Source organism: Arthrobacter sp. UNC362MFTsu5.1, from assembly GCF_000685965.1.
Taxonomy (GTDB): domain Bacteria; phylum Actinomycetota; class Actinomycetes; order Actinomycetales; family Micrococcaceae; genus Arthrobacter.
On the sequence record NZ_JMLE01000004.1, the window covers coordinates 55,758 to 113,428 of the forward strand.

Annotated in this window: 46 protein-coding genes and 1 pseudogene (2 of these 47 cut by a window edge); 26 read left to right on the forward strand and 21 right to left on the reverse strand. The window is 67.2% G+C overall.

Annotation, left to right across the window (positions count from 1 at the left end; translation table 11 throughout):
* Both BS38_RS0105685 and BS38_RS0105690 read right to left on the reverse strand, forming a co-directional pair.
* A protein-coding gene (locus BS38_RS0105685) for a DEAD/DEAH box helicase (RefSeq protein WP_028269918.1) crosses the window boundary here: on the reverse strand, positions 1-1,993 show its 5' portion. Its footprint begins 422 nt before the window's first position; only the first 1,993 of its 2,415 coding nucleotides appear in the window; it begins with the start codon at positions 1,991-1,993; its stop codon lies beyond the left edge, outside the window.
* 114 nt (positions 1,994-2,107) lie between these two features.
* Positions 2,108-2,800, reverse strand: a complete 693-nt coding sequence (locus tag BS38_RS0105690; protein WP_028269919.1) for a GNAT family N-acetyltransferase — start codon at positions 2,798-2,800, stop codon at positions 2,108-2,110.
* Between the two features lie 144 nt (positions 2,801-2,944).
* On the opposite strand from BS38_RS0105690, the gene trhO reads away from it, so the two are divergent.
* Positions 2,945-3,838 carry an oxygen-dependent tRNA uridine(34) hydroxylase TrhO gene (gene trhO, locus BS38_RS0105695; RefSeq protein WP_028269920.1) on the forward strand — a complete coding sequence of 298 codons (894 nt, stop codon included), beginning with the start codon at positions 2,945-2,947 and terminating at the stop codon, positions 3,836-3,838.
* 36 nt (positions 3,839-3,874) lie between these two features.
* Here the strand turns inward: trhO and BS38_RS0105700 are convergent, their stop codons facing one another.
* The 6 genes from BS38_RS0105700 to BS38_RS0105725 form a co-directional block, all read right to left on the reverse strand.
* Entirely contained in the window at positions 3,875-4,414 is a 540-nt protein-coding gene (locus BS38_RS0105700; protein WP_043437823.1) for a hypothetical protein, read from the reverse strand.
* 72 nt (positions 4,415-4,486) lie between these two features.
* Positions 4,487-5,047, reverse strand: coding sequence for a hypothetical protein (locus BS38_RS0105705; RefSeq protein ID WP_028269922.1), 561 nt, complete (start codon positions 5,045-5,047; stop codon positions 4,487-4,489).
* Positions 5,044-5,934 carry a hypothetical protein gene (locus BS38_RS0105710; protein ID WP_156037073.1) on the reverse strand — a complete coding sequence of 297 codons (891 nt, stop codon included), beginning with the start codon at positions 5,932-5,934 and terminating at the stop codon, positions 5,044-5,046. The genes BS38_RS0105705 and BS38_RS0105710 overlap by 4 nt, the downstream gene beginning before the upstream one ends.
* Positions 5,935-5,976: 42 nt before the next feature.
* A complete protein-coding gene (locus BS38_RS0105715; RefSeq protein WP_043437826.1) occupies positions 5,977-6,438 on the reverse strand; it encodes a hypothetical protein in 462 nt (153 codons plus the stop codon).
* Positions 6,439-6,509: 71 nt separating this feature from the next.
* On the reverse strand, positions 6,510-7,667 hold the full coding sequence (gene srmL, locus BS38_RS0105720) for a PheS-related mystery ligase SrmL (RefSeq protein ID WP_028269925.1): 1,158 nt from the start codon (positions 7,665-7,667) through the stop codon (positions 6,510-6,512).
* A 231-nt stretch (positions 7,668-7,898) separates the two neighbouring features.
* Positions 7,899-9,077 carry an NYN domain-containing protein gene (locus tag BS38_RS0105725; protein ID WP_028269926.1) on the reverse strand — a complete coding sequence of 393 codons (1,179 nt, stop codon included), beginning with the start codon at positions 9,075-9,077 and terminating at the stop codon, positions 7,899-7,901.
* A 153-nt stretch (positions 9,078-9,230) separates the two neighbouring features.
* Here BS38_RS0105725 and BS38_RS27575 point away from each other — a divergent pair, with 153 nt between their 5' ends.
* Positions 9,231-10,898 carry a DUF7059 domain-containing protein gene (locus BS38_RS27575; RefSeq protein ID WP_043437829.1) on the forward strand — a complete coding sequence of 556 codons (1,668 nt, stop codon included), beginning with the start codon at positions 9,231-9,233 and terminating at the stop codon, positions 10,896-10,898.
* A gap of 15 nt (positions 10,899-10,913) precedes the next feature.
* Here BS38_RS27575 and BS38_RS26645 read toward each other — a convergent pair.
* Positions 10,914-12,194: pseudogene (locus BS38_RS26645) on the reverse strand (MFS transporter); the annotation flags it as partial.
* Positions 12,195-12,273: 79 nt separating this feature from the next.
* On the opposite strand from BS38_RS26645, the gene BS38_RS0105740 reads away from it, so the two are divergent.
* The 9 genes from BS38_RS0105740 (at position 12,274) to proC (ending at position 22,687) form a co-directional block, all read left to right on the forward strand.
* Positions 12,274-12,909, forward strand: coding sequence for an ArsR/SmtB family transcription factor (locus BS38_RS0105740; RefSeq protein ID WP_028269929.1), 636 nt, complete (start codon positions 12,274-12,276; stop codon positions 12,907-12,909).
* 107 nt (positions 12,910-13,016) lie between these two features.
* Positions 13,017-15,752: a type I DNA topoisomerase gene (gene topA, locus BS38_RS0105745; protein WP_028269930.1), complete on the forward strand. Its 2,736-nt coding sequence runs from the start codon at positions 13,017-13,019 to the stop codon at positions 15,750-15,752.
* Positions 15,753-15,894: 142 nt separating this feature from the next.
* Positions 15,895-16,950 carry a hypothetical protein gene (locus tag BS38_RS0105750; protein ID WP_231511102.1) on the forward strand — a complete coding sequence of 352 codons (1,056 nt, stop codon included), beginning with the start codon at positions 15,895-15,897 and terminating at the stop codon, positions 16,948-16,950.
* A 119-nt stretch (positions 16,951-17,069) separates the two neighbouring features.
* The gene (locus BS38_RS0105760; protein WP_028269932.1) at positions 17,070-17,519 is read left to right on the forward strand and encodes an SseB family protein; all 450 of its coding nucleotides are present in this window, start codon (positions 17,070-17,072) and stop codon (positions 17,517-17,519) included.
* Between the two features lie 81 nt (positions 17,520-17,600).
* Entirely contained in the window at positions 17,601-18,686 is a 1,086-nt protein-coding gene (locus tag BS38_RS24495; RefSeq protein WP_043437832.1) for a Ppx/GppA phosphatase family protein, read from the forward strand.
* Between the two features lies 1 nt (position 18,687).
* Positions 18,688-19,524 (forward strand): sugar phosphate isomerase/epimerase family protein, encoded by an 837-nt coding sequence (locus tag BS38_RS0105770; RefSeq protein WP_028269933.1) that lies wholly within the window; start codon positions 18,688-18,690, stop codon positions 19,522-19,524.
* A gap of 120 nt (positions 19,525-19,644) precedes the next feature.
* On the forward strand, positions 19,645-19,986 hold the full coding sequence (locus BS38_RS0105775; RefSeq protein WP_028269934.1) for a YciI family protein: 342 nt from the start codon (positions 19,645-19,647) through the stop codon (positions 19,984-19,986).
* A gap of 17 nt (positions 19,987-20,003) precedes the next feature.
* The gene (locus BS38_RS0105780; RefSeq protein ID WP_028269935.1) at positions 20,004-21,320 is read left to right on the forward strand and encodes an RNA polymerase sigma factor; all 1,317 of its coding nucleotides are present in this window, start codon (positions 20,004-20,006) and stop codon (positions 21,318-21,320) included.
* 533 nt (positions 21,321-21,853) lie between these two features.
* A complete protein-coding gene (gene proC / locus BS38_RS0105785) occupies positions 21,854-22,687 on the forward strand; it encodes a pyrroline-5-carboxylate reductase (protein ID WP_028269936.1) in 834 nt (277 codons plus the stop codon).
* A gap of 54 nt (positions 22,688-22,741) precedes the next feature.
* On the opposite strand, the gene BS38_RS0105790 is transcribed toward proC, so the two are convergent.
* Both BS38_RS0105790 and BS38_RS0105795 read right to left on the reverse strand, forming a co-directional pair.
* Complete coding sequence (locus BS38_RS0105790) at positions 22,742-23,428, reverse strand: potassium channel family protein (RefSeq protein ID WP_043437835.1); 687 nt, start codon at positions 23,426-23,428, stop codon at positions 22,742-22,744.
* The gene (locus tag BS38_RS0105795) at positions 23,421-24,854 is read right to left on the reverse strand and encodes a TrkH family potassium uptake protein (RefSeq protein WP_028269938.1); all 1,434 of its coding nucleotides are present in this window, start codon (positions 24,852-24,854) and stop codon (positions 23,421-23,423) included. Before BS38_RS0105795 ends, BS38_RS0105790 begins: the two co-directional genes overlap by 8 nt.
* A gap of 104 nt (positions 24,855-24,958) precedes the next feature.
* On the opposite strand from BS38_RS0105795, the gene BS38_RS0105800 reads away from it, so the two are divergent.
* The gene (locus BS38_RS0105800; RefSeq protein ID WP_028269939.1) at positions 24,959-26,182 is read left to right on the forward strand and encodes an acetoin utilization protein AcuC; all 1,224 of its coding nucleotides are present in this window, start codon (positions 24,959-24,961) and stop codon (positions 26,180-26,182) included.
* Positions 26,183-26,227: 45 nt separating this feature from the next.
* On the opposite strand, the gene BS38_RS0105805 is transcribed toward BS38_RS0105800, so the two are convergent.
* Positions 26,228-26,719: a hypothetical protein gene (locus tag BS38_RS0105805; RefSeq protein WP_028269940.1), complete on the reverse strand. Its 492-nt coding sequence runs from the start codon at positions 26,717-26,719 to the stop codon at positions 26,228-26,230.
* Positions 26,720-26,874: 155 nt separating this feature from the next.
* Between BS38_RS0105805 and BS38_RS0105810 the strand changes: the two genes are divergently transcribed.
* Positions 26,875-27,435: an ArsR/SmtB family transcription factor gene (locus BS38_RS0105810; RefSeq protein WP_028269941.1), complete on the forward strand. Its 561-nt coding sequence runs from the start codon at positions 26,875-26,877 to the stop codon at positions 27,433-27,435.
* 98 nt (positions 27,436-27,533) lie between these two features.
* On the opposite strand, the gene BS38_RS0105815 is transcribed toward BS38_RS0105810, so the two are convergent.
* The gene (locus BS38_RS0105815) at positions 27,534-28,916 is read right to left on the reverse strand and encodes an alpha-hydroxy acid oxidase (RefSeq protein ID WP_028269942.1); all 1,383 of its coding nucleotides are present in this window, start codon (positions 28,914-28,916) and stop codon (positions 27,534-27,536) included.
* A 90-nt stretch (positions 28,917-29,006) separates the two neighbouring features.
* Here BS38_RS0105815 and BS38_RS0105820 point away from each other — a divergent pair, with 90 nt between their 5' ends.
* Positions 29,007-29,714, forward strand: a complete 708-nt coding sequence (locus BS38_RS0105820) for a FadR/GntR family transcriptional regulator (protein ID WP_028269943.1) — start codon at positions 29,007-29,009, stop codon at positions 29,712-29,714.
* A 14-nt stretch (positions 29,715-29,728) separates the two neighbouring features.
* Here BS38_RS0105820 and BS38_RS0105825 read toward each other — a convergent pair whose 3' ends face one another.
* On the reverse strand, positions 29,729-32,227 hold the full coding sequence (locus tag BS38_RS0105825; RefSeq protein ID WP_028269944.1) for a beta-glucosidase family protein: 2,499 nt from the start codon (positions 32,225-32,227) through the stop codon (positions 29,729-29,731).
* Positions 32,228-33,550, reverse strand: a complete 1,323-nt coding sequence (locus BS38_RS0105830) for an MFS transporter (protein WP_231511103.1) — start codon at positions 33,548-33,550, stop codon at positions 32,228-32,230.
* 109 nt (positions 33,551-33,659) lie between these two features.
* On the opposite strand from BS38_RS0105830, the gene BS38_RS0105835 reads away from it, so the two are divergent.
* Entirely contained in the window at positions 33,660-34,253 is a 594-nt protein-coding gene (locus tag BS38_RS0105835) for a TetR/AcrR family transcriptional regulator (RefSeq protein ID WP_043437838.1), read from the forward strand.
* On the opposite strand, the gene BS38_RS0105840 is transcribed toward BS38_RS0105835, so the two are convergent.
* Positions 34,250-35,278: a LacI family DNA-binding transcriptional regulator gene (locus BS38_RS0105840; protein WP_028269947.1), complete on the reverse strand. Its 1,029-nt coding sequence runs from the start codon at positions 35,276-35,278 to the stop codon at positions 34,250-34,252. The genes BS38_RS0105835 and BS38_RS0105840 overlap by 4 nt on opposite strands.
* A 206-nt stretch (positions 35,279-35,484) precedes the next feature.
* Between BS38_RS0105840 and BS38_RS24500 the strand changes: the two genes are divergently transcribed.
* The 6 genes from BS38_RS24500 (at position 35,485) to BS38_RS27580 (ending at position 42,112) form a co-directional block, all read left to right on the forward strand.
* Positions 35,485-37,002 carry a Gfo/Idh/MocA family protein gene (locus BS38_RS24500; protein ID WP_051628750.1) on the forward strand — a complete coding sequence of 506 codons (1,518 nt, stop codon included), beginning with the start codon at positions 35,485-35,487 and terminating at the stop codon, positions 37,000-37,002.
* 34 nt (positions 37,003-37,036) lie between these two features.
* Entirely contained in the window at positions 37,037-38,005 is a 969-nt protein-coding gene (locus tag BS38_RS0105850; RefSeq protein ID WP_028269948.1) for an NAD-dependent epimerase/dehydratase family protein, read from the forward strand.
* A complete protein-coding gene (locus tag BS38_RS0105855; RefSeq protein ID WP_028269949.1) occupies positions 38,002-38,907 on the forward strand; it encodes a 5-dehydro-4-deoxyglucarate dehydratase in 906 nt (301 codons plus the stop codon). The genes BS38_RS0105850 and BS38_RS0105855 overlap by 4 nt, the downstream gene beginning before the upstream one ends.
* Positions 38,907-40,064 carry a mandelate racemase/muconate lactonizing enzyme family protein gene (locus BS38_RS0105860; RefSeq protein ID WP_028269950.1) on the forward strand — a complete coding sequence of 386 codons (1,158 nt, stop codon included), beginning with the start codon at positions 38,907-38,909 and terminating at the stop codon, positions 40,062-40,064. Before BS38_RS0105855 ends, BS38_RS0105860 begins: the two co-directional genes overlap by 1 nt.
* Entirely contained in the window at positions 40,061-41,530 is a 1,470-nt protein-coding gene (locus BS38_RS0105865; RefSeq protein WP_028269951.1) for an aldehyde dehydrogenase (NADP(+)), read from the forward strand. Before BS38_RS0105860 ends, BS38_RS0105865 begins: the two co-directional genes overlap by 4 nt.
* A gap of 213 nt (positions 41,531-41,743) precedes the next feature.
* Positions 41,744-42,112 carry a hypothetical protein gene (locus BS38_RS27580; RefSeq protein WP_231511104.1) on the forward strand — a complete coding sequence of 123 codons (369 nt, stop codon included), beginning with the start codon at positions 41,744-41,746 and terminating at the stop codon, positions 42,110-42,112.
* 27 nt (positions 42,113-42,139) lie between these two features.
* Here the strand turns inward: BS38_RS27580 and BS38_RS0105875 are convergent, their stop codons facing one another.
* The 4 genes from BS38_RS0105875 to BS38_RS24510 all read right to left on the reverse strand — a co-directional run bounded on the left by BS38_RS0105875 (position 42,140) and on the right by BS38_RS24510 (position 49,247).
* A complete protein-coding gene (locus BS38_RS0105875; protein WP_028269953.1) occupies positions 42,140-44,557 on the reverse strand; it encodes a SulP family inorganic anion transporter in 2,418 nt (805 codons plus the stop codon).
* 324 nt (positions 44,558-44,881) lie between these two features.
* Positions 44,882-46,018: a M24 family metallopeptidase gene (locus BS38_RS0105880; RefSeq protein ID WP_081818828.1), complete on the reverse strand. Its 1,137-nt coding sequence runs from the start codon at positions 46,016-46,018 to the stop codon at positions 44,882-44,884.
* Positions 46,015-48,105, reverse strand: a complete 2,091-nt coding sequence (locus BS38_RS0105885) for a DUF6807 family protein (protein ID WP_028269955.1) — start codon at positions 48,103-48,105, stop codon at positions 46,015-46,017. Before BS38_RS0105885 ends, BS38_RS0105880 begins: the two co-directional genes overlap by 4 nt.
* On the reverse strand, positions 48,102-49,247 hold the full coding sequence (locus BS38_RS24510; RefSeq protein WP_051628751.1) for an acetylxylan esterase: 1,146 nt from the start codon (positions 49,245-49,247) through the stop codon (positions 48,102-48,104). Before BS38_RS24510 ends, BS38_RS0105885 begins: the two co-directional genes overlap by 4 nt.
* Positions 49,248-49,555: 308 nt before the next feature.
* On the opposite strand from BS38_RS24510, the gene BS38_RS0105895 reads away from it, so the two are divergent.
* The 3 genes from BS38_RS0105895 (at position 49,556) to BS38_RS0105905 (ending at position 53,119) form a co-directional block, all read left to right on the forward strand.
* The gene (locus BS38_RS0105895) at positions 49,556-50,500 is read left to right on the forward strand and encodes a carbohydrate ABC transporter permease (protein WP_028269956.1); all 945 of its coding nucleotides are present in this window, start codon (positions 49,556-49,558) and stop codon (positions 50,498-50,500) included.
* Positions 50,493-51,446: a carbohydrate ABC transporter permease gene (locus BS38_RS0105900; protein ID WP_028269957.1), complete on the forward strand. Its 954-nt coding sequence runs from the start codon at positions 50,493-50,495 to the stop codon at positions 51,444-51,446. Before BS38_RS0105895 ends, BS38_RS0105900 begins: the two co-directional genes overlap by 8 nt.
* A gap of 314 nt (positions 51,447-51,760) precedes the next feature.
* A complete protein-coding gene (locus BS38_RS0105905) occupies positions 51,761-53,119 on the forward strand; it encodes an ABC transporter substrate-binding protein (protein ID WP_028269958.1) in 1,359 nt (452 codons plus the stop codon).
* A gap of 125 nt (positions 53,120-53,244) precedes the next feature.
* Here BS38_RS0105905 and BS38_RS0105910 read toward each other — a convergent pair whose 3' ends face one another.
* Positions 53,245-55,281: a beta-galactosidase gene (locus BS38_RS0105910; protein ID WP_028269959.1), complete on the reverse strand. Its 2,037-nt coding sequence runs from the start codon at positions 55,279-55,281 to the stop codon at positions 53,245-53,247.
* Positions 55,282-55,462: 181 nt separating this feature from the next.
* Here BS38_RS0105910 and BS38_RS0105915 point away from each other — a divergent pair, with 181 nt between their 5' ends.
* Both BS38_RS0105915 and BS38_RS0105920 read left to right on the forward strand, forming a co-directional pair.
* Positions 55,463-56,746 (forward strand): ABC transporter substrate-binding protein, encoded by a 1,284-nt coding sequence (locus BS38_RS0105915; protein ID WP_028269960.1) that lies wholly within the window; start codon positions 55,463-55,465, stop codon positions 56,744-56,746.
* A gap of 45 nt (positions 56,747-56,791) precedes the next feature.
* A protein-coding gene (locus BS38_RS0105920) for a carbohydrate ABC transporter permease (RefSeq protein WP_028269961.1) crosses the window boundary here: on the forward strand, positions 56,792-57,671 show its 5' portion. The gene runs 74 nt beyond the window's last position; 880 of the gene's 954 nt are visible here — the first part of the coding sequence; it begins with the start codon at positions 56,792-56,794; its stop codon lies beyond the right edge, outside the window.

Consider the following 57,671-nt stretch of genomic DNA (forward strand, 5'->3'; position numbering starts at 1 on the left):
ACTGGGCCTCGATCAGGCCCGCCCCGGTCAGCGAACGGTTGTCCACCACAAACCAGACAGCCTTGGTGAACAGGTCACGGGCGCCCAGCTCGAGCGGTTCCTCGCCCAGAATCTCATTCGAAATCAGTGCCTTGCGCTGGAAGGAGACCACCTGCGTTGTTACTTTGACGTCTCCGAAGTGCACGGCGACGTCACCCCACTGAGCTGTCCGCTGCGTCTCCAGGACCTCGATCTGGGTCACGTCACGGGCCGTGGTGTAGTAATCGGGGTTGGCGCGGCGCACCATCACGCAGTGGTCTCCCTCGTTCAGCTCCTCCACCACATAGCTGTCGCCCTGATGCACGTACACGGCTCCCGTGTGGGCCTGGTAGTGCGTTTGCGGAGAGTCCATCGTGCCGAGCAGGGAACCTGTTTCGGCGTCGACGATGCTTACCGGTCCGCCGCCGTCCGCCCTCAGGTTCACCATGGCCGCAGCGCTTTGCGGATGCGTCCAGAACCAGCCTGCCGGCCGCTTCCGCAGGTAACCCTGGGACACCAGCTGGTCCAGCAGTTTCTCCGACGTGGGGCCGAACAGGTCGAGTTCGGCATAACCCAGCGGCAGTTCAGCTGCGGCGGCGCACAGGTGCGGCCCCAGCACGTAGGGATTGGACGGATCGAATACCGTCGCCTCAACCGAAACGTCAAAGATGGCTTCGGGGTGGTTCACCAGGTACGTGTCCAGGGGGTCGTCGCTGGCCACAAATGCGGCGATGGCGTCCTGGCCGGCCCGCCCCGCCCGGCCGATCTGCTGGAACAGGGAAGCCCTCGTGCCGGGCCAGCCGGCGACCAGGACGGCGTCGAGCCCGGAGATGTCGATGCCGAGTTCGAGCGCCGATGTGCTGGAAACCCCCAGGAGTTCCCCTGACCTCAGGGCCCTCTCCAGCGCCCGCCGTTCCTCCGGGAGGTAGCCGGAACGGTAGGCGGCAACGCGCTGGGGGAGGCTTGGATCCACCTCATCCAGGAGCCGCTTGGTGATGGCCGAGATGGTCTCCGCCCCGCGCCGGGACTTGATGAACGCAATGGTCCGGATGCGGGAGGACACCAGGTTGGCCAGCAGGTCGGCGGTTTCTGCCACGGCCGTCCGACGTTCCTTCGCACCGTTCTCGCCGCGCAACTCCGTCAGGGCCGGCTCCCAGAAGGCAACGGTCGTTGAGCCATGCGGTGACGAGTCTTCGGACACAGCCCGGACGGGTGCCCCGATGAGCCGGCCGAAGGAGGTTCCCGGCTCGGATGCCGTTGCCGAGGCCGCGATGAACACCGGGCCCGGCTGGGAGGCGCCGGCGCTGTAATAGGCACAGATTCGTCTCAGCCGCCGCATCAGGTTGGCCACATGGGAACCGAAGACACCCCGGTAGCTGTGGGCCTCGTCCACGATGACGTACTTGAGCCGGCGGAAGAAGCTGGCCCACCAGGCGTGGTTGGGCAGGATGCCGAAGTGCAGCATGTCCGGGTTGGCCAGAATCACGTTCGCGTGGTCCCGGATCCAGCGCCGCGACGCAGGGTCCGTGTCGCCGTCGTACGTTTCAGCCCTGACGGTCGGGAGCCTGAGCGAGCGGATGGCAGCGAGCTGGTCGGCAGCCAGGGCCTTGGTGGGGGAGAGGTACAGGGCGACGGCGCCGTCGTCGTGGATTTTTCCCGGCTCGGATAGTACCCGCAGCTCCGAGCGGTGGATGGCGTCCAGTGCCGGCAGCTGATAGGCCAGGGATTTACCGGACGCAGTGCCGGTGGCGATCACCACATGCTCGCCGCCGTGGGCAAGGTTCGCCGCCTGGATCTGGTGACGGTACGGCTCGTGGATGCCCAGCGAGCCGTAGGCGTTGACGAGGTCGGGGTGGGCCCATTCCGGCCATGGCTCGTTCACCGCCTGCCGGGCGGGAATGGTGCGGACATGACGCAGCTGTTCCGGGTCCGGGCCACGGCCCAGCAACGGAATCAGGGAGTCATGGGGGTTCACTTCAGTATTGTTTCATCCGGGCTCAAATCGCCCGGCACGCCCAGCCGGCATTACGCGCGCCGGGAGCAGCCGGCAGCGACGACGCGCATCGACAGGCTGCCCGCCCGGCCAAAGTCAGCCGACGGACAGATCGGAGCCTTCGTCGGAGGCGGACAGCATCAGTACATGGCACAGGGTTGTCCAGCCCAGATGCGAGTAGAGCTTCTGCCCGTCCAGGGAAGCCAGCAGCAGGCCGTTTTCCACATCGTGCTCGAAGGCCTGCGCCGCCAGCGCCTTCATGATGAAACTTCCCAGCCCGCGCCGCTGGTAGTCCGGCTCCGTGACGATCTTGTCGAAGACGGCGGTGTGGCCCACCACGAAAACGCGTCCGCTGGCGGCAACGGCTTCGCCGGCGTGCACCACGGCGTGGTGGACGTTGTCCTTCTTGAGGGTGGTCAGCTTCAGTTCATCGTCGGAAAGCCAAGGATCTTCGGAGTCCTGGGTTTCCATGTCCACGATCATCATCGTCTGGGACGCCGAGGTGACGTTCAGTCCGTGTTGCTGGGCCAGGTAGGTGTAACGGGCGACATCGTTGGTCAGGACGGTAAGGATTCTGGCCGGAGCTTCGGCGGTCTTGGCGGCGAGCTCGGCGAATTCGGTGTCAGAGGGATCGTGGGCGAAGTACTCCCACTCCTTGGTGGTGTCCGCGCGGAGCGCGGCCGGGAAGCGGCCTTCCGTTCGCGTCTCGTAGCCTCGGCAACCGGCCCATCCGGTCACCCAGATTTCCACGAGGCGGGTGATGTCTTCAACCATGGCGTCTGGGCTCATGTGATGAGAGTATTCCAGCCCTGCCGCAAGCAACAGGGGGTACAGGCCGGGAAGCGGGCTTGCTTACTGAATTGTGACCGGAGCCGCCGGTAGAGGCAAAGGCCCCGTTTCAGCCGCTTTCGGACACCAAGTACCCTTAAACACGTGGCTTTGAACCGAATTGTGCTCTTTTACGGCTTTACTCCGATCGCGGACCCTGACGCCGTGCGCCTGTGGCAGCGCGCCCTCTGCGAAAAGCTGGGCCTCACCGGCCGCATCCTCATCTCCAAGGACGGCATCAACGCCACGGTAGGCGGCGAGCTGAACGCCGTCAAGCAGTACGTAAAGACAACCCGCGAATACAAGGGCTTCCACGGCATTGACGTCAAATGGTCGGACGGCGGAGCGGCCGACTTCCCCCGCCTCAGCGTCAAGGTACGGGATGAGATCGTATCTTTCGGTGCCCCCGGCGAACTCCAGGTGGACGCCGACGGCGTGGTGGGCGGAGGCACGCATCTCAAGCCCGAGGAACTCCACCAGCTGGTGGACGCCAAGAAGGAACGCGGCGAGGACGTGGTGTTCTTCGACGGACGCAACGCGTTCGAGGCCCAGATCGGCAAGTTCAAGGACGCGATAGTTCCAGATGTGGCCACCACGCACGACTTCATCAAGGAACTCGACTCCGGCAAGTACGACTCCCTGAAGGACAAGCCGGTGGTCACGTACTGCACCGGCGGAATCCGCTGCGAGGTGCTCTCGAGTCTCATGGTGAACCGAGGCTTCAAGGAGGTCTACCAGCTCGACGGCGGAATTGTCCGCTACGGCGAAACCTTCAAGGACCAGGGCCTCTGGGAAGGATCGCTCTACGTTTTCGACAAGCGCATGCACCTCGAATTCAGCGAGGACGCCAAGACCATCGGCGAGTGCGTGCGCTGTTCGGCCGCCACCAGCAAGTTCGAGAACTGCTCCAACTCCAGCTGCCGCACCCTCACGCTCTACTGCGCGGACTGCGCCTCCAGCCCGGAGACCCTCCGCTGCCCGGAAGGTTGCGCGGCCTAGTCCCGTAGCCAGTGTCCTGTGTGCAGTGTCCTGTGTTCAGAGCCGGCTGATCCGGTAGGCGAAGTTCGCCGCCGACTGCGCCGCGATTTCCACGCTGAGCACGGCGTCATTGGACACATGGATCACATTCACCCTTGAGGTTCCGCACCGCAGGCTCAGGTCCACGAGCGCGAGCTCCCCGTTGCGTACCGTGAACGACACCCTGCGGGGGCTCTTGCAGGCCAGCGTCAGCGAGTATGTCCCGCTGGGCAGGTGCCCGGTGCTTTCCTGCCGTGTGGTGCCCGCCTTGAGCAGCCCGAAGCCAGTATGGAAGACCTGTCCGGCCGTCTCCGGCAGGACCCGTTCCACCCACTGATCCAGTTCCGCGCCGGTCACCGGCAGGTTCCGGCGCGGGTCCTGCGGGAGGGCCGCATCCGTAAACGGCGGCGCCGTTGCAGTCGGCAGCGGCCCGCGGCCGTCGTCGTACACGTACTCGCAGCCGCCCAGCGCGGCTCCGGTGGCCAGAACGCCGGAAAGCACGACGGCGGCTGCCGCGGCCGTCCGCCGTGGCACCAGGGGTGCCTGCACCGTGTGCATACTCTGACTGTAGGCCCGCGGACAGGCCCGAACCAGAGGCGGCCGGACGCGGCCGACGCGCGCGTCCTGACGTCAGGGCGCCGGGTCCAGAATTCGTACCGCCCCCACCGCCGCTTTGTGGATCCTGCCCTCGTCCGGACTTACGATATGGGCGGTGACGGGACCGGTGCCCAGCTCAACCTGCCGTTCGACCGGTTCCCCGCAGGGAAAATCAATGCGATGGGAGCCTCCGGCGGATCCGCGGGACGTGACCAGAAGCTGCGCTTCCACGGCACCCACACAGACGACGGTGACGGTGTAGGTGCCCGCCTGCGTCAGAACGACGCTGAAGCTCAAACCGCCACCGCTGCTGCTGTGCCCGCTGATACCCCCGGCAGCGCCGCCCGCACCCTCCGGCACGTCCGCCAGCATCAGTTCGACGGCGGCCATGTTCCGGTCCAGTTCAGCCACCAGGGCGGGGTCCGCCGAAGCGATGGGCAGGGGTGTTGCGCCGAGGGGATTTTCCGGCCGGCCAGCCGGGCGGGACGGGTCCGGGCCGACGTCGTTCGCATATTCACACCCGGCGACGGCGGCCGCGATCAGGGCCGCTGCCACCAGCACCGCCGCGCGGCGTCGGGCCAGGATCCCTGTCACTGCCGGCCTCCGGCGGCGGGCACCAGGCTGTAGGCAGCCTGGACGGGATAGTTGTTTGAATCCATCATCACCATGACGCCCTCGGGTCCTACCGGAAAATCGGCCGGAAACGGCGTGCCGCAGGGAATGCTGCCCTGGAACAGATCTGTCCCCCTGGGCTGGAGGACGGTGACTTCCACCATGACGGGCCCGTCGCAGACGAACGTGAAGGTCAGCATGCCGGCCACTGCGGGCGCGCCGGAATGATGCCACTGGCCTTCCCACGGATACCCCCGGAATTCGCCGGCCTGCACGGGGCCGAGTTCTCCTGCAGCCCAGGCTGTTGTTTGAGCGAACGAGGGGCCGCGGGGCGCTTTGTCGGGATCGAGCCTGACGCCGGTGACGACGTAGGGCGCATCAGCGGGTGCCACGACTTCGGCGCTGATCGTGCCACCCTTGTGGTCCAGGTACATCACCTTGCCCATTCCGCAGCGGAAAGAGGTCCGCTCCGGCGCAGCGGTCCCCAGGCGCACCACCAGTTCTGCGCCCGGTGCGGCAACGCAGACAGCTGTCAGGAAGTACTCCCCGGCAGGAATGTCAGCAGTCCACGAGGCCGTACCGCCGGAAGCGTAGGGGAGCCCGCTCCCGTCAGGGCGGCCCAGCAGTTCGGCCAGCGCGTCGATGTTGTCCTGAGGGCTGTGCCGGGCGTCCCGAGAATCCGCGAGGTCCCGGCCGGCATCCGTCGGCGGCCGGGATGCAGCGGCGGGCGGTTGGGACTGCTCAGGATCGCCGTCTTCCGCGTACGTGTCGGTGCTGTACTCGCAACCGCCCAGCACGGCGGCGAGGAGTGCCAGAACAGGCACAACCGCAGCAACGCTGACCATCCGCTTCCCCCAAAGAGCTGACATGCCCCTGAGCATACGCACCGTCGCTGACGGTGCAAGTCACAGCTAGCCCGCCGCGGCCAAATGGTAGGCGTAGATGAGCGGGGCGTCCACGCTGGAGGCACTGATTTGCACGGGCCCGGTGGCAGGGACAGTGACTTTGGCGCGCTCGCGGCTGCCGTTGCAGGCGGCGCCGGCTTCGGCGAGCTTCGTTCCTCCGGTACTGACCGTGAAGAAGGCCTTGCCCCCGCCGTCGCACGTCATGGTCAGGGTATAGACGCCGGCGGGAATGTCGGCGGCGTCCTTCACCAGCGGCTGCCGGTTCAGGATCTTGCCGGCATCCTCCAGCACGGTCCCGCCGGCGGCCGGGAGGGCCGTGGCCTTCCACGCCGGGACGTCAGCGTTCTCGATGGACACGGCCGGGGAGCAGGCCGAGGCGGCCACCACGAGGCTGGCGCCGAGGGCCGCCGTGCCGACGACGCGCCTCAGCGCAGACAGCCGCCGGGGCCCGGTTGAACGTGAAAACATACCTCCAACTTACCTGTTGAAAAGGGCTGGTCCGGACCCCGGCCGGGGCCCGGACCAGCCCCGGGGAAGGCCTACCCGGCGATCAGCTCCTGCACTTTTCCCCGGTGGAGCGCAACATACACCCGGTCCCGCAGCCGGTTCGCCTGCTCATCGGTCAGCGTCCGGTCGAGCGGCTGGAGCACCAGCCGGAGCAGGACATTGACGTCGCCCGGTCCCATGCGGAGGCGGTCGACGGCGGCAGGCGGCAGCTCCGCCGTCGGCGTCACCGCTTTGATCTCCAGGGCTGCAAGGACATCGGCCTCCGTGCCAAGGGCGGAGCGTGCCCGGTCGCCCAGCAGCTCGACGTCGGCCTCGGCCGGGCCCGTGAGCACCAGCGAGAGATCCCGGCGGACTGCCGGCATGAGTGAAACCGGACGGTAGGGCGCCAGGTCCAGCAGCTGCGCCTGGATCTCCGGATTTTCCGAACGGAGCAGCCGGATGTCATCCATGCCCTTGCGCAGCATGAGGGCCCTGTCCAGCCCCATGCCCAAGGCCAGCCCGGCCCACCTCCTGGGATCCAGCCCCGCGCTGCGCAGCACGGGCGCAGCCACCAGGCCGCACTCGGCGAGTTCCAGCCATTCGCTGCGGCCGTCCGGCAGGGCGACCAACACGTCCAGCTGCCGGCCAGCCGCCGTATAGCTGTGCGTGGCCGGGGTGGCCCGCCACTGCACGCCGGGGTGCTCAGCCGCCGGAAGAACGGCTTCAACAACTGCCGCCATCATCGCTTGCAGATCAGCCGGCCCCAGCAGCCCGCGCGCCTTGATGCGCCACAGATCAACCTGGTGCGGCGCACCCACGTGCGTGCGGTCAATGGCGTCCCGGCGGTAGACCAGCCCCGGCAGCACATGCAGCCGGTCGTAGCGGCCCTGCTCGCCGCGGAGTGAGTCGAGGAGCGCCGGGATCCCCGCTGACGTGTGGCTCCGCAGCATTACGGTGGGGCTGACATGGCGCGAATACCGGGAGTCCCGGGTCACGTCCCCTGGCGCATAGCCCAGCCTGTCGTAGTTGTCCGCGGTGGCCACCAGCGGATTGAGCCGGTGGGTTTCGGTCGGGATATCCCAACACCGTTGCAGCGCGGTGACCACGTCCGCCAGCAGCCGCTGCATGGCGTGCGCTCCGGCGCCGGGGTCAGTCAGGTCGCGCAGGGCGAGTGCGGAATTGAGTTCTGTCAGGGAGAGATAGTTCTTCATGGGGGTCCTTTGGGGCAGCTTTGGGACGGGAGGAATCACCCTCAGCCGCTGCACCGGACGGACCCCGGCGGCCGCAGATTATGCGCGCAACAAGAAGCCCGTGCGGCCGGGAAGCGGCCGAGGGCTGATAAATCGTTGCTGCAGATGCATAGGACCATGGTGCCCCGGAACCAGCCCGGGCCGCAACCAACTCATGCGGGCCAGCCTCTGCGGGGCGTTGCCGTGGCGCTGTTACACCAGCTCGTCGAGGCGGCGCCAGAACGCAGCCCTGATGGCCTTCCGGATGTCCTGGAGGTCCGTCTTCGCTTCGCCGATCTTCGCGGCACAGTCCTTGATCAGGACCCGGTCAATCGTCGGCGGGAGCAGCGGACGCTCTGCGAGGAGTTCGTTGAGTTCCCGCTGGCTGACGCTGCCGTGCCAGTTGTCCGCGAGGCTGACTGCCACCGCTTCGGCGCTCTCCACCAGGTCGAACCACGGGCTCTGGGCAGCGGGGGCACCTGTTGCGGTGGAATACACCGGTTCGCGGCGCACCATACCGGCTGCCGGGACCGGCCGCAGGTCCTGCGGTGCCCGCCGTGGGCCCGGCGTCGGCACCGGGCGGCCGGGGGTGCCTGCCGGGCTGGCAGCAGCGGACACGGAATCATCGGCGGGCTCGGCGCCGGCGGGAGGCCCGGCAGCCTCGGGACCCGAGGCCGTGGCAGCGCCTGCTTCCGGCCCCGCGGGACTGAAGGCCGGCAAAACACCCGGCCCCGGAACCGGCCTCGTACCGGGAGCATGGCCCGCGCCGTTGCTTGAAACACCGTTGCCCAGGCTGGCGCCGGCCGGCGCAGCAGCCTGGGCGGCAGCCTCCGCCACCGGCGCCGACTTCGCAAAGCAGCGGTCCAAGAGCGACTGCGGCAGGGTGGCGATGTCGTCTACCTGAAGCGCCAGATGCTCGGCCACTGCCGTGACGCCAAGCCGGTGGCCCTGGTTTTCAATCCCCAGCAGCACCACTTTCATGCCGAGGTCCTGGGCTGCTTCCACCGCTTCGGCAAGGTCGTCGTCGCCGGACAACAGGTAGGCGACGTCGGCCGAACGGTTCCGCGCAACTCCCACGAGGTCCAGGCCGAGCTTGAGGTCCACACCCTTCTGCTCGCCGTTATAAGACATCCGGCCCAACCGGACCTTGACCCCCGGCAGCAGGCCGATCCGCTTGTGTTCGTCGCTGAACACTCCGTCCTTGGCCGCGTCATACCAGTACATCCTCAGCAGATCCCGGCTGTCGCGCTCGCTGACAAATTCCTGGATGCCGTCCACAAGGTTCTTGTACTGGACCGAAAATGCTGAACGCAGCGAGTTCCCGGTGACCCGCAGCCCGCCCGTGGCCAGGAGGAAACCTGCGTCAACGAAGATCACACTTTTGCGGCTCATGCTCAGAAGCATAGGTGGTGCTGCCGACAATCCCGCCGAAGGCGGACTGATCCCAGTGAATCGGCCCGGCGACCCCGGGTGTGGGAACTCCGGCAAGCGCAGGCCGGCGGGCGCATCCCGGAACCATAGACTTGCTCAGTGACTGAAACAGCTATGCACTTCACGTCCGGCAACACTCCCGACGCCCCTCGCAGCGACCTCCCGGAGCTGCTGTCCGCCCTCGCCGCGGACCTGCGCGGCATCGGGTACACGGTCGACGGAGTCGCCGCGCTGCTCGGCGAATCCGCTTACTCTGCGCTCGGCCGGGACCAGCTCATCCCGTCGCTGATCGCCACAGAAGCCGCCGCGAAAGGTGACCCCGACGCAGCGGCGCTCGCCGCCGTCGTACGCCTGTGGCTCCTGGCCGTGCCCCAGCATGCTGAAGTGCTCGACGCCGCCCTCCCGGGGATCCGCACCGAGGGCCTCCTCACGCTGGGGCTCGTCGAACCGTCCGCGGCGGAGGAGACCGGCACGGATTCCGCTTCGGGAACCGTCAGGGCAAAGGCTGACCTCCGGCCGTACGGCTGGAGCGGCAATGCCGCGGCGGGTGCGGACGAAACCGACGCGGACAATGGCGGCGGGGCCGAGCTGTGGGTGGCCAGCGACCTCGCGGCGCATCAGCAGCCCGGCGTCCTGCGCCACGACCATGTGCTGGGCATCGGGCAGGCCTCCACCACGCTGGTGCAGACCACCATCCGCCGGCAGGTTTCCAAAGCCCTGGATCTGGGCACCGGCTGCGGCATCCAGACCTTCCACCTCCTGCAACACGCGGACCACGTGACAGCTACGGACATCTCGGCACGGGCCCTTGCCTTCACCCGGTTCAACCTGCTCCTCAACGCCGAAGCACTGCGCATCGACCCCGCCAGGCCGGAGGACCGGATAAGCCTGCGCCTGGGTTCGCTGCTGGAACCCGTGGCCGGCGAAACCTTCGACCTGGTGGTGTCCAATCCGCCGTTCGTGATCACGCCCCGGAGCCTGGGAGAGGCCGCCGCGGACCAATTCACCTACCGCGACGGCGGGCTGCCCGGAGACGACATTGTTGCGTCGCTGGTCCGCGAACTGCCGTCCGTCCTGGCCCCGGCCGGAACAGCCCAGCTCCTGGGCAACTGGGAGGTCACGGCGGGGACCGCCTGGCAGGAAAGGCCGCAAAGCTGGGCCGGACCGGACGTGGACGCCTGGTTCATCCAGCGCGAGCTCGTGGGCCCGGAACAGTACGCCGAAACGTGGCTGCGGGACGCCTCCGAGTCCCGCGACCGGCAGCACTACCAGGACGCCTACGCCGCCTACCTGGACGACTTTGCCTCACGCAACGTGGCCGGGATCGGCTTCGGCATGATCTTCCTCCGGCGCCCCGCCGCGGGCGTCCGGCCGGTCATCAGCCGCTTCGAGGAAATCACCTATCCCATCGAGCAGCCCATTGGCCCGTGCCTGGGCGCAGCGGTGGAGCGGGCGGACTGGGTGGCCGCGAACAATCTTGCCGCCACCCACCTGCTGGTGGCGGAGGACGTCACGGAGGAGCGCCACCAGCGGCCCGGTGCGGAACACCCCGGCGTGATCCTGTTGCGCCAGGGCTCGGGGCTTCGGCGCACCAACCTGCTCAGTACTGAGCTTGCCGGCTTCGTGTCAGCGTGCGACGGTGATCTGTCCGTCGGGCAGATCACCGGTGCCCTTGAAGCGCTGCTGGGCGGGGGCGACGGGTTCGACGGCGAAACGTTCCGGAACGGGCTCCTCGCCGAAGTCCGGAACCTGGTCCTCGACGGGTTCCTCCTGCCGGCCTGAACCGGACACGGCGGGCGGTTCCGCCGGACCGTCCGGGTCTGAACCGAAGCGCCACAGAACAGTAATCGCGATGGCCAGCGACACCAGCGCGCCGATGCCGCCGACCAGCAGGAAGGCGGCCCGGACCGGCAGCAGGACGCCGAGTAGGCCCCCGAACGCCAACGCCACCACGGTGATGGCGCGGGTCAGGCCGCCGATCATGGACATCGCCTGCCCGCGGCCTTCCTCGGGCATCCGAAGGATGACGATCGCTCCGAAGCAGGCGTTGAGGACACCGCAGAAGACTCCCATCCCGGTGTAGGCCACGAACATCAGCTCCACGGTGGGCACCAGCCCGATGACCGCGAGTACCGTGGACGTCAGCGCCATGGACCCCAGGAGGACGCGGAGCCTGACCGGGGCTGATGTGATGCGGGCGGCGAGAACGGCTCCGGCGGCCATTCCCAGGGCAAAAGAGGCCACGAGCAGGCCGTATTGCGTTTCGGACGCGCCCATCTCGCCCCGGACGAGGAAAACTTCAAGGACGTTGGTTGCTTCCCCCACGGCAATAAAGAACAGTGCGCCGAGCACCAGGGCCCACACCAGGCTGTCCCGCCGGATAAGCCGGAGCCCGTCCATCAAAGCGGGCAGCTTCCTGCCGGCTCGTTCGGCGGAGGTGCCCCTCCGGGTCCGGATCAGGAACGCGCCCACTCCCATCAGGACGTAGAGGGCGCTTGCCACGGAAAACACCAGCAGCGAACCGCCCCACCCACTAAGCACTCCGCCTGCCGCAGGCCCTGCCATTCCCGCGATCATGATGGTTGCCTGCATGGTTCCCACGGCCCTGGGTGTCCGCTCTTCCCCGACAATGCGGGGCAGCAGGGCCTGAAACGTCGGGCCGGCCACGGCCTGGCAGGCGTTCAGCAGGAACGTGAGGGCGAAGAGCACGGGAATGTAGTTTTCCAGGTAGTGCATGCTTAGGCCCATGCCTGCAATGGCTGCGGCACTTCCGGCGGAGGCCGCCGTCGCGATTGTCCGGGAATCCCTCGTGTCAGCGAGCCGCCCGGCCCAGGGGGCAAGGATCACCAGCGGCAGGGCCGAGCACAGCAGGTAGGCGGCCACGAGCCAGGAGCCCGCGAGCGTGACGGTGCCGGCCGCGGTCAGTGCCTGCAGATGCAGCATTACGCTGACCACCACGGCACCCATGCCGGTGGCAGCCAGGAACCGGGCACTGCTTGCCAACAGGAAGTCCCGGTTTCGCCAAAGCGCTGGATTTACTTGTATTAAGGCAGGCGATCTCCCGGCCATGTCCCCCATGTCCGCGAAACTACTCCCCGGTGCGATGGAATGTCAAGCGTTTCTTTCAGAGTTGGCTGATCGCCGATAGAATGGAGTCGTGAATGCAGAAACTCCAGAAACGGAGCCGGCCGCACAAGAGGGTGCCAAACGCAGGGCACGGCCGGAAAAGAAGGTGGAGATCACCGACCCGAAGGCCATCCGCGCGCTGGCCCATGCGGCACGGCTGGAAGTGATCTCGGAACTGTATTCCACGCAGGTCAGCCGGACGGCGACGGAGCTTGCCGCGCAGACCGGCCTGACGCCGAGCGCCATGAGCTACCACCTGCGGGCCTTGCAGAAATGGGGAATCGTGGAGCCGGCCGCCACTGCCGGCGACGCCAGGGAACGCCGGTGGCGGGCCGCCGGAACGGACTTCACCATCAATTCAGGCGGGGGAGTGGCCAGCCCCGAGTTTGCCGTCCTCGACCTGGAGCTGGATGCCTTCCGGCGCAGGGTCAACGCCTACGCCAAGGTCCGTGACGAACGCCGGAAGAACAGCGAATCGACCGAGGCGCCCGGTGTCGTGGTGCTCTCCAGCAACCTGCTGTACCTGACACCGGCGCAGCGCTCCGAGCTCACCGCCAAGGTGTTCGGGCTGCTCAAGGATTACGAGCTCGAAGACCCGGACCAAGTTCCCCACGGCGCCGAGAGAATGGCCACGATGTGGTCCATGATTCCTGACGACCGTAAGTGATGCCCGGCACCCGTTTTCCACATGAATGCGCATCATCCTTCAAAATATGGTGAACTAGGCGAGTATGGGCTCATCTGCCCGAGCCAACCTTTTTCTGTAGGAGCACCGTGCCAAGCAAGGCCAAAACCGGCAAAAAACTCGTGATCGTGGAGTCTCCGGCCAAGAGCAAGACCATCGCCAAGTACCTGGGCGAGGGCTTTATCGTGGAGGCTTCCATCGGTCACATCCGTGACCTGCCGCAGCCTTCGGAGCTCCCTGCCGAACTCAAGAAGACCTCCATCGGCAAGTTCGCCGTCGACATCGAAAACGACTTCAAGCCGTACTACGTGGTGTCCGCGGACAAGAAGAAGAAGGTGACTGAGCTCAAGGCTGCGCTCAAGGACGCCGACGAACTCTACCTCGCAACCGATGGGGACCGCGAGGGCGAGGCCATCGCGTGGCACCTGCTGGAAGTACTCAAGCCCAAGGTGCCGGTGTACCGGATGACCTTCGGCGAAATCACCAAGGAAGCCATCCAGCGCGCCATGGGCAACCTGCGCGACGTCGACCAGGACCTGGTGGATGCACAGGAAACCCGCCGCGTGCTGGACCGCCTGTACGGCTACGAAATTTCCCCGGTGCTGTGGCGCAAGGTGGCCCGCGGCCTGTCAGCCGGCCGCGTCCAGTCCGTGGTCACCCGCATGGTGGTGGACCGTGAACGGGAACGCATGGCCTTCAAGGCCGCGTCCTACTGGGACCTCACGGGCCAGTTCGGCGCCGGCTCGGGTGCTGCTTCCTCTTTCAAAGCGAAGCTGGCGGCCGTTGATGGCGCCAAGGTGGCCAGCGGCCGCGATTTCAACGACAACGGCGAACTCACCTCGCGCAACGTCGCGCACCTGAACGAGGAACTCGCCACGTCCCTCGCGGCAGGCCTGCAGAGCGCCGAGTTCCGTGTCCGCTCCGTCGACACCAAGCCGTACACCCGCCGTCCGGCCGCTCCGTTCACCACGTCCACGCTGCAGCAGGAAGCCGGGCGAAAGCTGCGGTTCTCCTCCAAGAGCACCATGCAGGTGGCCCAGCGCCTCTACGAAAACGGCTACATCACCTACATGCGTACGGACTCCTCCGCGCTGAGTGACGAAGCAGTGACGGCCGCCCGGCGCCAGGCGTCCGAGCTCTATGGACCGGAGTACGTGCCGCAGTCGCCCCGGGTCTACACGGGCAAGGCCGCCAACGCGCAGGAAGCCCACGAAGCTATCCGCCCCGCCGGTGACTCCTTCCGCACCCCGGCGCAGGTAGCCAAGCAGCTGTCCGGCGACGAATTCCGGCTCTACGAGCTCATCTGGAAGCGCACCGTCGCCTCCCAGATGGGCGACGCCAAGGGCTCCACGGCCACCATCCGCCTGGGCGCGGTGGCAGCGGACGGCCGGGACGCCGAGTTCTCCGCCTCCGGCACGGTCATCACGTTCCCCGGCTTCCTTGCAGCCTACGAGGAAGGCAAGGACGAAAGCCGCGGCGACGACGATTCCGAGGAAGCCCGCCGCCTGCCCAACGTGGCCAAGGACGATGCACTCACCGCCTCGGACATCATTGCCGTTGGCCACGAAACCTCGCCGCCGCCGCGCTACACGGAAGCCTCCCTGACGGCGGAGCTGGAAAAGAAGGGCATCGGACGCCCGTCCACCTATGCCTCCACCATTTCCACCATCCAGGACCGCGGCTACGTGCGAAAGCAGGGCTCCGCGCTGGTCCCGAGCTGGATCGCCTTCTCCGTGATCCGGCTGCTCGAACAGCACTTCCACGACTACGTGGACTACGAGTTCACCGCGGACATGGAAGGCGACCTGGACAAGATCGCCAACGGCCAGGCCGTGGGCGCCGCCTGGCTCAAGCACTTCTACTACGGCGAAGACTCCGACCCCGGTCTCTTGAGCATCGTCAACAACCTTGGTGAAATCGACGCCAAGGAAATCAACTCCGTGCCGATCGCCGAGGGCATCACCCTTCGTGTGGGCAAGTTCGGCCCGTACCTGGAAAGCTCCATCCCCACGGTCGACCCGAAGACCGGCGAAGTGGTTGAGTCTGCCCGCGCGAACGTCCCCGAGGACCTGGCTCCGGATGAGCTGACTGCCGCCAAGGCCAAGGAACTGATGGAGACGGCCGCTCCGGAGGAGCGTGTCCTTGGCGATGACCCGCACACCGGTCACACGGTGGTGGCCAAGAACGGCCGCTACGGCGCCTACGTTACGGAAGTCATTCCGGAAATGACCGACGAGCAGCTCGCCAACCAGCCGGTGGAGTACTACAAGAACGGCAAGCCCAAGCCGCCGAAGAAGCCCGTAAAGGCCAAGCCGCGCACCGGCTCGCTGTTCGCCTCGATGAGCGTGGACACGGTCAGCCTGGAAGAGGCCCTGCAGCTTATGAGCCTGCCGCGCGTACTCGGCGAGGACGCCGAAGGGAACGTCATCACCGTGCAGAACGGCCGCTTCGGCCCGTACCTGAAGAAGGGCACGGACTCGCGGTCCATCGGTTCCGAAGAGGAAATCTTCACGATCACGCTGGAGCAGGCGCTGGAGATCTACTCCCAGCCCAAGCAGAGGGGTGCGCGCGCCGCCGTGCCGCCGCTCGCCGAGTTCGGCCCGGACCCGGTGTCCGAAAAGAACATCGTGGTCAAGGAAGGCCGCTTCGGACCGTACATCACCGACGGCATCACCAACATCACCGTTCCGCGCGCCACCTCCCTGGAGGAACTGACGCGCGAGCAGGCCGTGGAACTCCTGGCGGAGAAGCGTGCCAAGGGCCCGGCCAAGCGTCCCGCCGCACGCAAGGCCCCCGCTAAGAAGAAGGCCGCTGCCAAGAAGTAGGGGCCCTTCCGCCCGAGACGGTGGGTGCGGGCCGTGGACTGCGTTCCGAAACGCAGCCCACGGCCCGCACCCACGTCCTGGGTTCTCCACATGGCCCGGCGCCGTGCTTCCGCGCTTCCCGACGCCAGTGGAGGCTGGTGCAATGAACAATCAGGGAATGCCCCAGCCGCGTGAAGCCACAGATCCGCTCGCTAACATCTGGGCGGAGGCCACGCCGTTCCCCTCCATCGCGTCCGCTCGCGTCATGCCCACGGGCCCCGTGAGCAGTGCCGCCGTCGTACCCGGGAGTCTGCTACCGGCCGGCGACGTCATGTGGCGGACGGAAGAGCTGCTGGCCCAGGGTCTCAGCAAACGGCGCATCAGCGAGCACCTCCTTGCTGGCGTCCTCGTCCGAGTACGCACTGGCATCATGGCCCGCGGCAGCTACTGGAATGCCCTTTCTGACGGTGACCGGGGGCGTGCGCGGCTCGTCGCCTACAGCAAGCGGACCCTGCCGGCGACGGCCGACGGCCTGACGTTCAGCCACACGTCCGCCGCCCGGTTGCACCGCCTGTATCTGTGGCGGGCCGACCAACTGATTCACGTGACCATTCCCTACCACGCGGCCCGGGGTTCCCACGCTGCCGATGTCAGGGCGCATTCAGCTCATATCCTGGACAGCGACCGCATCGAGGTAGGCGGTCTGCCAGTAACGTCATTGGACCGAACGGTGTTGGACTGCGCCCGGATGCTCAGCTACCGGCAGGCACTGATCCTCCTCGACCACGGGCTACGGAGCGGAGCGGATCGGCACTGGCTGGAATCGGAGTGCACCCGGCTGGCCGGGGTCCGGGGCGTGGCCGGCCTCCGCCGGGCGCTGGCTTTTGCGGACCCACTGTCCGAGTCGCCCGGCGAGTCGTTGACCAGGGACGTCATTGCGCGGTTGACGTTTCCTGCCCCTGTGCTCCAGTTTCCGGTGCAAACAGCCCGTGGTACCTACCGGTTCGACTTCGCATGGCCGGAACTCCGCGCCGCTTTGGAATTCGATGGGAAGTCAAAGTACTTCGATTACAAACCGACAGCCCAAGTGATTTATGAGGAGCGGGAACGGGAGAAGCTGTTGACCGAGCAGGGGTGGCGGATCCTGCGCATTGGCTGGAAGGACCTGTTCGACGAGCGGGGCATGAAAGTGCGGCTGCTGCGGCTCCTGCGTGGCTGAGGCCGTGGGTGCGGGCCGGGGGCTCCGTTCCGGAACACAGCCCCCGGCCCGCACCCACGAAGTCGAAGCCGGACGCCGCACGTTTGCGCCCCGCCCGGCAAACGTGGTCGAGTAGAGACATGACTGAACAGCCTGCACCCGCGGAAATCCAGCCCCTGAACGACCTCGAAGAGAAGCTCGCCACAGGTGACCACCCGGATGCCAACCCGGTGGACGTCATCCTGTCCTTCCTCAACAACGAGGTCTACATCATCAGCTCCGACGCCCTTGAAGGCGAAGACGCGCAGGTGGAGCCCCTGGTGCTCTCCAACGCCGAGGGCAAGCCCGTACTTGCCGTCTTCTCGCACCCGAGCCGGGTGGACCAGCAGTTCCTCGACGCGGCCCCCAACGTCCTGGGCACCCAGGGCGCCGCCATCATCGGCAACCTCGGCGACGAGCTCGGCATGGTGATCAATCCGGGCAGCGCCTTCGGCTTTGAAATCGATCCCGAGGGCGTGGCCAACATCCGCCGTGACTTCAAGCGGGCGGACCAGCCGTCAGAGGATTCCGCCGAAGCAGCAGCCGAGTAGCAGCTGCTTTAATCCCGACGCGGACGGGCAAGCCGCCGACGCAGTTGCGCCGGCGGCTTGCTATCGGTGAATAATGGCAGAATGCGTCTTGGCGTCCTCGACATAGGATCAAACACCGTCCACCTGCTCCTGGTTGATGCGCATCCCGGCGCTCGGCCGGTGCCCTTTGCCTCGCACAAACGCCCGTTGTCGCTCGTGCAGTTCCTCGACGCCGAGGGAAACATCAACGACGCCGGCCAGCACGAGCTCATCGAATTCGTCCTGGAAGCGTGGGAGTTCGCTGCCAAGCACAAAGCCCAGGACTTGCTGGCCTTTTGTACGTCGGCCATCCGCGAAGCCACCAACGGGCCGGCCGTGCTGGCCAGGGTCAAGCACGAAACCACGGTGACGCTCCAGGAACTCACCGGCAGCGAGGAAGCGTCCATGACGTTCTTTGCGGTCCGGCGCTGGTACGGCTGGGGCGCCGGACCGATCCTGAACCTCGACATCGGCGGCGGCTCCTTCGAAATGGCCCTGGGCCAGGATGAGCTGCCGGAACTGGCCACCTCCGTGCCGCTGGGAGCAAGCCGCCTCACCCGCGACTGGCTGCACGAGGACCCGCCCACGGCCAAGAGCGTCAAGGAGCTCCGGCGCTACATCCGGGCCACCCTGAAACCCGCTGTCAAAAGCTTCAATGAGCTGGGCAGGGCCAACGTGGTGGCCGGGACGTCCAAAACCTTCCGCTCCCTGGCGCGCATAGCCGGCGCTGCCCCGAGCGCCGCCGGACCGTACGTTAAGCGCCAACTGGGCGCCACGGACCTCGGCATCTGGGCCCAGCGGATATCGGCCATGAAAACCGAGGACCGGCTGCACCTCCCCGGCGTCTCCGAAGCCCGCGCCAACCAGCTCCTCGCGGGAGCACTCGTGGCCGAGGCCGCCCTGGAACTCTTCGAATTCAAGAAGGTCAAGATCTGCCCGTGGGCGTTGCGTGAAGGACTGATCCTCCGCAGGCTGGACCAGCTGATTTTCGAAGGTCCCCTGGAACCCGCCTCCCACGTAGCGCTGCCGCCGGTTACGGCAGCCCCCGCCGCCGTAACCGCGCAAGCCGCCGAAATCGCGGAGGCCGTCGAAACCGCCCCGGCTGCCGCAGCGGCCCCGGCCACCGTATCCGGCGGGAGGGCCGACTGAGATGAGCGCCGGCGTCGAGCGTTCCCCTGAAGAGAACCGCGTCATTCCGGTGGCGCTGTCCAGCGCGTCCGTCTACCCGCTGAGCGTGCACGATGCCTTCGCCGTGGCGCAGGACCTGGGCTTTGACGGCGTGGAAGTGATGGTCACCAACAACACGACCAGCCAGAGCCCGCACTCCCTCCTGGAGCTCAGCCACCGCTACCGGCAGCCGATCGTCTCCATCCATGCACCCACGCTGCTGCTGACCCAGAAGGTGTGGGGTTCGGCGTGGAACAAGATCGAAATGTCCTGCCGGATGGCCCGAGAGGTGGGCTGCGGCACCGTGGTGGTTCATCCGCCGTTCCGCTGGCAGAACAACTACGCGGAGAATTTCCCGGCCGGCATCCGGCAGCTCGCCGATATGTACCAGGTGCGGATCGCCGTCGAAAACATGTATCCGTGGCGCGTGCGGGGACGGGAGACGGTTGCCTACCTGCCGCACTGGGACCCGCTGGGGCAGGATTACGACGACGTCACCTGGGACTTCTCGCATGCCGCCACCGCGGGGGCCAACAGCGTTGAGGCGATCAAAGCCCTGGGCAGCAAGCTCAGGCACATCCACCTGACGGACGGATCAGGTTCCGGACGGGACGAGCACCTGATTCCCGGTCGCGGCAACCAGGGCTGCGCCGAAGCGCTGCAACACCTGGCAAGGACCGGCTTCGACGGCGTGGTGGTGGCGGAAATCTCCACCCGGCGGGCGAAGTTCGCGGGGGAGCGCGAAGAGTGGCTGAACGAAACCCTGACGTTCGCACGCCAGCACCTGAGCCACCCGCTGGTCGGTGCGCGGGAGGCCTAGCCACACTGTCGACAGGCTTTCTCAACGGGGTGGTGCGGGATGTCGATACGGGCGGCGGCCGTTCGTGTAGAGGGTGAGACGCCGGCACCTGGCCGGCCGAATCCGCAAGGAGGAAACCAAATGTCACAGTACCTGCTCAGCATTTACCAGCCCGACGGCCCCGTGCCGGACGCGGAGTTCCTGGAGCCCATCATGCGCGAGCTGGGGACCCTTAACGAGGAGATGAAGGCAGCCGGCGCCTGGGTGTTCGCAGCCGGCCTGTATCCGGCGGACACCGCCACGGTCCTGCGGCCGCAGGGGGACGAGGTGCTCATCACCGACGGCCCCTTCACCGAGGGCAAGGAGCATCTGGGCGGTTTCACCGTCGTTGACGTGGGCGACCTGGACGCGGCCCTCGGCTGGGCCCGCAGGCTGGCAAAGATCGTGACCCTGCCGGTCGAAGTCCGCCCCTTCCAGCACTAGGCGTTCGGACGCATCCGATGACGGGACCCGTTTCCGGGACCGGTGCGGGGGATCCTGGCGGGGATCCCGCGGTGGCGATAGCCCGCGTCTTCCGCCGCGAGTACGGCCGCGCCGTGGCGGTCCTGGTCCGGGTGTTCGGCAGCATTGACATCGCCGAGGACGCCGTCCAGGACGCGTTCACGGCAGCGGTGCAGCGCTGGCCGTCCGCGGGCATCCCGCCCAGTCCCGCCGGCTGGATCATCACTACTGCCCGCAACAGAGCCATCGACCGGCTCCGGCGTGACGCCGCCCGCGACGACAAATATGCCCAGGCGGCGCTGCTCCACTCCCGGAACGGGGAAGCCCCGGGAGCGGCGCCCGAAGACCTGCTGATGGATGAGCTGGGGGAGGAGGCCGGAGTGAACGATGACACGCTGCGGCTGATCTTTACCTGCTGCCACCCCGCCCTCGGAATGCCGGCGCGCGTGGCGCTGACGCTTCGCCTCTTGGGCGGGCTGGGTACTGCGGAAATTGCGCACGCCTTCATGGTGCCGGAAAAGACCATGGCCCAGCGGCTGGTCCGGGCCAAGGCCAAAATCCGGGACGCCCGGATTCCCTACCGCGTTCCCCGCGGTGCCGAACTGCCGGAGCGGCTGACAGCCGTGCTCGCCGTCGTCTACCTCATCTTCAACGAGGGATACAGCGCGAGCTCCGGCGAGGCAATGGTCCGGGACGAGCTTTGCACGGAGGCCGTCAGGCTGGCCCGGCTCCTGGTCGCGCTGATGCCGGACGAACCCGAAGCCCAGGGGCTGCTGGCGCTGCTGCTGCTGATTGGGTCGCGGCGCGCCGCCAGAACGGCGCCCGACGGCGGCACGGTGCTGTTGGCGGACCAGGACCGGGCGCTGTGGGACCAGGACCTGATCCTCGAAGGCCAGGCGATTGTGCGCCGCTGCCTCCGCCTGAACCGGCCGGGACCGTACCAGCTTCAGGCTGCCATCAACGCCGTCCACAGCGACTCCCCGTCGGCCGGTGCGACGGACTGGAACCAGATCCTGCGGCTGTACGACCAGCTCCTGCAGGTGTCGCCCGGCCCGGTGGTGGCCCTCAACCGGGCGGTGGCTGTTGCCGAAGTGCAGGGCCCCGCCGCGGCCCTCGGGCTGGTTGATGCCCTGGACCTTGGGGGCTACGGCGTATTCCACTCGGTGCGAGCGGACCTCCTCCGGCGCCTGGGCCGGTACTCCGAAGCCAGGAAGGAGTACCGGAAGGCGCTGGCGCTGGCAGGAAATGCGGCTGAGCGGCGGTTCCTTGACGGCCGGCTGCTGGAACTGCCCCCGGCTGGCGAGCCGTCGTCGTGAATGCTTCCGTTCGAGGCGCAAGGCCCCGGTGAGCGAGCAAAGCCCCGGTGAACGAGAAAAGCGCCGGAGAACCTGCCAAACCCCGGAGACCTTAAAAGAGAAAGCGCCGGACGGTCCTGCCGAAGGAATTGGGGGAACCCTTCCGCAGCCGCCCGGCGCCGCGCCGGTCCCGAAGAACCGGCTGTCATCACTCGCACCTGTGAGGCACTTCCAAGCTAGCGACCCAGTTTGGGTGTTTCAGGAATTTTCCCTGTGCGTTGGCTGGCAATGTGCACTGGCCGGGGCTGAGGACGGGGCCGGGAGCCCGGACTTAAAAAGAGAAGCACCGGCGGCCCTGGCAGGAAAATGGGGGAAACCTGCTGCAGACCACCGGTGCCGGGCAAACATCCCCATGCTTGCCGCATCACTCGCACCCTCAATGAGGTAATAACTACGTTAGGCGTCCACTTTGTGAAGAAGCTGCGGCCATCATGTGAGCCAGCTGTGAATGGGGCCGGATGCGACAATGCTCGGCGAACTGCCATGATGGACCAATGAGCAACCGAATCGCATTCCTTGGCTGTGGATCCATGAACGAGGCCGTCATGAGCGGCATGCTGGAGGCCGGAACGGACCCCGCGGATGTCGTGGCCACCGTCCGGCGCGCTGAACGTGCCGCCGAACTTGCCCAGCGGCACCCCGGCATAACGGCCATAGCCGGCGAAGAGGAGCCGGAAAACAACATGCAGGCGGCCACCGGCTCCGACATCGTGATCCTTGGCGTCAAGCCTGTGGGAATTGCCGATCTCGCGAGGGAAATCAGCGGTGCGTTGTCCCCGAAGACCATCGTCATCAGCGTGGCCGCCGCGGTGTCCATCGCGCAGCTCGAAGCTGCACTGCCGGCCGGACAGCCCGTGATCCGCACCATGCCGAACACGCCTGCAAAACTCGGGCGCGGCGTCGTGTCCGTCTCGCCCGGAACCCACTGCTCTGCCGAACAGCTGCAGCTGGCCAAGGACGTCCTCAAAGGTACCGGGACCGTCGTGGAGGTGCCCGAAGAACAGGTGGATGCGCTGTCCGCCATCAGCGGTTCGGGTCCCGCCTACGTGTTCTACCTGGCCGAAGCGATGGCGGCCGCCGGCGTCGAACTGGGGCTGGATCCCGAGCTGTCACTCCTGCTGGCGCGGGAAACGGTTGCGGGCGGCGGCCTGATGCTGGCTGAGCCCGGCGCGGATCCCACCACAATGCGGAAGGCGGTGACCAGCCCGAACGGCACCACCGAGCGGGCCATCGCCACATTCGACGAGCGCGGCCTGCCGGCGATCATCGCCGACGGCGCCCGCGCCGCAGCCGCCCGCGCCGCCGAAATCACCCGGCAGCTCGGCTAGCGGCCCCGGCGGGGGCCACCGCAGGCTCGCGGCCCACCGCAGGCTCGCGGCTGGCTACGGGCGGGCGGCGAACCGTTCCAGCAGGTCCACGTGGCCGGACACGATCAGCATGTCCCGCGACGACACCTTGGTCTCCGGGCGGGCGTACGTGAAGTCCTCGCCCGGGGTCTTCACGCCCACGATGGTCACGCCGTACTTGGAACGGACCTTGGATTCCTCGAGGGTAAACCCGACAGTCTCCCGCGGCGGATACATCTTCACGATCGCGTAGTCGTCGTCGAACTCGATGAAGTCCAGCATCCGTCCGGACACCAGGTGCGCGGCACGGACACCGGCGTCGGCCTCCGGGTAGATCACGTGGTTGGCGCCGATCCGGGTCAGGATCTTGCCATGGGACGGGGTGATCGCCTTGACCCAGAGATGCTGGATCCCGAGGTCCACCAGGTTCACGGTGATCAGCACCGAGGATTCGATGGACGTTCCCACCCCCACCACGGCGGAACTGAACTCCTGCGCGCCGAGCTGGCGCAGGGCGTCGATGTTCGTGGCGTCGGCCTCGACGACGTGCGTGAGCACGGGCGCCCATTTCTGCACCAGGTTGCGGTCGCGTTCGATCGCCAGGACCTCGCGCCCCTGCTTGACCAGCTGCTCGGCGGTGGATGAGCCGAAGCGGCCCAGTCCAATCACCAGCACGGGGGCGTTGTGGGCGGGGCGATTTACGGCGCCTGAGGAATCAGCCAATGATGGGCCTCTCTTCCGGGTAGTGGTACAGCTGGCTGCGCTGGCGCAACGCCAGCGCAGCGGCGAGGGTCACGGTGCCCACGCGTCCGGCGAACATCAGCGCGGACAGGACATAAACGCCCGACGGCGGCAGCTCGGCACTGAGGTTCGTGCTGAGGCCAACAGTGGCGAAGGCTGAGATGGTTTCGAAGAGCACCCGGTCCAGGGAGGCCCCGCTGATGTGCAGGAGCAGGAAGGCCGAGACGGAGACGAGGGTGGCGCCGGCGACGATCACCGAGATGGCCACCCGCATGGTTCCCTGTGGAATGGTGCGGCCGTAAACCTTCACATCGGCGTCGCCGCGGGCCTCGGCCACGATGGCCAGGAACATGACGGCGATGGTGGTCACCTTGATGCCGCCGGCCGTGGAAGCCGACCCGCCACCGGCGAACATCAGGGCGTCGGTGAGCAGCATGGTGGTGGATTCCATGTGGTTCTGGTCCACCAGGTTGAAGCCGCCGGACCGGGTCATGACGGAGGCAAACAGCGAGTGGGCGATTTTATCGCCGACATCCATGGAACCGATGGTCCGCATGTTTTCCCACTCCATGAGCCCCCACAGCAGCGTTCCGGCAGCCAGCAGGATGAACGACACCTGGATGGTCAGCTTGGTGTGCAGGTTCCATTTCTTCCAGTTCAGCCCGTTCTGCTGCAGCACCATCACCACGGGAAAGCCCAGGCTGCCCAGGAAGACGCCGAGCATCAGCGGGACCAGGATCCAGAGATCGGTCTCGTAGGGGACGATGCCGTCCGAGTGCGGCGTGAAACCGGCGTTGTTGAAGGCCGAGATCGCATAAAAGACGCCGTGCCACACCGACTGTCCCAAGCTCTCGCCGAGCGTCAGGAAGCGGGGGATCAGGGTGACCGCGAGGGCGGCCTCAATGACCACGGACGTGGTGATGACGATCCGCAGCAGGGTGCCCACCTCGCCGAGGCGGCCGGCGTTGTTCATGGCTTCCTGGGCAATCAGCTTGCCCCGGACGCCGAGCTTCTTGCTGACCATCAGCGCCAGCAGCGAGGCCAGCGTCAGCGTGCCGAGGCCGCCGACGAAGATGCCGATCAGGATGACCAGCTGGCCGAAGAAGGACCAGTGCACCGCCGTGGACACGACGGTCAGGCCGGTGACGCAGACCGCGGACACCGCGGTGAAGAGAGCCTGGTGCAGGGGAGTGAAATCGCCGGAGGCGGAGGACGCCGGCAGGGACAGGAGCCCGGTGAACAAAATGATGACAACACCGAACGCGGTCAGCGCCAGCCGTGCCGGCGACGTGTTGGCGATGTTGTCGATAAAGTCGCGGATACCCGTGAAAATCCACAGGCCCTCACGCTCCGGCATGCCGGGATGCCAGTTAGCCGGGCTCTGGGACCTCGGCTGGCTTTGCGTCATGTGCGGCTTTTCCTCGGTTGAAACTGCTTCCTTCAGTAGTAAACCACTATATTCCGCGCGATGACCGGGAAATCCGGGTGCCCCGCTCAGGTAGCCTGTCCTTGATGACATTCCTGCCCGGACTCACGCAGCCCGCACTGCCAACGATGGTGGTGTGGGACATGGCCATGACTGCATACAACTTCGGCCACGGGCACCCGATGGCACCGGAACGGATGGAGCTGACCGCCCGCCTGGCCCGCAGCCTGCGCCTGCTGGACCTGGGGCACGTCACCGTGGCCGCCCCGGACGTGGCCGGCGACGAGGAACTGTGCACCGTCCACAGCCCCGAGTACGTGGCCGCGGTCCGCCGGGTCAGCGCAAACCCGGACGTCCCCGACCTTGCCCGGGGCCTGGGCACGGAGGACGATCCCGCTTTTGCCGGCATGCACGAGGCCAGCGCCCGGCTGGCCGGCGGGTCACTGCTGGCTGCCCGCGCCATCCTGGACGGCAGCGCCGTCCGGGCCGTCAACTTCGGCGGCGGCATGCACCACGCGGCCCGGGAACGCGCCAGCGGATTCTGCATCTACAACGATGCCGCCCTGGCGATCCAGAAACTGCTCGACGGCGGCGTGCAGCGCGTGGCATATATCGACGTCGACGCCCACCACGGCGACGGGACGCAGAGCATCTTCTGGGATGATCCCCGGGTCCTCACCATTTCCCTGCACGAGACCGGCCTGACCCTGTTCCCCGGGACGGGCTTTGCGAACGAGATCGGCGGCCCCAACGCGGAAGGCAGCGCGGTCAACGTGGCACTGCCCGCCGGCACCGGCGACGCCGGCTGGCTCCGGGCATTCCACGCGGTGGTGCCCCAGCTGATCGGTGCCTTCGAGCCCGAGGTGATTGTGAGCCAGCACGGCTGCGACTCGCACCGGCTGGATCCGCTCACGCACCTCAACATCAGCGTGGACGGCCAGCGTGAAGCGGCCACCGCCGTCGGGAACCTCGCTGCCCGCTACTGTGACAACCGGTGGATTGCCACCGGCGGGGGCGGCTACAACGTGATCAGCGTGGTGCCGCGCTCCTGGAGCCACCTGATTGCCATCGCGGCCGGCCGGCCGGTGCCGCTCCGCACCCCGGTCCCCGCAGACTGGCGCCAGTACGTCCAGGAGAAGTACGGGGCCGTTTACGGCGTGCCGGCGCCCGAATTCATGGGCGACGACGTGGACGTGTGGTGGCGTTCGTGGGAGGTGGGCTTCGATCCCAACGACGAAGTGGACCGCACCGTAATGGCCACGCGCAAGGAAGTGTTCCCGCTGTACGGGCTGGATCCCTGGTTCGACTAGCGCTGTTCGACTAAATCTGGTTCGACTAACTCTGGCCCGGCCGGGCTAGGAAACCGGCTTCTCGGTCTGGAACACCACCCCGGCGGCCCCGATCAGCCAGCCCAGCAATGACAGCGCGAAGGCGCCGATCAAGTCCGTGGACGCTGTTCCCTTCACCAGCCAGAGCAGCAGCACCAGCAGCCCCACCGCCAGGTACACCACCACTGCGGCCACGATCCGGCCGGACAGGCGGGCAGTGACCTCCGCCGGGTTGAAGGAGACGGCATCCGCGTCGCCCGGGGCGAGGTCGCGCTGCACCTGTTCGTCACGGCGCACCTCGGCGATGGTGAATCCGAGGGCCGACGCCGTCAGCGAACTCAGTGAGGTGGCCAGCACGCCAGCCGCGGTGACCAGGGCACCGTTCAGCGGCGGCGCAACCGTCCTGCCGTCCGGCACCCAGAAGCCGACGCGCAGCAGCACGGAGCCCCAGACCGCGACGAACAGGCCCAAAAACACAAACGCGATGATGTTGAACAGCTGCTGGCGGAGGAAATCCATGGCCACCCACCCCTCATGTTTGAGCGGCCGCAGCCGGAGAGCCCGGGGCAACCGTGAGTCCGTTCTAGCACCGGTGCCGGTACAGGGCAATGGCCGTCGTGCGCGGGACGAAATAGTGGATGCCATCCGGCGTATATGTCGCTAGGGTGGATCACATGGTGACAGACGACGTATTTGCCGTCATTGCTGAGGCAACCCGGCGTGACATTCTGGTATCCCTCCGCTCGGGGGACAAAGCAGTGGGGGAACTGGTAGAGGAACTGGATGCCAGCCAGCCCACCATTTCCAAGCATTTGAAGGTTCTCCGCGAGGCCGACCTCGTCAGCATGCGGGCCCAGGGCCAGAAGCGTTACTACGCCCTGAACCCCAAGCCCCTTGCCGGCGTCGCCGATTGGCTGGGGACGTTCGACGTCGGGCCGCAGGCCGCCGCCGTCGTCAGCTCCCCGGCCGCCCAGATCCTGGAGGGAAAAACGGAGCAGGCTGCGGAAACCGCGGCACCGTCGCCGGTGCCGGCCGCTGCGGGCACCGCCCGTCCGGCCGCCGCGGCGGTGCCCGGCGCCTCGGAGGGCGGCCAGCTGAGCCCGGCCGTTGCGATCCCCGTGGCCACCGCCGGGGACGACACCGTCCCGCAGCAGATCGGCCGTACCGTGGGCCGCGCCGCCACGAAGGCCGCGGACCTCATCGCAAACCTGCCCAAGTTCGGCCGCAAGAAGTAGCCCGGTACCCAAGTAGGTAGCAGCAGGTGTCGTTCTGAGCGTTCAAAACGACATCTGCTGCTACCTAGTTGGGCGGGGCCTCCGAAAGCCGGGGCGGCCTACCTGCCGAGGATCCGCACGTGGTCCGGGGTCAGCTCGGAGAGCTTGCTGACGCCCAGCAGCGCCATGGTGCGGGTCATGTCCTTTTCCAGGATCTGGATGGCCCGGTCCACGCCGGCGCGGCCGCCGGCCATGAGGCCGTACAGGTAGGCGCGGCCGATCAGCGTGAAATCGGCGCCCAGTGCCAGCGCGGCAATGATGTCCGCGCCGCTCATGATGCCGGTGTCCAGCATGATCGCGGCGTCCGAGTTGTCCTTGGTGAACGCTTCCTTGACGTCCGGCAGCAGGTGGAACGGGATGGGTGCGCGGTCCAGCTGGCGGCCGCCGTGGTTGGAGAGCACCACGCCGTCGGCGCCGTGGTCCACCACCTTGCGGGCGTCGTCGACGGTCTGGATGCCCTTCACCACCAGCTTGCCCTTCCAGGTTTCGCGCAGCCAGTCCAGGTCCTCGAAGGTCAGGGTGGGATCGAACATGGAGTTGATCAGGTCCGCCACGGTGCCGGTGTAGCGGGAGAGCGACGCGAAGGTCAGCGGTTCGTGCGTGAGGAAGTTGAACCACCAGGCCGGGCGGTACGACGCATCCAGGACGGTCTTCAGCGTGAGCGCCGGCGGGATGGTCATGCCGTTGCGGACGTCCCGGAGGCGGGCGCCGGCGACGGCGGTATCCACCGTGACCATCAGGGTGTCGTTTCCTGCCTTGGCGGCGCGTTCAATGAGTTCGAGGGAACGGTCGCGGTCCGTCCACAGGTACAGCTGGAACCAGTTCCGTCCGTTGGGTGCCGCCTCGGCAACGTCCTCGATGGACGCGGTGCCCATGGTGGAAAGCGTGTAGGGAATCCCGGCGGCCTCGGCGGCCTGGGACCCGGCGTACTCACCTTCGGACTGCATCATCCGGGTGAAACCGGTGGGTGCGATGCCAACGGGCAGCCGGGACGGCCTGCCCAGGATGTCGGTGCTCAGGTCGATACTGGAGACGTTCCGGAGGATGCCCGGCCGGAATTCAATGTCCAGGAAGGCCTCACGGGCGCGGCGCAGGGTGATTTCGGCTTCTGCCGCGCCGTCGGTGTAGTCGAAGGGAGCCTGCGGGGTGCGGCGCTTGGCCATGTCGCGCAGCTCCCAGATGGTGCTGGCGCGCTGCAGCTTCGCGGCACGGCTGAACTCCGGCTTCTTGAACTGCATCAGCGGCGCGAGGTCCGAATACTTGGGCACCCGGCGCTTGAGGGCCGCCGGGACCGCCGCTGCGGCACGGTTCACGGCGCCGTTCACGGCTCCGGACAGGGACGTACCCGCAGGCGCGGCAGCGCCGGCCACGTCAGTTCCGGCCACGTCAGTCTCAGGGGCCGGGGTGGTCTCGGGGTTGTTGGGCTGGATGGTGTGCGTCATTGCTGCCTCCGGGGCATCGGGCTGTGGTGGCTCTGTGGTCTAACCACACTCTAAAGGATGTGGTCCAACCACATCAAGTACCATTGGCCCATGCGTACTCATCAATTGGTCCTGCAATGGATCGAGAACCAGCTTTCCAGCGGCGAACTTGCCCTGGGCGGCCGGCTGCCGGCGGAGCGGACGCTGGCCGAGCAGCTGCAGGTCTCGCGCACTTCCGTCCGTGAAGCGATCCGCATCCTGGAAGCCATGGGCGTTGTCCGGGCAGGCGTGGGATCCGGTCCCGACGCCGGCACCGTGGTCATCGCGGACCCGACGGCGGCGCTCGGCTCGGCGCTGCGCCTGCATGTGGCCACCTCGCACCTGCCGGTGGCGGACATTGTGCAGACCCGCGTCCTGCTCGAGTCCTGGGCTGTCGCCCGGGCGCGCACGGACTCGCCGGCCCTCGCGGAGGCCGCCTCACTGCTCGAAAAGATGGACGCCTGCCCGGACACCGATGAATTCCTGGCCCTCGACGTCCGCTTTCACCTGGCCCTCGCCGAGGCGGCGGGCAACGCCGTGGTCAGCGCCATGATGGGCTCGCTCCGGGAAGCGATCCAAAGCTACGCCGGCAAACTCACGGCAAACCTTCCGGACTGGGACGCCACCGCCGCACGGCTCCGCTCCGAACACCGCAACATCCTCGCCGCCATCAACAACCACGACGGCGGCAGGGCAGCCGGGCTCGTTGCGGCCCACATCGAGGGGTATTACAAAGAAGCCGGGCTGGGTCCGAAGGATTCGGACCCAGCCCGGCTTTAGCCCGGACAGCTCAGTTAGCGCAGCTCGATCTCCAGCGTCTGGAAGTCGTCGGCCGAGTGCCGGCCCACCAGCAGGCGGAACGTGCCCTGCTCGAACTGCCAGCCGCCGTCGTAATGCCCGAAGGCCTTGGCCGGGATACGGACTTCAACGCTGTCCGTTCCTGCCGGCGCCAGGTGCGTTCCGGCGTAGCCGGCCAGCCAGCGGACCGGCCGCTCCACGGCGGACTCCGCACGGTCGAGGTACACCTGGACCACTTCGCGGCCGGTGCGTGTGCCGGTGTTACGGACCGGGACGTGCAGCACAACGTCCTGGCCGGCGCTCACGTACTGCGGTGCGTGGGCGGTGCCCAGCTCAAAGGTGGTGTAGCCCAGCCCGAAGCCGAACGGCAGCGCCGGAGCGGCCCCGCCCGCGGCTTCCTGCTTGAGCCATGCCCGGTAGCCCACGTGGATGCCCTCCGAGTAGACCACCTTGCCGTCCACCGGCGTGGTGTTGAGGACGGGGACATCCGCCAGCGCTGCCGGCCACGTGGTGGGCAGGCGCCCGCCCGGTTCCTCCGTGCCCAGCAGGATGTCGGCGATGGCAGTGCCGAATTCCTGGCCGCCGAACCAGCCCAGCAGTACCGCGCCCACCTTGTCCAGCCACGGCATGAGCACGGGCGATCCGGAGTTCACCACCACCACGGTGCGCGGATTCACGGCGGCCACGGCTTCCACCAGCTGGTTCTGCAGGCCGGGGAGGTCCAGGTCCTTGCGGTCGAAGCCTTCCGACTCGATGGCCGCGTTGGTGCCAACCACCACAACGGCGACGTCCGCTGCGCGGGCGGCTTCCACGGCGGCGTCGATCTCCGACTGCGGGTCCGCCACCACGGTTTCCTCACCCAGCAGGATGGCGGTGAAGGGGATGACCTGTTCTTTGGGCAGCTGGTATTCGGCCTCGATCCGGACGCTCTGGCCGGCGGCTGTTTCGATGGCATGGACGGTCTTGGGCGGATCGAACAAGGCGGCGCCGAGGACGTCGGTGTCGTCTTCGAGCTCGCTGTTGAACACCTCGGCTCCGTCAAGCGCCAGCCGGATCTGGCCCACGGTGCCGACGCCCAGGTGGTGGACGCCCGCCGTGTCGGCAGTCCAGTCGGCCTCCATCCGGATGGAAGCGGCGCCAGCGGGAATTCCGATGCCGAACCAGATCAGGTGCGAGGCGAGGCGGTCTTCGCCGAAAATCTCGCTGCCGTCAGCGGCAAGGAACGTCACGCGGATTCCGGGAACACCGGAGACCGGGTTTCGGAGCGAGGTGCGGGGGAAGGCCTGGAGGCCCTCGGCCACCTTGGCGCCGCGGACATAGGTGACCTTGACGTCGTCGGGCAGTGCCTTGCGGAGGCCCTGCAGGGGCGAGACGGTGTACTTGGGCATCACGGTGGCGCTGCCGCCGCCCTGCGTGCGTGCTTCCTCGGCGTTGTGGCCGATGACCGCCACACTGCCGAGCTTCGTGGCGTCGAGCGGCAGGAGGCCGCCTTCGTTGCGGACCAGCACAGCGCCGCGCACAGCCACTTCACGGGCGACGGCGGCGCCGTTCAGCTGGGCGGGGAGCTCGGTCACTGCAGGCGTGAAACCTTCGAGGGAGCCGACGCGTGCCGCCAGCCGCAGGATGCGGGTGACTTTCTCCACGATGGCGTCGCGGCTGACGCGGCCGTCCTTGACGGCGGCCAGCAGCTTGGGGCCCCAGTGCCCGACAGGTCCCGGCATTTCCAGGTCCTGGTGGGCGTTCGCCGCATCCACCGAGCGCACGCCGGTCCAGTCCGAGACCACTACGCCGTTGAAACCCCATTCCGTGGACAGCGGGGTTTCGAGCAGCTTGTTTTCGCTCGCGGTGGTGCCGTTGATGGAGTTGTAGGAGCTCATCACCAGCCACGCGCGGGCTTCGGTGATGGCGTCTTCGAAGGCCGCCAGGTAGAGCTCGCGCAGCGGACGTTCGTCCACTACCGAGTCTGCGGTGAAGCGGTCCGTCTCGGCCTCGTTGGCCAGGTAGTGCTTGGGGGTTGCGCCCACACCCATGGACTGCACGCCGGCAACATACCCGGCGGCCATGGTTGCGGTCAGCCGCGGATCCTCGCTCATGCATTCGAAGTGCCGGCCGCCCAGCGGGGAGCGGTGCAGGTTGATGGTGGGGCCCAGGACGGCGTGCACGCCCTTGCGGCGTGCCTCCTGGCCCAGGACCTGGCCGTAGCGGCGCGCCGTTTCGACGCTCCAGGTGGCGGACAACGCGGACGACGACGGCAGGGAGACGGAGTCGTGGCGCTCATCGAAGTCTTCACCGCGGACCCCGGCGGGGCCGTCGGACATCACCACGCGGCTCAGTCCGATTTCCGGAATCGCATGGGTGGACCAGACATCCGCACCTGTCAGCAGCTGTGCCTGCTGTTCGAGGGTGAGGCTGCGGGCGAGTTCGCGGATCCGGGCCTCGGCGTCCGGGGAATCCGGTGCCGGGGCCAGCGCGGCCGGTGAGAGTGCGGGATTCATTTACTTGACTCCTTTGATGCGGATGACGAGGACGGCGCCGATGATGCCGATGGCCGCACCGCCGAGGAACAGGGCGGGGTAGCCGCCGAATGCAATGACCGGGAAGGCGACGGCGGGCACCAAGGACTGGGGGAGAGCCTGGGCGATGTTGAAGACGCCGAAGGTCTTGGCGTTGTCGCCCTGGCTTCCGGGCAGGAGGTCGGTAATGAGGGCGACGTCCACGGCGCTGAAGCAGCCAAGGCCCAGTCCGGCGATCGCCTGGCCCACCAGGACCTGGCCGGTGGTGCTGCTGGTGGCAATGACAATCAGGCCCACCATCATGATCAGGGCGGAGATGATCACCATGCCTTTGCGCTTGCCGATGCGGTCGCTGATCCAGCCGCCGGCGAGGCTGGTGGCCACCGTACCGGCGGAGCTGACCAGCGTGGCCTGGAACACCAGGCTGGTGACCTGTGATTCAGCCACGTGCAGGTGGTCGGTGAAGAAGTACGGCAGGTAGAGCAGGCCGGCGCAGTAGCCGATGTACACCATGAACTTGGTAAGCCAGGCCCAGCCCAGGCCGGGGTAGAGGCGGGGATTGAAGTAGAAGGAACCCAGGATTTCCTTGAGGTTCAGCGGGGCGGGCTTTTCCGTCAGCACGCGGTCCTTGAAGGTGAAGGCGAAAGCGATGGCCACTGCGGTGCCGACGATTCCGGGCACAACGGCCATCTGCAGCGCGTTATCGAACATTTGCGCGAAGAAGGCGGCGGCCACGAGGCCGATCGGAAGGGTCATGCCGATCAGGCCGGACAGGCGCCCGCGCTCAGCCGGCGCGGCCTGGTCCGGAAGCGTTGCCACAAGTGCTGCCAGGGCGGCGTTGAAGCCAAGCTGGGCGATGACCCAGGCAACCAGCACGCCCGCAACACCCGTGGCTGAACCCAGCAGGAAGAGGGAGGCGAGGCCCAGGAGCGAGCCGCCGACGATCCACGGTTTGCGCATGCCGAACCGCGACGTGGTGCGGTCGCTCAGCCTGCCGAAGAACGGGTTGGCGAGCAGGGCAACCAGGGCGCCGACGCCGGCCACGAGGCTCAGTGCCCCGGCGCGGGTGTCCGGCGTGGTGATTTCTGAGACCTTGATGGCCAGGACCACCAGGGCCGGTGCCAGGACCGCCATCCAGAGTCCCGCGCTGGCGATGGGCATGCCGATGACGTAGGCACGCGGGGCCTTGGTCTGTGCCGCAGCGGGCGGTGTACCCGGAGCGATGGTGCTTGTTGAAGTACTGCTGATCTGTGTTCCGCTGGCCGGAGAAGCCTCGGAATCCTGGGGAATGGTCTTGACGGCCACGTTGCCTCCTGACGAAAAGTGACCCTCCGTTGGGTCCTGAGAACGATGGTAGCGACAAAAACCGAGTGTGACTAGATTTTCGCTGAAAAAAGTGAAATACACTGACTCAATGTCAACGTCGAAGCCACGCGGCCAGTACGCAAAGGGAGCGGAACGCCGCGAACAGATCATCCAGACGGCCACTGATGTTTTTGCCACGGAAGGCTTCGAAGGGACCGCGCTCAAGCGCGTAGCGGAGCTGGTGGGGGTCAAGGAGGCCACTCTGTTCCACTACTTCCGGGGCAAACAGGAACTGCTGACGGCCGTGCTGGCTGAGCGGGACCGGCGGAGCCTGGCCGTCAGTGACCAGGAGGAAGCGGGCCTTCAGCTGTTGGCGCTGATCGCTGAGCGCAACCGCAAGGAGCCGGGGCTGACCACGCTCTATGCCGTGGCCTCGGCGACGGCAAATGATCCGGGGCATGACTCCCACCCCTATTTCCAGGAACGCTATGCCCAGGTGGTGGCGGACCTGGCCGAGGACATCGGCCGGCGCCAGGGTGCCGGCGAAGTGCGCACGGACGTGTCCGCCACCATGCTGGCCCGGCTGGTGGTGGCGGCCTTCGACGGCCTGCAGTTGCAGTGGCTCTACGACAAAAACGTCGACATGGCGGAGGGCCTGTCCCAGCTCGTCGACGTGCTGCTGGCCCCGCCCGGCGGGAGTTAGTTGGTCGCGGGTGCGGTTCCTGAGCTGCTGCGGACTTCGAGCTTCGGTTCGAATACCGTGGGCCCCCCGGCGGGTGCGTCGGAGGGGACCTGGCGGATCAGGTCCCGCATCCGGTGCCACGCCTGCTGGCCAAGTTCGGTGATGGGAACCGCCGCCGTGGTGAGTGTCGGGGTGGTGTAGCGGGCAAACGGAATGTCGTCGAAGCCGGTGACGGACATGTCGTCAGGGACCCGGATCCCGCGCTCGTGGAGTCCGCTCAGCAGGCCCATGGCCACGAGGTCGTTGAAGGCCAGGATGCCGGTGGCGCCGCTTGCCAGAACGGCATCCACTGACTGGTGCCCTGCCTCGAAGGTGGAACCGCCGTCGAGCATTTGCAGCTCAATCCCCGGGTGGGCCGCCGTGAACTTTGCCAGGCCCGCGAGGCGCAGGCCGTTGGACGCGCTCCGGGCAGGACCGGCCAGGAAGGCGAGGCGCGTATGGCCCAGGCCCACGAGGTGCTCGGCCAGTTCCTGGATTCCCTGGCCGTAGTCCACCATAAGGCTCGGCGTATGGGTGTCCACGGTGGTGCGGTTGATCAGCACCATGGGCTGGAGTGACGGCGCCAGCTCTTCCAGTTCGGCGTCGGCCATGCGCGGCGCGCACAGCACCAGGCCGTCGCAGCGGCGGCGCGCCTCGCCCGCGAGGATGGCCTCCTCGCTTGACACCTCGGACGAATCGGCGATCAGGACGCGGTAGCCATCCTGGGCGGCCGCCATGCTGAGGCCGCGGAGGATGGCCTGGAAAGTGGGGTTGGAGAGGTCCGGCACCACGATCCCGATGGTGTCCGTTTTGCCCAGCGCCAGGCTGCGGCCCACCGGGTTCGGCTGGTAGTTCAGCTCGGTTGCGGCCGCCCGGACCCGCTCGGCGATGGTGGGGTCAACCGTGAAGTTGCCGTTCATGACACGCGACACGGTGGCGTGCGAAACGCCGGCCTTGAGGGCGACGTCGGCAATGCCGATTCGCCGGGTGGTGGCTCTCCTGCCCAATGCTGCCCCTTTCCGGGCTTCTCCGACCCCTGCCGGATTTGTCTTCCCGTTCGGGCCTCCCCGTTCGGGGGATGGTTGACGGGACCGCCAGAGTCTTGATACAAAGCTTATAACGCTCCGAGAAAACGCTTTCTCACAATTCTCACCGCACCACTACCGGCCGTCAAGCGGCCAGCGTTCCTGCCTTCCGAAAGGGTTACACCGCAATGGGCAACACCGCCAATACCGTCACTCCGGGCAGCACCGTCGCAGCCGACGGCACAACAGCCAGCGGGACAGCAGCCAGCGGGACAGCAGCCGCAGCCGCCGGCTCTGTCTCCGCCCACCCCGTCCGCAAAGCGCGCATCGCGCTGATCGGCACCGGGGGCCGGTCCGAGATGTACATCCGTGCCATCTTCGGCAAGCACTCGGATACCGCCGAACTGGTGGCCTTCTCCGACGTGAACCCCGGCCGCGTGGAGTTCTACCAGAAACTCATCCAGGAACTCGGCGCTCCGGGTCCTGTCGCGGCCTTCGATCCCGCCGATCTGACCGCCTTCATCCGGGCCAACGACATTGACCGGGTCGTGGTGACCACGCCGGACTACACCCACGCCGACTACATCGTGGAAGGCCTCGAGGCCGGTGCCGACGTCGTCGTCGAAAAGCCGCTGACCATCGACGCCGAAGGCTGCCGCCGGATCACCAAGGCGGTGGAAGAGACTGGCCGGAACGTGGTGGTCACCTTCAACTACCGCTACTCGCCGCGCAACAGCGCGCTGAAGGAGATCATCCAGAGCGGCGTGATCGGCAAGGTCACGTCCATCGACTTCAGCTGGGTCCTGGACACGGTCCACGGCGCCGACTACTTCCGCCGCTGGCACCGCGAAAAGAAGAACTCCGGCGGCCTGCTGATCCACAAAGCCTCCCACCACTTCGACCTGGTCAACTGGTGGATCGACGATGTGCCGGAGCGCGTTTTCGCATCCGGCGGACTGAAGTTTTACGGCGACACGAACGCCGCCGAGCGCGGCCTGGGCCCCCGTCCGGAGCGGGGAACCGTGGACACGGAGGTCCGGGACCCCTTCGCGCTGGACCTGCGTGAAGACGAGCGGCTCAAGGCGCTGTTCCTGGACAACGAGCATTACGACGGCTACCGCCGCGACCAGGACGTCTTCACGGCCGGCATCACCATCGAGGACAACCTGGCGCTGGTGGTGGACTACCAGGGCGGTCCCGTCCTCAGCTACTCGCTCAATGCGCACAGCCCGTGGGAGGGCTACCGCGTGGCCGTCAACGGCACCGAGGGCCGCGCCGAACTCGAAGTGGTGGAACGCGCAGCGGTGGTGCACAGCACCGACAAGAAGACCGTGGTGGATCCCTCCGCGACGCCGGTCGATGAAGACGACGCGGTCCGCCGCAACGGTGAACGGCTGGTGGTCCAGCGGCATTGGGAGGCGGCCTATGAAGTGCCGATCGTCAACGGCGAAGGCGGCCACGGCGGCGGCGACGAGCTCCTCCTGTCCGATCTCTTCAACGGCCCCGGCGAGGACCCGCTGGGCCGTCCGTCCGGCTACCTCGACGGCCTCCGTTCCGTTTCAGTCGGCATTGCCGGCAATGCGTCCCTGGAGTCCGGGCTGCCGGTCCGCACCGCGGACCTGGGACTCGGCGCCGACCTCCGCCGGGCCGCCCGGCCGGCGGCCCGATCGGCGTCGACCGGGCCGGCGTCGACCCGTGCCCAGTGACCTGACCCCCAGACCGAGTAAGGACCAGATCACCATGAGCAGGATTTTTGTTACCGGCGGCTCCGGCAGGCTGGGGCGCAGCGTTGTTGCCGGCCTCGCCGCCGCAGGCCACTACGTCATCTCCGTGGACCGGGACGCTGTCCCCGCGGCCCAGCTGCCCGACGGCGTTGAGCAGCACACAGCCGACCTCCTGGCGCCGGGGGAGGCGGTGCGCCTCCTGCGCGAAACAGCGCCCGACGCCGTCGTCCACCTTGCGGCGATCGCCGTACCGTTCAGCGCGCCGGAAGACGTCATCTTCAGCACCAACACGAGGCTGGCATACGCCGTCGTCAGTGCGGCGACCGAACTGCGCATCGGCAAGATCGTCACCGCAAGCAGCCCCACCGTGCTGGGGTACGGTTCGCCGGCCGGCTGGCTGCCGGAGGGCTTCCCGGTGGACGAACGCACCACCCCCAAACCGTGGAACGCCTACGCGCTGTCCAAGCTCATTGCCGAGCAGACAGTGCAGATGTTCGCCGCTGCCCAGGGAGATGCCATCCGCTACGCGGCCTTCCGGCCCTGCTATGTGATCTCGCCCGAGGAATGGGACGGGGCACCCACCCAGCAGGGCCACACCGTGGCCGAACGCCTGGCCGACCCCGCCCTGTCCGCACCGGCGCTCTTCAACTACGTGGACGCCCGCGACGTCGCCGATTTCCTGGACGTGCTCCTGCAGAAGATGGACACCATCCCCAACGGGGAAACCTTCTTCGTGGGCGCCGCCGACGCGCTGGCCACCGCACCGCTAGCCGAACTGATGCCGCGGTTCCTGCCCGGCAGCTCGGAGCTTGCGGCCGGACTCACCGGCACCAGCCCGGCCTTTTCGATTGCCAAGGCCCGCGAACTGCTCGGCTGGGAGCCCCGGCGAAGCTGGCGGACCGAGCTGAAGACTGACACCACCCTCAACGACGAGACCCCTGCCGTGCTGGTCGCGGCAGGCACAGGATCAAAGGAGACCCGATGAAATTCGACGGCGTACTGTTCTTCCCCGTCACGCCCTTCACACCGGAAGGGGCCGTGGACGTGGACATCCTCAAGGAGCACATCACGTCCCGCCTGCCGCACGGGCCGGGCGGCGTGTTTCCGGCCTGCGGCACCGGCGAGTTCCATGCGCTGAGCCTCGACGAGGTGCGCACCGTGGTGACCGCCGCCGTCGAGGCCGTTGCGGGACAGGTGCCGGTGGTGGCCGGTGCCGGCGGTCCGCTGGGCCATGCGCTGGCCGCCGCCCGGGTGGCCGAGGAAGCGGGAGCGGACGCGCTGCTGGTCCTTCCGCCGTACCTGGTGACCGGCCCCACCGACGGCCTGGTGGCGTACATCGAGGCAGTGGCCTCGGCCAGCAGCCTGCCGGTGATCGTCTACCACCGCGGCAACGCCAAGTACACGGCCGCCTCCATGACCCGCCTGGCAGCCAACCCCAAGGTGATCGGCTTCAAGGACGGCCTGGGCGACGTTGGCCTCGCCCAGGAAATCGTCAGCGCCATCAACGCCACCGGCCGCGAGGACTTCCTGCTCTTCAACGGCCTGCTCACCGCGGAACTGACCCAGGGCGCCTACCGCGGCCTGGGCATCCCGCTCTATTCCTCCGCCGCGTTCGCCATGGCACCGGAGATCGCCAAGGCCTACTACGACGCCTACATCTCCGGCGACGAGGACCGCCGGCACGCCCTGCTGGACGGCTTCTACGCGCCGCTGGTCCGCCTCCGCGACCAGACCCCGGGGTTCGGCGTCTCCCTGATCAAGGCCGGACTGCGCCTGGGCGGCCTGCCGGTCGGTCCGGTCCGCGCCCCGCTCGTTGACCCCACCGAGGAACAACTCGTCCAGCTCAAGTCCATCCTGGCCAAGGGCTACGAGCTGGCCGGCCGCTAATGGGTTCGCCAGTTGCCGGAGCCCAGCTTGCCGAAGCCCCAGTTGCCGATGCGGTCCGCACCGCACCGCTCATCACGGGTCTGTCCAGCCGCATCCTGACCGTTCCGCTCCTGCGGAGCTGGGGCGCGGAGGCGCCGGAAAACCATGTGATCGTCACCGAACTCCAAACGGACGACGGCGGCACCGGCCATGGCTTCTCCTGGACGCCCACCATCGGCCCGCAAGCGGTCAAAGCCCTCCTCGACTTCGACGTCGCGCCTTTCATCAGGGGGCTCGACGCGAATCCCGAAGGAGTGTGGGACCAGCTGTGGAAGCGGCTGCACGAAGCCGGCGGCGGGGGACTGACCACCATCGCCATGGCCGGCGTTGACCTTGCGTTGTGGGACCTGCAGGCACGGCGCGCCGGAACCTCGGTGACCGGGCTGCTGGGCCAGCGCCAGGATTCCGTGGAGGTGTATGGCTCCGGCGTGAACCTGCACTATTCACTCGGGGAGCTCGTGGACCAGGTGGAGCGCTGGGTTGCCGCCGGGCATAACGCCGTCAAGATCAAGGTGGGAAAGCCGGACATCCGGGAGGACGCCGAGCGCGTGGCCGCCGTCCGCAAGGTCCTGGGGCCCGACCGCAAGCTCATGATCGACGCCAACCAGCGCTGGGACCTGCCCGCCACCTTCCGGGCCCTGGACGTGCTGGCGGAGTTCGGCCTCGAATGGCTGGAAGAACCGCTCCGCGCGGACGATCTCTGGGCCTACCGCAGGCTCCGCCAACACTCGCCGGTGCCCATCGCGCTGGGCGAGAACCTGCACACCATCTACCGCTTCCGCGACTTCATCGAAGCCGGCGCGGTGGACATCATCCAGCCCAACATCATCCGCGTCGGCGGCATCACCCCGTTCCGGCGCATCGTGGAACTTGCCCGCACGCACAGCATCAGGGTCCTGCCGCACCTGCTGCCGGAGCTCTCCGGCCAGCTCGCCTTGACCATGGCCGAGCCCACCCTGGTGGAGGACGTCGAGGACGCCTCCTTCGAACAGCTCGGCATACTGGACGCGCCCTCGCCCGTGCACGTCAGCAACAGCCGGCTCACGCTTGCCGGCCGGCCCGGGCTGGGGTTCGCTTTCTCGGACCCCTCCGACCACCAGGACAGGAAATTACTGTGACAACTGCAACCCTCGACCTCACGGCCCTGACGGCCGCCGCCACCCGGGCGGCCAAAGCGGCCGCTGCAGCGTCCGACGTCGAACGGTCCCGTTGGCTGCACGCCGTCGCCGACGCCCTGGACGCCAACGTGACCGAACTGGTGGCCATCGCCGATGCGGAAACCCGGCTGGGTGCCGCACGGCTGACCGGCGAGGTAGCCCGCACCACCGGCCAGCTGCGGCTTTTCGCCGCGGTGATCACCGAAGGCTCCTACCTGGAAGCGGTGATCGACCATGCCGATCCCTCGGCCACGCCGCCCAAACCGGACCTGCGGCGGCTGCTGAAGCCGATCGGCCCCGTGGCTGTGTTCTCGGCGTCGAACTTCCCTTTCGCGTTCTCGGTGGCGGGCGGTGACACGGCGTCTGCCCTCGCCGTCGGCTGTTCCGTGATTGTGAAGGCCCACTCCGGCCACCTCAGGCTGTCAGAGCGGACGGCGGACATCGTCACGGCGGCGCTGGCTGCGGCCGGTGCCCCCGACGGCCTGTTCGCGCTGGTCAGCGGCCGGGAAGCCGGCACCGCGCTGGTGCAGGATCCGGCGATCAAAGCCGTGGGCTTCACCGGATCCATTCCCGGCGGCCGGGCGCTGTTCGACCTGGCCGTTTCCCGGCCCGAGCCCATCCCGTTCTACGGCGAACTCGGCAGCCTCAACCCCGTGGTGGTCACCGCCGCAGCGCTGCGGGCCCGGGACGGCGAGCTGGCCGCAGGCCTCGCAGGGTCCTTCACCCTCGGCGCCGGGCAGTTCTGCACCAAACCGGGGCTCGTGTTCATCCCGGCCGGCACCGACTTCCCGGCGCTGCTGGCCGAAGCCACCAAGGACAAGGCGGCCGCGCCCATGCTGACGGAGCGCATCGCCGAGGCCTACCCGGACGGACTGCAGGCGGTGGCTGGACTGACCGATGCCGCGGGCGCGGCAGCCGTCGAGGTGGTCAGCGGTTCGGTGGAGCAGGACGCGGCTGCAGACGGTGCCGCCCCGGTGGTGTTCCTGACCTCCGCGGCAAACGTACTGGAGCGCCCGGAGGAACTGCTGGAGGAGTGCTTCGGGCCCACCACGCTGCTGATCGAATACTCGGACCAGGACGAGTTGGCCGAAGCCCTTGCCGTGGTGCCCGGCAGCCTGACGGCCACCGTCCACGCGGAGCCGGGCGAGGATGTTTCCGGCCTGGTGGAGCTGCTCTCCGGCCTCGCCGGCCGTGTGCTGTTCGACGGCTGGCCCACCGGCGTTGCGGTGAACTGGGCGCAGCAGCACGGCGGGCCGTACCCGGCCACCACGTCGCTGTTCACCTCGGTGGGGGCGACGGCGGTGCGCCGCTTCCAGCGTCCCGTTGCCTATCAGGAGGCTCCCGAAGCAGTGCTGCATCCTGCCCTGCGTGAAGCTAACACGCTCGGCATTCCGCGCCGCGTGGACGGCGTGCTGGTGCTTCCGTAGCTTCACAGGGCAGTTCACGGCAGGCGACACAGGAAGATCACCGCCCGGAAACGTTGCCGCAATCTTGTTGGGGGAAGCTGTTCCCAGGAGCATCGCCAGGGGAGGCACACAGTGGAAGCAAGCGGGAATTCAACCATCCGGACGTGTTCGGATTTGGCAGTCGGGGAAGAAATTGAGGCCTGGCACAAGGGCCGGCTGTTCCACCGGGGGAGCGTGACGGAGACAATTCCTTCCACGGACCTGTTCTGGATCGTGGATTCGCGAACCGGGGCGCGCAAGCTGCTGGACGTGGAGGCCCTGGAAATTGTCAGGGTTGAAAAGACCGTTGCGGTTGAGGCTGTCCGGGCTGAGCCTGTGGGTGCTCGCCCGGCCAGGCCTGAACCGGCCAAGCCTGCGGCCGCGAGGCGCGAACCGGCCAAGCCTGCGGCCGCAAGGCCTGAGCCGGCCAAGCCCGCTGCCGCGAGGCGCGAATCTGCCCGTGTGGAATCTGCCTACGTGGACAAGGCGGCACGCGCGGAGCGGCTCGCCGCTCCGCGCGCAGCCCGTCGGGAACCGCACGTCGTGTGGTTCTCCAACGCCTGAATCCCGGACCGTTCCGGCTCACACAGTTCAGCGGCTGCTTGCAGCGGGGTCCAGGTGGCCGATGCCGTCGGGCGTGATCTGCAGGACGCGGGCCGTGGAGATGTCGTAGAACAGCCCCGCAACATGGACGCGTCCTGACTTAAGCGCTTCCTGCAGCCCGGGGTGGCCCTGGAGCCTGTCGAGCTGGACTGCAACGTTCACCATGGCCAGCTGGTCCACGGCACCGTAACCGGCCTCGGCTGCAGCCACCTGTACGGGATGTCCGTTGCGGAAAGCCGTCAGGCTTGGCCGGGCATGGTCCAGCCAGACGTCGATGGCGCCTCGATCGCCCGCGCCATCAGGTTCAACAGCGCCGTCAGGTTCAACAGCACCATCAGGTTCAACAGCGCCGTCCGGGTCTGCCCACAGGGCGGTCATGGCACCGCAGCCCGAATGCCCGCAGACCACAATCGATTCCACCGAGAGTTCGTTGAGGGCAAACTCCAGTGCTGCCTCGATGGAGGCGTCCCGGCCGTCGTCGCCCACCACATTGCCCACGTTCCGTACGGTGAAGAGATCACCCGGGCCGCTGCTGGTGATGAGGTTCGGCACCAGGCGGGAATCCGAGCAGGCCACGAAGAGGGTGCCCGGATCCTGGTACGAGGACAGCTCCTGCACATGGGGACGCACCAGATGGGCGTTCCGCCGGTGGTAGTTGTCCACGCCATCCAGTACCGAACGCAGGGGTCCCGGAACGTGCGGCCCCGGAACGTGCGGTCCCGCAGCGTCCGGTCCCGGAGCATCCGGCGCGGCAGCTTGCGGCCCTGCCGCGCCCTGCCCGATCAGCCGTCGCTGCCAGCTGCGCCACGGGGCGAAGCCGCTCCTCAGGGCCGAACGCGAACTGCCGCGGCTCGGCGGCCCCGCCTGGGCGTCGTGCAGCGTAGCGGTGCCGCTTTCCTCGATGACCACGGTGCCGCCGTTGCCCACGTGGCGGTTCCGCCAGGCCTCAAGGGTGTCGTGCACGGGATGGTCGAGGAAGTCCACCTCCAGCTCAACGGTCACGTGCGTGCCGGCCGGAACAGAGGCCAGGACAGTGCTCAGGCGCGGCAGCGAGAGGAAGCTGCAGGACCCGTCGATCACCACGCGCCAGCGGTTGCCGTCGCTGGCGCCTGTCGGTTCCGCATGGATGCTGGCCCGCGCCACCCGCCAGAGAACCAGGGCGACGGCCAGGACGAGGCCGGTCAACACTCCCACCAGGAGGTTGATGAACACCACGCAGAACAGGGTGACGCCGTAGACGGTGAGGTCACCGGTCCGCCGTGCGGTCCGGATGTCGGCCGCTCGGACCAGGCGGGAGCCGATCACGATCAACAGTCCCGCCAGGACAGCCTGCGGAATCAGCTGGATGAGTCCCGCCAGCAGCAGCGAGAACACCAGCACCCAGACGCCGTGGAGTATGGCCGACTTGCGCGTCCGTGCACCGGCTTCAAGGTTGGTGGCGCTCCGCACGATCACTCCGGTGACGGGCAGGCCGCCCAGCATTCCGGAGGTCACATTGGCGGCGCCCTGTCCCAGGAGTTCGCGGTTGAAATCCGTCCGCGGTCCGTGGTGCATCTTGTCTACTGCCACGGCGGAGAGCAGGGATTCGACGCTGCCAATCAGTGCCACAGTCACCACGCCAATCACCACGGCGGTCCAGTTCCCGCCGGGCATCTCGGGCAGGGACAGCGCCGCCAGCAGGGAACCGTCGAAGGTGATCCGGTCCACGTTGAAGGGCAGGGAGAGGGCGGTGGCCGCGATGACGGCGACCAGGGGCCCGGGAACCCGGCGTACCGCCGCGGGAAGGTGCTTCCAGCCGAGCAGCACGGCGATGACCACCGCGCCGAGGACCGCCGCGGCGAGGTCCGCGGCGAAAATGCTGCCCGGCATGGCCATGATGTTGTCCCAGGCCTCGCTGGCGGACTCGGCGCCGAGCAGCACGTGCAGCTGCTGCAGCACGATAGTGATGCCGATGCCGGCGAGCATGGCGTGAACCACCACCGGTGCGATGGCCAGCGCAATTCGGCCCACCCGTGCCAGGCCGAGCAGCGCCTGGAGCACGCCCGCCGCGGCCGTGATGGCGCAGGTGGCCGGCCAGCCGAATTGTTCGATCAGGCCGGCGACGATGACTGTCAGCCCGGCTGCGGGTCCGCTGACCTGCAGGGGTGAGCCGCCCAGGCTTCCGGCGACGATCCCGCCCACGGCGGCTGCGATCAGGCCGGCCATGACCGGGGCGCCCGAGGCGGCCGCGATGCCCAGGGACAGCGGGACGGCCACCAGGAACACCACAAGGGATGCCGGCAGGTCCCAGCGGAGTCCGTCGGTCAGGAACCGGCGCCGGTTTGCCGGGGCCCGGTTGGCCGGCTGGTTCCCTGCCGGTGGTTTTGTGGGGGCGGGCGGGTCCGTCTTGGCGGGTGCTGATGGCATTGCAGTCCTTCGCTGGTACGTCGCGGTCCCGTGCCACGCTATTGACGCTCCAGTCCGGCCCGCAAGGGAACCGATCGTGAGAAAGAACACGCCAAAAAACCCGCTGCCGGCCACGTAACGGAGGCTCAATGGGCCCTATCCCGCGGATTGTGGAGCCGACCATTTCAGCGCTGCCGGGAGTCGGCGGACCCCACCGAATCGGACTAGGTTTTCAAGTCAAATCCAATCGATGGGCCATCTGATCGGCGTCCAAGGCAGAAAAAATTCCGTGGTTTCGCCCTGATACTGCCTACCGGTCTATACCGGTGACTCCATGTTGCGTGCTCACAGCTCCAGTGTGAGCGGCCGCCGGATCCCGTTCACGACGGCGGCGGGCCAGCGCGGATCCACGCTGAGGACTGCGATCCCGGCCCCGGTGAGCTGCACCGTGTCCTCGATCTTCACTTCCGGACCGGACGGGTTCCAGGTGAAGGTCTGGTTGGGAACCACCAGGTCCTCGGTTGCGGGAGTCGCCCGGGGATCGCGGCCTGCATATCCGGCCGGACCGCCCTGGTGGTGGAGGGTCCACTGGTCGGGGCCGAAGCCGTGCCGGACGTAGGCCTCCCGGATTTCCGCGAAGATGCCGTCAAGGCGTGCCCCGGGAACGGTGGCGTCAAAGATGTCCGCCTCCACCGCGGCAATCCGGGCTTCGGCATCGAGTTCGGCCGGGGTGCCGGCGTCGAACCGGACCCAGCGCGTTACGTTGGCCACCAGCCCGTTGCGCCGCGCGCACACCACCGCCATAGCCCGCCGGCCGATCGGTGCGGGGGTGGGCAGCGGATGCCGGAACCCGCTGCGTTCCGCACCGTTGCACAGGAGCACCAGCGGCTCGGCCCCCATCGCCACGATCCGGGCGGCCAGGGCGGAAGCCACGGCGAACTCCGTGGTTTCCGGAGTGGCTTCGGCGAGGACGTCGGTCATGGCGGCCGCTGCGCCGGCGCACAGCCGGGCGTACCGGCTGCTTTCCCCGGGCAGGAACTGCTGGCGGGCCGTCCTCAGCTCGTCCGCAACATCGGCTTCCGAGAGCGGCTTCCCTCCCGGAGCGAGCATGGATGCGGCGGCATGCAGCTGCCCGTGCCACGGCACCGCGTGGAGGGCGACGCCGTCGGGCAGTTCCTCCGCCGCGATCCGGGCGGCCTCGTTGTTGAAGGTGACCAGATGGTCGCCGTCACGGTCAACCAGCATTGCTGCGACGGGGTCACCGGCCAGGCTGATGTGGACCCGGCTCCCGTCCAGGTACCACGTCAGCGCCGTGTTGGTGGTGAGCAGGAGGGACTCCCGGCCCGCGGCGTCCAGGATGTCCAGGACGCGCCGCCGTTTGACTGCCCGGTCGGCCGGGTTCCCCGGGGCCTCGGCGTCGCTCAGATTCGACACCTGATGTGTCTCCTGTGCCTGTTGCGTTTGCTGTGTGACGGTGTTCATGCGGTTTCCCCCAAAGTGGTGATGAGCTGTTCGATATCGCTAGAGGACAGGAGCCCGTCGGCCACCAGGACGGTGACGGTCCGGTGCAACGGGTTGGCGTGGCTGGCCACTGCCGGCTGCTCCCAGGCTAGGGAGAGGCCGACGCCGGGATACCCCGCCACGCGGACAAACCAGGGGTCGCCGGGCTGCTCGGGCCCCGGCCGGGGCAGGAAGACCAGGGTGGCGCGACCGCCGTCGGGCTCTCCCTGCCGGAAGATGCCCGACCACGCCAGCCACGGCGCCGCAGCGGACGGGACGGCCCCGTGCAGGGATTCTTCCCCCTCCGCGGACGCCGTCCACACCCTTGGCCCGTCGACGGCGGGAAGCCGCCAGAAGAAGCCCCCGTAGCCGCCCTGCGGCCGGCCGTTCGAGCCCGGACTGCCGAGCGTGACCGGGTCCGGTCCGTTCGGCGTCAGGGTGAAGTCCAGCGTGAGCCGCCACACGGAAGAGCCGACGGCGGCCCAGCTCCACGCCCGCTGTTCGTTCAGGAGCGGTGTGCCGTCCGGCCGGAGCCATTGCAGTGTTTCGGTCCGCACGTTCCCGTCACGGTCAGCCGCGACCGTGACAATGCGGCCGTGGTCGTTCCGCCAGACGTAGGCGCCGGCGTCGCGGGTATAGGTGCGGCCGCCCCAGAAGTTCACGCCGTCCACGTCCTGGACGGCAACCCCCGCGCCGAGGTGCCACACATGGTCCTCGGGCAAATGGTCCGTCACCACGGTCCCGGCCAGGGTTCTGACCGGGTGGAGGTACGGGCGGGACGAGGACGTGGGTGCAATCCGGCGGCCGTCGTTTCCGCGGGCCACTTCGCGGCCGTCCACCGTGAAGCCGTCCACCATGAACTCGGGATGTTCGGTATCCAGCTCCCGGGCCCACGGCACACCAAGTTCAGCGAAAGTTGCCTGCGCCGCGGCGGCCCGGCGCAGCAGCTGGCCGATTCCGCGGACCACCGGATGGGCGTCGTCGTCCCCGCCCTTCCACGTGACGTGCCCAGCGCCGATCGCACGCGGAGGTTCCGCGGTCCGGATGGCCTCCAGCACCGTCATAAAGGCGCCGTTGCCGGCCAGCGGGCTCAGCAGCCCGTGCGCACCGGCAGGGGAGCGGCGGGCAGCCAGGAGGTTCTCCAGCAGATCGGTGCGGCCGAAAGTTTCCGTGCGCTCGCGGTCGGGCGTTGTCACGGTCAGCCGGTCCTCGGTGTAGAAGAAGTCAGCCCTGCCCAGGGTGCCGTGGACGGTGACAGCCGGCGCGGTCTGTTCCTCGGCGCAGAGTGTCAGCGCGCAGAGGAGGACGCCGCCGCGGGACGTGCGGACCCGGATCACCGAGGTGTCGTCGCTTTCGGTGGCGTGGGCGCGGTAGAGGTCCGTTTCCACGGACAGGACGTCGTCAGCCTTTTCCGCACCGGCGATCTTCAGTCCGGTGGCCACGGCGTGCGCCAGGGCATTGGTGGCTACGCCGTCCACCACGTCCGTGCCGTCCAGGCTGCGTTTGCCGGCCCAGCGTGAGCGTTTGAAATAGCCCCTGGTGCGCACCCACGTGCCGACCGCGCTCACTCCGCGGACCTCGCCGATTTCACCGGACGCCACAATCCGGTCCAGGGCCGGCAGGGCGTGGGAGCCGAGGCTTTGGAAGCCCACCTGGACCAGTCGGCCGGCCCGCCGCGCTGCGGCGAGCACTTCGTCGTACTGGGCCAGGGACGCCATCGGCGGCTTTTCCACGTACACATCGGCCCCCGCAGCGATCGCCGCCAGGGCAAGCGGCGCGTGGGTCTGGATGGGGGTGGCCAGAATGACGACGTCGGGCGCCGGCCCGGCGGCCAGCAGTTCCTCCAGCGACGCGAACGTGGCCACGCCCTCGGGAAGCGTGCCCTCGGCCGGCGGGCGGGGGTCCGCCACCGCCGCGAGCTGCACGAGGTTGAGCTCGCCCAGGCGGGCCAGGTTGTCCAGGTGGCGGGTCCCGTAGCCTTGCGCGCCCACGAGGGCGATGCGCGGCACCGGGGAAGTGGCCGGCCGGCGTCGTTCGTCGGTGGCGGAAGTAAAAGTATCGGCTGTCATGAGAGTCCGTTCTGGCGGGCTGTGGCGAGGGGAACCGGGGAAAGCTGTTGCCGCAGGAAGGCGGCGGCTTCCTCCTGCATGTCCGTAGTGAAAGCGTGTCCGCCCGGCCAAAAACTGCCGGTGTAGCGGCCGTGCTGCGGAGCGCCCAGGATGGCGTCAGCGTCGCGCATTCCGTCCTCGGGGAACAGCTCATCCGCCAGCGCGTACTGCACCAGGAAGCTGTCCGCGGTGGAGCGTGACGCCAGTTCGGGAAAGTCGCCCAGCCGGGACAGTCCGGGGGTCTGGAGGAGCCAGGAATGGGCGTCCAGGTAGGCAGGGACCAGCGAGCGGTAAGTGGTCATCATGCAGGTGACCACGAAGCTGCGGACCAGCGGACTGAGCGCGGCCAGCACCAGTGACCTGCCGCCGCCGCCGGAGAACCCGGCGCTGCCCAGCCGGCCGGCGTCCACGCCCGGAAGCCCGGCAAGGACCTGCAGGGCTGCGAGGTCGTCATGCGCCACCATCCCCGCGAAGCTCGTGCCCAGGAGTCCCGCCGCTTTCGCCACGGTGTCCTCGTGGGCCGCCGCGGCGGCGTCGTAAAGCTCCGTTTCGGAAGGCACGACGCCGGCCTCCCGCCAGAGCGCCTTGCGGCCCTCCATGACGGCGGCAGTCCGCCACGGGGGCGTGCCCAGGGCGAAACGGCGGCTGCCCCACGAGAAGGTGTCGTGCGCCAGGACCGCGAAGCCCTGCGTTGCAAGCCAGGTGGCAAACGGGCGGCCGCCGTAGAGGCGTTGTTGGAGGTCCGCGGCCAGCGGATCCACCAGGCGTCCGGCTCCTGCGGACTTGATGCCGGCGTGGCAATGGAGCGCCAGGATCCCCGGCAAAGGCCCTGTTGCGCCGGCCGGGCGCAGGAACCAGGCACGGGTGCGGGGACCGAAGCCCAACTGCCAGCTGACCCGCGAAGTAGTGACGCCGTCGTGCGTTGCTTCCGACTCGATCACCGTGCCCGGCGCTGCCGGACCGGCCGGAACCCCGAGTGCGTCCGCCAGTTCCTGCCCCGCCGAAGTCTCCGCAAGGTGCCGCGGATGGGTGCGCAGGTAGGACGGCCAGTCCTCGTAGCCGCCGATGGCGCTGGGCCGCGGCGCGGTGCCGGGTGCAAGCATCGTTGTCCTGCCTTTCGCTGGTGCTCTGATCCGGAGGTAACCGAAAGTCAGAAAACGCTTTCTCAAAAATTAGCAAAAGGCTGTACACCGGTCAAGAAAGCGTTTACTTTGGTACAAAGCCGCTGTTGGCCCGGTCACTCCGGAAGCCAGGCAGCCGGGTAGTGTCGGAACGGTCCGCGCGGCCCGGGACGGCGAAAAGCACCTCACACCAGCCCGCCGTGGAAGGCCACGATGACCAAAGGAGACCACATGGCCGCACAGCATCACCCGGGGACGCCGGCAGGCGTCCGTCAACCGAGGGGGAGGCAATGAGCGCTATCAGCGAACTGTCCTCCATCAGCCGGCGCAAAGGGCCGGCCACCCCCGAGGAAAAACGCGCGAACCGCCGCGACAACAAGGCCGCCTACATCTTCCTGCTGCCATGGCTGATCGGCCTCGTGGCCATCACCGTCGGCCCCATGATCATGTCCCTCTACCTGTCCTTTACGGACTACAACCTCCTGCAGCCGCCGGAGTGGGTGGGGCTGGACAACTTCACCCGCATGCTCGGTGATGCGCGGCTCCACAATTCACTCCGCGTAACATTCACCTACGTCCTGGTCGGAGTTCCGCTCCAGCTGGCCGTTGCACTGCTGATCGCACTGGTGCTGGACAAGGGCCTGCGGGGCCTGCCGTTCTACCGGTCCATTTTCTACTTGCCGTCCCTGCTCGGCGGCTCGGTGGCCGTCGCCATCCTCTGGAAGCAGATCTTCGGAACCTCCGGCCTGGTGAACCAGGTGCTGGCCATGTTCGGAATCACCGGGCCGGGCTGGATCTCGGACCCGTCCACATCGCTGGGATCCATCATCCTGCTCCATGTGTGGACCTTCGGCAGCCCCATGATCATCTTCCTCGCCGGCCTCCGCCAGATTCCCAACATGTACTACGAGGCGGCCGAGGTCGACGGAGCCACCACCCTGCAGAAGTTCTGGCGGATCACGTTGCCCATGCTGAGCCCGATCATCTTCTTCAACCTCGTCCTGCAGATCATCGGCTCGTTCCAGTCCTTCACCCAGGCGTTCATCGTCTCGGGAGGCAACGGCGGACCGTCCGACTCCACCATGTTCTTCACGCTTTACCTCTACCAGAAGGGATTCGGCCAGTTCGACATGGGGTACGCCTCGGCGATGGCGTGGTTCCTGCTGGTAATCATCGGCGCTTTCACGGCCATCAACTTCATCGCTTCAAAGTATTGGGTGTTCTACGATGACTGAACTACAGACCAAGCCGGCTCCGGAGAAAGTGCCGTCCGCCGGAGGAAAAACGAAGGGCGCGAGCTTCAAGAGCGGCGGCCGGAAACGCGAATCCCGCGGGTCCCTGGCCTTCAGCCGCAGCGCCCGGATCAAGGCACTGGCCAAGCATGCCGTCCTGATCCTCACCGGCGGTATCATGATCTACCCGCTGCTGTGGATGGTTGTCTCGTCGCTGCGTCCCAATGACCTGATCTTCCGCGAACCGGGCCTCTGGCTGAACAGCCTGGAGATGGGCAACTACGTTGACGGCTGGTCCGCGCTGACCCATCCCTTCGGCCACTACATGCTCAACTCCGCGGTGGTGGTGATCGGCTCCATCCTGGGAAACCTGATCTCCTGCTCCATGGCCGCCTACGCCTTCGCCAGGCTGCAGTTCAGCGGCAAGAAGCTGTTCTTCGGCGTCATGCTGCTGACCATCATGTTGCCGTTCCATGTGATCATCGTTCCGCAGTACATCCTGTTCTCGCAGATCGGCTGGGTGAACACCTTCTGGCCGCTGATTGTGCCGAAGCTCCTGGCCACGGATGCGTTCTTCGTGTTCCTGATGGTGCAGTTCATCCGCGGGATTCCCAAGGAACTGGACGAGGCTGCCCGTATCGACGGCGCCGGCCACCCGCGCATCTTCCTGCGGGTCATCCTGCCACTGATGGTCCCTGCCCTGGCCACCACCACCATCTTCACGTTCATCTGGACCTGGAACGACTTCTTCGGCGCGCTGATCTACCTGACCGATCCGGAGATGTTCACGGTGCCGGTTGCCCTCCGGGCCTTCGTGGATTCCCAGTCGGCCACCAGTTGGGGCTCGCTCTTCGCGATGTCCATCGTGTCCCTGCTGCCGGTGTTCCTCGTGTTCCTGTTCGGCCAGCGCTTCCTGATCAAGGGAATCGCGACCACGGGCATCAAGTAAGCCTGCCCGTGCACCGGCCGTGATTCGTGCGCAGCCTTCCTTCGTGCGCAGCCTTCGCGGCTGACTGCGGTAGCTCCTGGCTGTTAGCTGTGCAGCAGTCCCCGGGGTGGGCGGATGTTCGTTGTCCGCCCACCCCGGCGCGTGGGGCGGGCATCAAATTGGTCCATCGAAACACCTTGTATTACAAGTTCCTTGCTTGTATTCTCAGTGATGAGAAAGCGTTTTCTCATCAACTTCCAGACTCGCAGGCTTTCCAGACCCCTCAGTACCTAAACCCCATCCGCTTTCAAGATCAAAGAAGATCGGAGAATCAAGTGCCGCTATTTTCCCGCCCTGCCTCAGCCGCCCGTCGTGGTGCAGCAGAGGCAACATCTGCCCAGTCCGGACGGAGGCTGCGCCGAACCGGCGCAGTCGCCGCAGCTGCCGCCGTCGTCCTGGCCCTTAGTGCCTGCGGCGGGGGAGCGGCGCCGCAGAGCGCCGACGGCAAAGTCGAACTCCGCTTCTCCTGGTGGGGAGGGGACAAGCGGGCGCAGCTGACGCAGGCCGCGATTGCGGCTTTCGAAGCCGAGAATCCGAACATCAAGATCAAGCCGGAGTTCGGCGACTGGAGCGGCTACTGGGACAAGCTTGCCACCCAGGTGGCAGCCAACGACGCCCCGGACATCATCCAGATGGACGAAAAATACATCACGGAGTACTCCAGCCGCGGCGCCCTCCTGGATCTTTCCAAGTACAACATCGACACGTCGAAGCTTGACGAAGCGGCCCTCAACGCCGGCAAGAACGAGGACGGCCTGACAGGCATTGCCGCGGGCATCAACGCAGCGACCATCCTGGCCAACCCCGCCGTGTTCAAGGCAGCCGGGGTTGAACTGCCGGACGACAGCACGTGGACGTGGGAAGACTTCGAGCGCATTTCCGCCGAGGTCACCGCGAAGTCGCCAAAGGGCACCTACGGCGCTGCAGCCTACGGCACCGACGAAGCCTCGCTCGGCGTCTGGCTTCGGCAGAACGGCAAGTCGCTGTACACCAACGACGGCAAGCTGGGCTTCGAGCCGGGCGACATTGCCGAGTGGTGGGCGTTCCTGAAGGAACTCAGCGAGAAGAAGGCTGTGCCCTCAGCCTCCGAGGTGGTTGAGGCCGAAGCTGCGCCGCTGGACCAGAGCGGCCTGGCGACGGGCAAGAACGGGCTCGCCTTCTGGTGGTCCAACCAGCTGCCGGCCCTGGAGAAGGCAGCGGGCGGAGAACTCCAGATCCTGCGGTTCCCGTCCAAGACCGGCACCTCCGCCGACGCCAAACTCTGGTACAAGGCCTCCCAGTTCTGGTCCGCGTCGTCCCGCACCAAGCACCCGGAAGAAACCGCCAAGTTCATCAACTTCCTGGCCAACAACACGAAGGCCGGCGAAACGCTCCTGGCCGACCGCGGCGTTTACCCCAACTCCGAGGTCCGGGCAGCAATCGCATCCAAGCTGACCCCCGCCGACATCAAGGTGGTCAAGTTCATCGACCAGATCAAGGACGAGCTCGGTGAAGCCCCGGCCCCGCCGCCGAAGGGAGCCGGCGCCATCGCGGAGATCGTCAAGCGGTACACCTCGGAGGTCCTCTTCAACAGGCTGTCCACCGAGGAAGCCGGCAAGAAGGCGGTTGACGAGATGAAGTCAGCCATCAGCTAGCAGGTCCTGCCGAAGTGCCCCCATTCGATGATTCGGGCGGGGGCACTTCTGCGTGCGCTTCCAGATGGCATTTCGCGGCAATGCCGGGAGCCGGCACTGCCGCGAAATGCCAGTTCGGTGCGGGATCAGTCCTCCGCGACCACCGCCACGCCACCGGCGGGAACCGATCCCGTGAACCGTTCGCCGGAGAGAAGCTCGGTCCCGGCCACCTCCACCCTGGCGTCGGCGCGGGAATGGTTGATGGCGAACACGAATCCGGTGCCGTCGGCGTTGCGGCGCCGGGTCAACTCGACGCCCTGGTCCGCGTTGGCCACCGCGGAAACTCCCGACTCCGCGACCAGGCGGTCCACCAGTGACTCGATGCCGTCCCGGTCCGGGAAGGTGGCCAGGTACCACGCCGATCCGGAGCCCGCCGGGCGCCGCGTGAGGGCCGGAACGCCGTCGAGCGGGTATTCGGTGAACGTCGCCAGGACTTCAGCGGCGTCTTCACCGGCAGCCCCGCCCGCCACATGGACGTGCTCGCTCCACACTGTTCCGACGCCGCCGTCGCTCAGTTTGACGGAGGACCCGGCCAGCAGCGGATGGAATTCCTCCACCCGGACGCCCAGCAGGTCACGGAACGCGCCCGGGTACCCGCCGAGCCGGATGTGGTCCTGTTCGTCAACGATGCCGCTGAAGTAGCTGACCAGGACCGTCGCCCCCGCCCGCGCAGCCGAGGCGATGCTGGCTGCGGCGGCGTCGGTGACGTTGTACAGGGTGCACACGAGCACCAGGTCGTAACCGTCCAGCGGGGCGGACGGGTGCACAAAATCCGTCGAAATCCCGCGCAGGACCAGTGAGCGGTGCAAGGCGCGCATAAGGTCCAGGTACTTCACGTCAACGCTGGGTTTGGAGTCAATTTCGCTGGCCCACCATGCCTCGTAATCGAACACGATGGCCACCCGTGATTCCACGCGGGATCCGCGCACCGGCGCCAGTTTCCGCAGCGCGGAGCCGAGCCCCACCACCTCCCGGAACACCCGGGTGTCCTGGCCGCCGTGGGGGACCATGGCGGAATGGAATTTCTCCGAGCCGGCGAAGCTCTGCCGCCACTGGAAGAACATCACGGCGTCCGCGCCGCGGGCCACATGCGCCAGCGAGTTGCGCAGCATTTCGCCCGGCATCTTCGGCTGGTTGCGCGGCTGCCAGTTGACGGCCGACGTCGAATGTTCCATCAGGATCCACGGGTCGCCGCCGGCAACACCGCGGGTGAGGTCCGCGCTGAACGCGAGTTCGATCTGCCGTTCCGGATCGGCGGCCACAAGGTAGTGGTCGTTGGCGATCACGTCCAGGTCCCCGGCCCAGTCGAAGTAGTCCATGGACCTGGTGGCGCTGGACACCATGAGGTTGGTGGTGGCGGGCACCTCCGGCGTCACCTCCCGGAGCACGCCGAGCAGGGTGCGGTAGTAGTCCATCAGGGCCCAGGAGCTGAAGCGCTGGAAGTCCAGCTGCTGGCCCGGGTTGAGCGTGGACGGTGCCACGCCGGGAGGCAGGATCTCCTCGAACGAGGCGTAATGCTGGGACCAGAACGCCGTTCCCCAGGAGGCGTTGAGCGCCTCGATGCTTCCGTAGCGCTGTTCAAGCCAGCGGCGGAAGGCGGCGGCGTCCTCGTCACCGTAAAACTCCGAAACGTGGCAGCCGAGCTCGTTGTCCACATGCCACAGCGCCAGTGCCGGGTGGTCCTTGTAGCGTTCCGCCAGCACCCTGGTGATGCCGGTTGCGTACCGCCGGTAGACGGCCGACGACGGCGTGTAGTGCCGCCGGGAGCCGGGTCCCAGCACGGTGCCGTCAACCGTGACCGGGAGGATTTCCGGGTGCTTGCGCACCAGCCAGGCCGGGGGAGCTGCCGTGGCGGTTGCGAGGGCCACCTTGATGCCGGACGCCGCCAGGTTGTCCAGGACCTCGTCCAGCCAGCCGAAGTCATAGTCGCCCTCGGAGGGCTCCAGCAGCGCCCAGGAGAAGATGCCGACGCTGAGGAAGGTGACTCCGGCTTCCTTCATCAGTTCCAGGTCCTCCAGCCGGGTGCTGACCGGCCACTGCTCCGGGTTATAGTCGCCTCCGAAGGCAATGCCTTCAAGGCTGTTCCACACCGGTGGCGGGGTGGATTCTTGCTGGGATGACATGGGACTCCTTCGTCGATGCTGGTGCACGATCATGGCATGAAAGCAGATGTTTGGAAAACGCTTGCCCAAATCTGGGAATGGGGATATTGTATCGTTTCAGAAAGCGTGTAAGCCAGATCACTACTCTCGTTGTAGAGAATCACAGGGAATCGCGCTTACACAACCGAGCAAGGAGGCTCTTATGATCAACAGACGGAATTTCCTCACCACCGTGGCACTAGGCACCGCATCTGCCGCTGTCCTGGCGGCCTGCGGACAGTCCGCTCCGGCGCAGACTGGTTCCGCGTCAAACCCGGTCACGATCAACTACACCTGGTGGGGCAACGACGACCGCGCAGAGCGCACCCGCAAGGCGATCGCCCTGTTTGAGTCCAAAAACCCGGATATCAAAGTCAAGGGCAACTTCTCCGACTTCGCAGGTTACTGGCAGAAGCGCGCCACCGAGGCGGCCGGCGGCGGCCTCCCGGACGTCATGCAGTGGGATCTCTCCTACCTCCGCGATTACGGCCAGCGGAACCAGCTCCTGGACCTCGGCACCGTGAAGATCAACACGGATGCCTTCGAGAAGTCGTTGCTGCCTTCCGGCCAGATCAAGGGCAAGACCTACGGCATCCCCACCAGCACCAACGCCTTCGCCGTGTACTACGATCCCGCCAAGGTGGCCTCACTCGGGATCGCCGAGCCGGACGGCAACTGGACCTACGCCGAATTCAACAAGTTCCTGACCGAGGTCGGCGCCAAGGGCAACGGCGCGCTCTTCGGCTCCACCGACTACACCGGCGTCTGGTGGATGTTCAACATCTGGCTGCGCCAGAACAACATCGAAGCCTTCACCGGGGACGGCAAGCTCGGCTTCACCAAGGACGACATGAAGAAGTGGTGGAACCTCACCAAGGACCTGCGCGGCACCCCCGCCATCGTCTCCGAGGAACGCACCACCCAGCTCGCCCCCAAGTCCCCGTTCGGCTCGAACGTGACCGCCACCGAAGTCACCTGGGACAACTTCATGGCCGGCTACCTCGCCGACAGCGGCGCCAAGGAACTCAAGCTCGTCCCGGTTCCCTCCGATGACCCGGACAACCTGGGCCTGTTCCTCAAGCCCTCCATGCTGATGGTGGCCAGCGCCAAGACCAAGTACAAGGACGCGGCCGCCCGGTTCATCGACTTCATGGTCAACGACCCCGAGGTGGGCCAGATCTTCAAGACCTCCCGCGGTGTCCCGGCCTCCAAGACCCAGCGTGACGGCACAACGTTCGAAGGCACCGACAAGCTCGTGGTCGATTACGAGAAGTCCATTGAGAAGTACCTCAAGGACGCCCCCGAGCCGCCCATTGTCGGTTTCGGCACCCTCGAAACCTCCTTCAAGCGCATCAGCTCCGACCTGAACTTCGGCAAGGTGACCGTGGACGGCGCAGCCGACGCGTGGTTCAAGGAAGCCGAAGACCTCATCAAGCAGAATTCCTGATCCGCTTACTGTCCGCCCGACACTCGCAACTGACGGAATATAGACATGACTCAAAGCCCAACCCTGAACAGGCGTTCGGCGTCGTCCACGCCCCCGCTGCCGCGCAAGTCGCGGCAACGGGGCGCGGACGCCCGCGCCGGCTACACCTTCCTGCTGCCCTGGCTGCTGGGATTCATCGCCCTGACCGTGGGGCCGATGATTTCCTCGCTGTACCTGTCCTTCACCAACTACAACCTGTTCGATCCGCCCAAGTGGATCGGGCTGGACAACTACACCACCCTGTTCCAGGACGAACGCTTCCTGCAGTCGGTCGGCGTGACCGTGTCCTACGTGGTCTTCGGAACCCCGATGAAGCTCGCCGCCGCACTGGCCATCGCCATGCTGCTCAACAGCAAGCGCAAAGGGCAGGGCTTCTACCGCTCGGCGTTCTACGCCCCCTCCCTGATCGGCGCGTCCGTCTCCATCGCGATCGTGTGGAAGGCGATGTTCGGCGATTCCGGCCCGGTGGACCAGGGACTGTCCTTCTTCGGCATCAACCTCGGCGGCTGGGTGGGCAACCCCTCCATGACCATGCCGATGATGATCCTGCTGACCGTCTGGCAGTTCGGCGCCCCGATGGTCATCTTCCTCGCCGGCCTCAAGCAGATCCCGGCCGACCTCTATGAAGCGGCGTCGATGGACGGCGCGGGTCCGGTCCGGAAGTTCTTCAACATCACCTGGCCCATGCTCTCCCCGGTGATCTTCTTCAACCTGCTGATGGAAACCATCCACGCATTCCAGATCTTCGCCTCGGCCTATATCATCTCCAATGGTGAAGGCGGCCCGGCCGGCTCCACCCTCTTCTACACCCTCTACCTGTACCTGCGGGGCTTCAGCGACTTCCGGATGGGCTACGCCTCGGCGATGGCCTGGCTCCTGGTGATCG

Coding starts and splice junctions, on each gene's coding strand:
- BS38_RS0105800 (WP_028269939.1), top strand. CDS start 24,959: ATGACATTCCTGCCCGGACTCACGCAGCCCGCACTGCCAACGATGGTG.
- BS38_RS0105860 (WP_028269950.1), top strand. CDS start 38,907: ATGGGTTCGCCAGTTGCCGGAGCCCAGCTTGCCGAAGCCCCAGTTGCC.
- BS38_RS27575 (WP_043437829.1), top strand. CDS start 9,231: ATGCACTTCACGTCCGGCAACACTCCCGACGCCCCTCGCAGCGACCTC.
- BS38_RS0105835 (WP_043437838.1), top strand. CDS start 33,660: ATGTCAACGTCGAAGCCACGCGGCCAGTACGCAAAGGGAGCGGAACGC.
- BS38_RS0105780 (WP_028269935.1), top strand. CDS start 20,004: ATGACGGGACCCGTTTCCGGGACCGGTGCGGGGGATCCTGGCGGGGAT.
- BS38_RS0105690 (WP_028269919.1), bottom strand. CDS start 2,800: ATGAGCCCAGACGCCATGGTTGAAGACATCACCCGCCTCGTGGAAATC.
- BS38_RS0105855 (WP_028269949.1), top strand. CDS start 38,002: ATGAAATTCGACGGCGTACTGTTCTTCCCCGTCACGCCCTTCACACCG.
- BS38_RS0105910 (WP_028269959.1), bottom strand. CDS start 55,281: ATGTCATCCCAGCAAGAATCCACCCCGCCACCGGTGTGGAACAGCCTT.
- BS38_RS0105795 (WP_028269938.1), bottom strand. CDS start 24,854: ATGACGCAAAGCCAGCCGAGGTCCCAGAGCCCGGCTAACTGGCATCCC.
- BS38_RS0105710 (WP_156037073.1), bottom strand. CDS start 5,934: ATGTCAGCTCTTTGGGGGAAGCGGATGGTCAGCGTTGCTGCGGTTGTG.
- BS38_RS0105900 (WP_028269957.1), top strand. CDS start 50,493: ATGACTGAACTACAGACCAAGCCGGCTCCGGAGAAAGTGCCGTCCGCC.
- BS38_RS0105770 (WP_028269933.1), top strand. CDS start 18,688: ATGAGCGCCGGCGTCGAGCGTTCCCCTGAAGAGAACCGCGTCATTCCG.
- BS38_RS0105850 (WP_028269948.1), top strand. CDS start 37,037: ATGAGCAGGATTTTTGTTACCGGCGGCTCCGGCAGGCTGGGGCGCAGC.
- BS38_RS0105700 (WP_043437823.1), bottom strand. CDS start 4,414: ATGCACACGGTGCAGGCACCCCTGGTGCCACGGCGGACGGCCGCGGCA.
- srmL (WP_028269925.1), bottom strand. CDS start 7,667: ATGAAGAACTATCTCTCCCTGACAGAACTCAATTCCGCACTCGCCCTG.
- BS38_RS0105815 (WP_028269942.1), bottom strand. CDS start 28,916: ATGACGCACACCATCCAGCCCAACAACCCCGAGACCACCCCGGCCCCT.
- BS38_RS0105825 (WP_028269944.1), bottom strand. CDS start 32,227: ATGAATCCCGCACTCTCACCGGCCGCGCTGGCCCCGGCACCGGATTCC.
- proC (WP_028269936.1), top strand. CDS start 21,854: ATGAGCAACCGAATCGCATTCCTTGGCTGTGGATCCATGAACGAGGCC.
- BS38_RS24495 (WP_043437832.1), top strand. CDS start 17,601: ATGCGTCTTGGCGTCCTCGACATAGGATCAAACACCGTCCACCTGCTC.
- BS38_RS0105875 (WP_028269953.1), bottom strand. CDS start 44,557: ATGCCATCAGCACCCGCCAAGACGGACCCGCCCGCCCCCACAAAACCA.
- BS38_RS0105760 (WP_028269932.1), top strand. CDS start 17,070: ATGACTGAACAGCCTGCACCCGCGGAAATCCAGCCCCTGAACGACCTC.
- BS38_RS24510 (WP_051628751.1), bottom strand. CDS start 49,247: ATGCTTGCACCCGGCACCGCGCCGCGGCCCAGCGCCATCGGCGGCTAC.
- BS38_RS0105880 (WP_081818828.1), bottom strand. CDS start 46,018: ATGAACACCGTCACACAGCAAACGCAACAGGCACAGGAGACACATCAG.
- BS38_RS0105820 (WP_028269943.1), top strand. CDS start 29,007: ATGCGTACTCATCAATTGGTCCTGCAATGGATCGAGAACCAGCTTTCC.
- BS38_RS0105810 (WP_028269941.1), top strand. CDS start 26,875: ATGGTGACAGACGACGTATTTGCCGTCATTGCTGAGGCAACCCGGCGT.
- BS38_RS0105775 (WP_028269934.1), top strand. CDS start 19,645: ATGTCACAGTACCTGCTCAGCATTTACCAGCCCGACGGCCCCGTGCCG.
- BS38_RS0105750 (WP_231511102.1), top strand. CDS start 15,895: ATGAACAATCAGGGAATGCCCCAGCCGCGTGAAGCCACAGATCCGCTC.
- BS38_RS0105715 (WP_043437826.1), bottom strand. CDS start 6,438: ATGTTTTCACGTTCAACCGGGCCCCGGCGGCTGTCTGCGCTGAGGCGC.
- BS38_RS0105915 (WP_028269960.1), top strand. CDS start 55,463: ATGATCAACAGACGGAATTTCCTCACCACCGTGGCACTAGGCACCGCA.
- BS38_RS24500 (WP_051628750.1), top strand. CDS start 35,485: ATGGGCAACACCGCCAATACCGTCACTCCGGGCAGCACCGTCGCAGCC.
- BS38_RS0105805 (WP_028269940.1), bottom strand. CDS start 26,719: ATGGATTTCCTCCGCCAGCAGCTGTTCAACATCATCGCGTTTGTGTTT.
- BS38_RS0105885 (WP_028269955.1), bottom strand. CDS start 48,105: ATGACAGCCGATACTTTTACTTCCGCCACCGACGAACGACGCCGGCCG.
- BS38_RS0105725 (WP_028269926.1), bottom strand. CDS start 9,077: ATGAGCCGCAAAAGTGTGATCTTCGTTGACGCAGGTTTCCTCCTGGCC.
- BS38_RS0105895 (WP_028269956.1), top strand. CDS start 49,556: ATGAGCGCTATCAGCGAACTGTCCTCCATCAGCCGGCGCAAAGGGCCG.